At 66.6% G+C, this 57,671-nt stretch carries 44 protein-coding genes and 2 pseudogenes (2 of these 46 running past the window's edge); 19 read left to right on the top strand and 27 right to left on the bottom strand.

The genetic code is table 11. The features are described 5' to 3' along the window. From WKW80_RS23930 to WKW80_RS23880, 11 genes are all read left to right on the top strand, one after another. Positions 1-403 carry the end of an FAD-dependent oxidoreductase gene (locus tag WKW80_RS23930; RefSeq protein ID WP_340366065.1) on the top strand. 1,268 nt of this gene lie to the left of the window's left edge, so only the last 403 of its 1,671 coding nucleotides appear in the window; its start codon lies off the left edge, out of view; the stop codon is at positions 401-403. 10 nt (positions 404-413) lie between these two features. Continuing rightward, entirely contained in the window at positions 414-620 is a 207-nt protein-coding gene (locus WKW80_RS23925; protein ID WP_340366064.1) for a DUF2783 domain-containing protein, read from the top strand. A 22-nt stretch (positions 621-642) separates the two neighbouring features. Next, a complete protein-coding gene (hmgA, locus tag WKW80_RS23920) occupies positions 643-1,938 on the top strand; it encodes a homogentisate 1,2-dioxygenase (RefSeq protein ID WP_340366063.1) in 1,296 nt (431 codons plus the stop codon). Positions 1,939-2,055: 117 nt separating this feature from the next. Continuing rightward, positions 2,056-3,330, top strand: coding sequence for a fumarylacetoacetase (fahA, locus tag WKW80_RS23915; protein ID WP_340366062.1), 1,275 nt, complete (start codon positions 2,056-2,058; stop codon positions 3,328-3,330). Between the two features lie 2 nt (positions 3,331-3,332). Then, a complete protein-coding gene (locus tag WKW80_RS23910) occupies positions 3,333-4,715 on the top strand; it encodes an MFS transporter (RefSeq protein ID WP_340366061.1) in 1,383 nt (460 codons plus the stop codon). A 200-nt stretch (positions 4,716-4,915) separates the two neighbouring features. After that, positions 4,916-6,037, top strand: a complete 1,122-nt coding sequence (locus WKW80_RS23905; RefSeq protein ID WP_340366060.1) for a 3-deoxy-7-phosphoheptulonate synthase — start codon at positions 4,916-4,918, stop codon at positions 6,035-6,037. 23 nt (positions 6,038-6,060) lie between these two features. Continuing rightward, positions 6,061-7,653 (top strand): acyl-CoA synthetase, encoded by a 1,593-nt coding sequence (locus WKW80_RS23900; RefSeq protein ID WP_340366059.1) that lies wholly within the window; start codon positions 6,061-6,063, stop codon positions 7,651-7,653. 27 nt (positions 7,654-7,680) lie between these two features. Continuing rightward, on the top strand, positions 7,681-8,373 hold the full coding sequence (locus WKW80_RS23895) for a DUF3348 domain-containing protein (protein WP_340366058.1): 693 nt from the start codon (positions 7,681-7,683) through the stop codon (positions 8,371-8,373). Between the two features lie 10 nt (positions 8,374-8,383). Continuing rightward, on the top strand, positions 8,384-10,474 hold the full coding sequence (locus WKW80_RS23890) for a DUF802 domain-containing protein (RefSeq protein WP_340366057.1): 2,091 nt from the start codon (positions 8,384-8,386) through the stop codon (positions 10,472-10,474). Further along, entirely contained in the window at positions 10,474-11,127 is a 654-nt protein-coding gene (locus WKW80_RS23885; RefSeq protein ID WP_340366056.1) for an OmpA family protein, read from the top strand. Before WKW80_RS23890 ends, WKW80_RS23885 begins: the two co-directional genes overlap by 1 nt. Then, a complete protein-coding gene (locus WKW80_RS23880) occupies positions 11,099-11,908 on the top strand; it encodes a DUF2894 domain-containing protein (protein WP_340366055.1) in 810 nt (269 codons plus the stop codon). Before WKW80_RS23885 ends, WKW80_RS23880 begins: the two co-directional genes overlap by 29 nt. Positions 11,909-12,133: 225 nt before the next feature. Here WKW80_RS23880 and WKW80_RS23875 read toward each other — a convergent pair whose 3' ends face one another. The 9 genes from WKW80_RS23875 to WKW80_RS23835 all read right to left on the bottom strand — a co-directional run bounded on the left by WKW80_RS23875 (position 12,134) and on the right by WKW80_RS23835 (position 27,732). Further along, the gene (locus WKW80_RS23875; protein WP_340366054.1) at positions 12,134-12,922 is read right to left on the bottom strand and encodes an SDR family oxidoreductase; all 789 of its coding nucleotides are present in this window, start codon (positions 12,920-12,922) and stop codon (positions 12,134-12,136) included. 13 nt (positions 12,923-12,935) lie between these two features. Next, positions 12,936-13,700 carry an SDR family NAD(P)-dependent oxidoreductase gene (locus WKW80_RS23870; RefSeq protein ID WP_340366053.1) on the bottom strand — a complete coding sequence of 255 codons (765 nt, stop codon included), beginning with the start codon at positions 13,698-13,700 and terminating at the stop codon, positions 12,936-12,938. Positions 13,701-13,779: 79 nt separating this feature from the next. Continuing rightward, positions 13,780-14,307, bottom strand: coding sequence for a hypothetical protein (locus WKW80_RS23865; protein ID WP_340366052.1), 528 nt, complete (start codon positions 14,305-14,307; stop codon positions 13,780-13,782). 44 nt (positions 14,308-14,351) lie between these two features. Then, the gene (locus WKW80_RS23860; RefSeq protein ID WP_340366051.1) at positions 14,352-15,413 is read right to left on the bottom strand and encodes an adenylate/guanylate cyclase domain-containing protein; all 1,062 of its coding nucleotides are present in this window, start codon (positions 15,411-15,413) and stop codon (positions 14,352-14,354) included. Beyond that, complete coding sequence (locus WKW80_RS23855; protein WP_340366050.1) at positions 15,406-15,747, bottom strand: Hpt domain-containing protein; 342 nt, start codon at positions 15,745-15,747, stop codon at positions 15,406-15,408. Before WKW80_RS23855 ends, WKW80_RS23860 begins: the two co-directional genes overlap by 8 nt. A gap of 167 nt (positions 15,748-15,914) precedes the next feature. Then, on the bottom strand, positions 15,915-25,373 hold the full coding sequence (locus tag WKW80_RS23850; protein ID WP_340366049.1) for a GAF domain-containing protein: 9,459 nt from the start codon (positions 25,371-25,373) through the stop codon (positions 15,915-15,917). 33 nt (positions 25,374-25,406) lie between these two features. Continuing rightward, positions 25,407-26,447, bottom strand: a complete 1,041-nt coding sequence (locus WKW80_RS23845; RefSeq protein ID WP_340366048.1) for an MBL fold metallo-hydrolase — start codon at positions 26,445-26,447, stop codon at positions 25,407-25,409. A gap of 6 nt (positions 26,448-26,453) precedes the next feature. Next, positions 26,454-27,113 carry a peroxiredoxin gene (locus tag WKW80_RS23840; RefSeq protein WP_340366047.1) on the bottom strand — a complete coding sequence of 220 codons (660 nt, stop codon included), beginning with the start codon at positions 27,111-27,113 and terminating at the stop codon, positions 26,454-26,456. Positions 27,114-27,267: 154 nt separating this feature from the next. Further along, positions 27,268-27,732 (bottom strand): ferritin-like domain-containing protein, encoded by a 465-nt coding sequence (locus WKW80_RS23835; RefSeq protein ID WP_340366046.1) that lies wholly within the window; start codon positions 27,730-27,732, stop codon positions 27,268-27,270. Between the two features lie 132 nt (positions 27,733-27,864). Here WKW80_RS23835 and WKW80_RS23830 point away from each other — a divergent pair, with 132 nt between their 5' ends. Then, the gene (locus WKW80_RS23830) at positions 27,865-28,269 is read left to right on the top strand and encodes a phasin family protein (protein ID WP_340366045.1); all 405 of its coding nucleotides are present in this window, start codon (positions 27,865-27,867) and stop codon (positions 28,267-28,269) included. Here WKW80_RS23830 and WKW80_RS23825 read toward each other — a convergent pair. Further along, entirely contained in the window at positions 28,250-29,416 is a 1,167-nt protein-coding gene (locus WKW80_RS23825) for a serine hydrolase domain-containing protein (RefSeq protein ID WP_340366044.1), read from the bottom strand. The genes WKW80_RS23830 and WKW80_RS23825 overlap by 20 nt on opposite strands. Positions 29,417-29,571: 155 nt before the next feature. Between WKW80_RS23825 and WKW80_RS23820 the strand changes: the two genes are divergently transcribed. Continuing rightward, on the top strand, positions 29,572-31,809 hold the full coding sequence (locus WKW80_RS23820; RefSeq protein ID WP_340366043.1) for an NADP-dependent isocitrate dehydrogenase: 2,238 nt from the start codon (positions 29,572-29,574) through the stop codon (positions 31,807-31,809). Between the two features lie 212 nt (positions 31,810-32,021). Here WKW80_RS23820 and WKW80_RS37705 read toward each other — a convergent pair. Together WKW80_RS37705 and WKW80_RS23810 are read right to left on the bottom strand one after the other, a co-directional pair. Continuing rightward, positions 32,022-32,326 (bottom strand): annotated as a pseudogene (locus WKW80_RS37705) (SDR family NAD(P)-dependent oxidoreductase); the annotation flags it as partial. 290 nt (positions 32,327-32,616) lie between these two features. Continuing rightward, positions 32,617-34,005, bottom strand: coding sequence for an alpha/beta hydrolase (locus WKW80_RS23810; RefSeq protein ID WP_340366042.1), 1,389 nt, complete (start codon positions 34,003-34,005; stop codon positions 32,617-32,619). Here WKW80_RS23810 and WKW80_RS23805 point away from each other — a divergent pair. The 4 genes and pseudogenes from WKW80_RS23805 to WKW80_RS23790 form a co-directional block, all read left to right on the top strand. Beyond that, a pseudogene (locus WKW80_RS23805) lies at positions 33,950-34,504 on the top strand (hypothetical protein); the annotation flags it as partial. The gene WKW80_RS23810 and the pseudogene WKW80_RS23805 sit on opposite strands and share 56 nt — an antisense overlap. Positions 34,505-34,599: 95 nt before the next feature. Then, entirely contained in the window at positions 34,600-36,012 is a 1,413-nt protein-coding gene (locus tag WKW80_RS23800; RefSeq protein ID WP_340366041.1) for an aldehyde dehydrogenase family protein, read from the top strand. A 40-nt stretch (positions 36,013-36,052) separates the two neighbouring features. Beyond that, entirely contained in the window at positions 36,053-37,165 is a 1,113-nt protein-coding gene (locus tag WKW80_RS23795) for a Zn-dependent alcohol dehydrogenase (RefSeq protein WP_340366040.1), read from the top strand. A 218-nt stretch (positions 37,166-37,383) separates the two neighbouring features. Next, complete coding sequence (locus tag WKW80_RS23790; protein ID WP_422822951.1) at positions 37,384-38,487, top strand: CaiB/BaiF CoA transferase family protein; 1,104 nt, start codon at positions 37,384-37,386, stop codon at positions 38,485-38,487. Positions 38,488-38,736: 249 nt separating this feature from the next. Here WKW80_RS23790 and WKW80_RS23785 read toward each other — a convergent pair whose 3' ends face one another. The 9 genes from WKW80_RS23785 to metE form a co-directional block, all read right to left on the bottom strand. Then, positions 38,737-39,957 (bottom strand): PP2C family protein-serine/threonine phosphatase, encoded by a 1,221-nt coding sequence (locus WKW80_RS23785; protein WP_340366039.1) that lies wholly within the window; start codon positions 39,955-39,957, stop codon positions 38,737-38,739. 8 nt (positions 39,958-39,965) lie between these two features. Further along, on the bottom strand, positions 39,966-40,460 hold the full coding sequence (locus WKW80_RS23780; protein ID WP_340366038.1) for a Rab family GTPase: 495 nt from the start codon (positions 40,458-40,460) through the stop codon (positions 39,966-39,968). A gap of 11 nt (positions 40,461-40,471) precedes the next feature. Beyond that, a complete protein-coding gene (locus WKW80_RS23775) occupies positions 40,472-42,337 on the bottom strand; it encodes an OmpA family protein (RefSeq protein WP_340366037.1) in 1,866 nt (621 codons plus the stop codon). A gap of 58 nt (positions 42,338-42,395) precedes the next feature. Beyond that, on the bottom strand, positions 42,396-43,013 hold the full coding sequence (locus WKW80_RS23770) for a hypothetical protein (protein WP_340366036.1): 618 nt from the start codon (positions 43,011-43,013) through the stop codon (positions 42,396-42,398). A 170-nt stretch (positions 43,014-43,183) separates the two neighbouring features. Next, entirely contained in the window at positions 43,184-43,621 is a 438-nt protein-coding gene (locus tag WKW80_RS23765; RefSeq protein WP_340366035.1) for an ATP-binding protein, read from the bottom strand. Continuing rightward, a complete protein-coding gene (locus tag WKW80_RS23760) occupies positions 43,621-43,977 on the bottom strand; it encodes an STAS domain-containing protein (protein WP_340366034.1) in 357 nt (118 codons plus the stop codon). Before WKW80_RS23760 ends, WKW80_RS23765 begins: the two co-directional genes overlap by 1 nt. Positions 43,978-44,210: 233 nt before the next feature. Beyond that, complete coding sequence (locus WKW80_RS23755; RefSeq protein ID WP_340366033.1) at positions 44,211-44,618, bottom strand: DUF4345 domain-containing protein; 408 nt, start codon at positions 44,616-44,618, stop codon at positions 44,211-44,213. 77 nt (positions 44,619-44,695) lie between these two features. Further along, complete coding sequence (locus WKW80_RS23750) at positions 44,696-47,386, bottom strand: bifunctional acetate--CoA ligase family protein/GNAT family N-acetyltransferase (RefSeq protein WP_340366032.1); 2,691 nt, start codon at positions 47,384-47,386, stop codon at positions 44,696-44,698. A gap of 66 nt (positions 47,387-47,452) precedes the next feature. Next, a complete protein-coding gene (gene metE, locus WKW80_RS23745; RefSeq protein WP_340366031.1) occupies positions 47,453-49,786 on the bottom strand; it encodes a 5-methyltetrahydropteroyltriglutamate--homocysteine S-methyltransferase in 2,334 nt (777 codons plus the stop codon). A 70-nt stretch (positions 49,787-49,856) separates the two neighbouring features. Between metE and WKW80_RS23740 the strand changes: the two genes are divergently transcribed. After that, on the top strand, positions 49,857-50,783 hold the full coding sequence (locus tag WKW80_RS23740) for a LysR family transcriptional regulator (RefSeq protein WP_340366030.1): 927 nt from the start codon (positions 49,857-49,859) through the stop codon (positions 50,781-50,783). Positions 50,784-50,894: 111 nt separating this feature from the next. Beyond that, on the top strand, positions 50,895-52,514 hold the full coding sequence (locus WKW80_RS23735; RefSeq protein ID WP_340366029.1) for an acyl-CoA carboxylase subunit beta: 1,620 nt from the start codon (positions 50,895-50,897) through the stop codon (positions 52,512-52,514). 13 nt (positions 52,515-52,527) lie between these two features. On the opposite strand, the gene WKW80_RS23730 is transcribed toward WKW80_RS23735, so the two are convergent. The 6 genes from WKW80_RS23730 to WKW80_RS23705 form a co-directional block, all read right to left on the bottom strand. Beyond that, positions 52,528-54,255, bottom strand: a complete 1,728-nt coding sequence (locus WKW80_RS23730) for a lipase family protein (protein ID WP_340366028.1) — start codon at positions 54,253-54,255, stop codon at positions 52,528-52,530. Between the two features lie 215 nt (positions 54,256-54,470). Next, a complete protein-coding gene (locus WKW80_RS23725) occupies positions 54,471-54,830 on the bottom strand; it encodes a protocatechuate 3,4-dioxygenase (protein ID WP_340366027.1) in 360 nt (119 codons plus the stop codon). After that, complete coding sequence (locus WKW80_RS23720) at positions 54,827-55,708, bottom strand: gallate dioxygenase (protein ID WP_340366026.1); 882 nt, start codon at positions 55,706-55,708, stop codon at positions 54,827-54,829. The genes WKW80_RS23725 and WKW80_RS23720 overlap by 4 nt, the downstream gene beginning before the upstream one ends. Positions 55,709-55,720: 12 nt before the next feature. Beyond that, entirely contained in the window at positions 55,721-56,404 is a 684-nt protein-coding gene (ligK, locus tag WKW80_RS23715; protein ID WP_340366075.1) for a 4-carboxy-4-hydroxy-2-oxoadipate aldolase/oxaloacetate decarboxylase, read from the bottom strand. A gap of 2 nt (positions 56,405-56,406) precedes the next feature. Then, positions 56,407-57,456, bottom strand: a complete 1,050-nt coding sequence (locus WKW80_RS23710; RefSeq protein ID WP_340366025.1) for an amidohydrolase family protein — start codon at positions 57,454-57,456, stop codon at positions 56,407-56,409. Next, positions 57,453-57,671, bottom strand: the end of a protein-coding gene (locus WKW80_RS23705; RefSeq protein ID WP_340366024.1) for a 4-oxalomesaconate tautomerase. It continues 915 nt past the right edge of the window; only the last 219 of its 1,134 coding nucleotides appear in the window; the start codon falls outside the window, past its right edge — the gene reads right to left on this strand; its stop codon occupies positions 57,453-57,455. The genes WKW80_RS23710 and WKW80_RS23705 overlap by 4 nt, the downstream gene beginning before the upstream one ends.

Below are 57,671 nucleotides of genomic sequence, written 5' to 3'. Positions count from 1 at the left end.
GCGCACTTCGTCGTTGAACACGCCCGACGCCGAGGCATTCAACGGCCGCATGGTGCCGGGTGCCGTGGCTTCCGATGCGCCGCTGGTCCGGGCGGACGGCAGCGTGGGATGGTTGCTGGAACGTGCCGGTGGCGAGGACTTCACCGCGCTGGTGTTCGGCATGGACGTCAAGTCCGACCGGGCGGCGCGCGCCGTGGCCGAAGCGGCGGCGGCGGCGCACGTGCCGGTCAAGACCGTGGTCGTGCCGCTCGATGACGCCCATGCGCTGGCGGCCCAACGCTATGACGCAGAGGTCGGTACCGTCTACCTGCTGCGCCCCGACCAGCATGTTTGCGCGCGCTGGAGACAGCCCGATGCAGCGGGCATCCGTGCCGCGCTGGACCGTGCCCTCGCCTGGGCCTGAAGGAAATCACATGTTGCAAGTCACCCAACCCCGACTCGTCACCGCCTCGAATCTCGACGCGCCGGACGATTTCTACGAAGCGCTGATCGAAGCGCATCAAGGCCTCTCGACGGAAGAAAGCCACGCCTTCAATGCGCGTCTTGTCTTGCTGCTGGCCAACCACATCGGCTCGATGCCGGTGCTGCGCGAGGCCTTCGCAGCGGCCCGTCGCGCCTGAACATCACTCTCGAGAACAGTCCATGACCACACCACTCGCCTACCAGACGGGCTTTGGAAACGAATACGCCACCGAGGCCGTGCCCGGCGCGTTGCCGCAGGGGCGCAACAGCCCGCAGCGTGCACCGCTCGACCTGTATCCGGAGCTGATCTCAGGCACCGCCTTCACCGCGCCGCGCCACGAGAACCGGCGCACCTGGCTGTATCGCCGTCAGCCCTCCGTGGTGGCGGGCCGCTACCAGCCCTATTCGCAATCGAGCTGGCAAACCGGTGGCGACCGCAGCGTCGCACTGCCGCCCGAACCGCTGCGCTGGCATCCGATGCCGATGGATGCCGCGGAGCAGGTCGATTTCATCGACGGCATGCAGACGCTCGCGGCCAATGGCGATGCAGAGGCGCAGACCGGCATCGGCGCGCTGGTCTACATCGCGGGCCGTTCGATGGAACGGCGTGCCTTGGTCAATTCGGATGGCGAGATGCTGTTCGTGCCGCAGCAGGGCCGCATCGTGCTCACCACCGAAATGGGCGTGCTCGAGGTGAAGCCCGGCGAGATCGCGCTGGTGCCGCGGGGCGTCGTGTTCAAGGTCGGCCTGCCCGACGGCGTTTCGCGCGGTTATGCCTGCGAGAACTACGGCGCGCAATTCCGCCTGCCCGAACTGGGCCCGATCGGCTCCAACGGCCTGGCGAATGCACGCGACTTCCAGGCGCCCGTCGCGGCCTACGAGAAGGAAGAGGGTGGCTATGAACTCGTCAAGAAGGCCGGCGGCCGCTTCTGGCGCGCGCCGACAAGCCACTCGCCGTTCAACGTGGTCGCATGGCACGGCAACCTGGCGCCGGTGAAGTACGACACCGCGCACTTCATGACCATCGGCTCGATCAGCTTCGACCATCCGGACCCGTCGATCTTCACCGTGCTCACCTCGCCGAGCGACACACCCGGCACCGCCAACTGCGACTTCGTGATCTTTCCGCCGCGCTGGCTGGTGATGGAAGACACCTTCCGTCCGCCCTGGTACCACCGAAATCTGATGAGCGAATTCATGGGCCTGGTGTACGGCGAATACGACGCCAAGCCCGGCGGCTTCAAGCCGGGCGGCGCGAGCCTGCACAACTGCATGGTGCCGCACGGACCCGACGAAGAAGCCTTCGACAAGGCGAGCAACGCCGACCTGAAGCCGCAGAAGCTCGACAACACGCTGGCCTTCATGTTCGAGAGCCGCTACCGCTTCCTGCCGACCGCGTGGGCGCTGTCGAGCAACTCGCTCGACCAGGACTACGCCGACTGCTGGGCTGGCCTGAAAGACCAATTCAGGAAGTAGGTCCGCCCCCCAGGCGCCGCGCACGTCGTGCGCTCCTTCAGCCCCCTGCCGGGGGCAACACCAGCGGCGCGGCGTCGCCGGTTCCGCTGTTTCCCCAAAGAACTTGAAAGAATCCCCGTGAACCCATTGAACGCCACACATGACCCGAAGCTGCGCAGCTGGGTCGAATCCGCGAATGTGCCGGGCTGCGACTTCCCGATCCAGAACCTGCCTTTCGGCCGCTTCCGTCCGGCCGGCAGCCAGGAGGCGTTTCGCATCGGCGTGGCCATCGGCGACCGCGTGCTGGACCTGGCCGCGGCCCACGTGATCGACCATGCCGACATGAACCTGCTCATGGCGGCCACGCCTGCGGAGCGCGCCACGCTGCGCGCCGCGCTGTCCGAGGACCTGCGCGAAGGCAGCCCGCGGCAGAAGCATTGGCAGCTCGCGCTGTATGCCCAGGCCGATGTCGAGATGGGCGTGCCTTGCACCATCGGCGACTACACCGATTTCTACACCGGCATCCACCACGCGACCACGGTCGGCAAGCTGTTCCGGCCCGACCAGCCGCTGATGCCCAACTACAAGTGGGTGCCCATCGGGTATCACGGCCGGGCCTCGTCCATCGGCGTGAGCGGCCAGCGCTTCCCGCGGCCGAAAGGGCAGACCAAGGCGCCCGATGCCGATACGCCGGTCTTCGGCCCGTCCAAGCGGCTCGACTACGAGCTCGAGCTGGGCTTCTTCATCGGCCAGGGCAATGCGCTGGGCGAGCCGATCGGCATCGTAGAGGCCGAGCAGCACCTGTTTGGCGTGACCCTGCTCAACGACTGGTCGGCGCGCGACCTGCAGGCCTGGGAATACCAGCCGCTCGGACCCTTTCTCTCGAAGAACTTCGCCACCACGCTTTCACCCTGGCTCGTGACGATGGAAGCCCTCGCGCCGTTTCGCGCGAAGGCCTTCGAGCGCCCGGCCGGCGACCCGGCGCCGTTGCCCTACCTCGACAGCGACGTGAACCGGCACACCGGCGCCCTGGACATCACGCTGGAGGTCTGGCTGCAGACCGCGAAGATGCGCGCCGCCGGCGAGCCCGCCACGCGCCTCACGCGCGGCAACACCACGCAGGCGGCCTATTGGACGCCGGCGCAACTGGTCGCGCACCACACGGTCAACGGCTGCAACCTGCAGCCCGGCGACCTGCTGGGCTCGGGCACGCTGTCGGGCCCCGAGCCCGACCAGGCCGGCTCGCTGCTGGAACTCACGCTGGGCGGCAAGAACCCGATCACGCTTCCCAACGGCGAGCGCCGCACCTTCCTGGAGGACGGCGACACGCTCACGCTGCGCGGCTACTGCGAGCGCGACGGCGCGGTGCGCATAGGCCTCGGCGAAGTCAGTGGAACCATCACGGGAGCCTGAGCATGAGCGCAGCAATCCGGGCAACCGCGCCCACGATCGACATCGGCCGCGTGCTGGACGATGGCCCCTACACCGGCATGCAGAAGCTCGTCGTCTTCATGGCCGCGCTGGCCATCGTCATGGATGGATTCGACGGCCAGTTGATCGGCTTCGCGATCCCGTCGCTGATCAAGGAATGGGGCATCACGCGGGGCGCATTCGCACCCGCGGTGGCGGCGGGCCTGCTCGGCATGGCGATCGGCAGCGCCTGCGCCGGCCTGTTCGCGGATCGCTTCGGCCGGCGCATGGCGGTGATTGCCAGCGTCTTCATCTTCGGCGCCGCGACTTGTTGCATCGGCTTTGCGCCGGACGTGCTGGCCATCGCCGCACTGCGCTTCGTGGCCGGCCTGGGCATCGGCGGAGCGCTGCCGAGCTCGACCACCATGACGGCGGAGTTCACGCCCGCGCGGCGGCGAACGCTGGCGGTGACGGTGACCATCGTCTGCTATCCGCTCGGCGGCATGCTCGCGGGGCTGTTCGCCGCAGAGGTGTTGCCGGCGTATGGATGGCGGGGGCTGTTCTGGATCGGTGGCCTGTTCCCGATCGCACTGAGCATCGCGTTGTTCTTCCTGCTGCCGGAATCGCCGCGTTTTCTCGCCCGCCACAGCGACCGTTGGCCGGAGTTGGGCAAGCTCCTGCAGCGCATGTCCAGGCCCACCTCGGCAAACACCATGTACGTCGATGCGGCAGAGCAGGCCACGGAAAAACGCGCCGGATTCACGTCGCTGTTCGAGACCGGCCGCGCACGCGACACGCTGGCTATCTGGGCCGCCTTCTTCATGTGCCTGCTGGCGGTCTACAGCGCCTTCAGCTGGTTGCCGACGATGCTGGCCGCGGAAGGACTGCCGCCAGCGGTTGCGGGCTCGGGCTTGACGGCCTACAACCTGGGTGGCGTGTTCGGTCCCTTGCTGTGCGCGGTGGCCATCACCCGCTTCGGCTCGCGCTGGCCGCTGGCGTTGTGCGCGATGGGCGCGGCGATCAGCGCGTTTGTCCTGCAGGGTGTCGACGTGTCGCACAACACGCGCTGGCTGATCTTCGGCATCGGCGTGCACGGCCTGTTCGTCAACGCGGTGCAATCGACGATGTATGCGCTGTGCGCCTATGTGTATCCGACGGCCGTGCGGGCCACGGGCACGGCGTCGGGTCTGGCCTTCGGCCGCCTCGGTGCGATCTTGAGCGCCTTTGCCGGCGCGGCCGTGATCACGTTGGGCGGCGCTTCGGCCTACCTGGCCATGCTGGGGCTCGCAATGGTGTTCGTGGTCGTGGCATTGCTGATGGTCAAGCGCCACATTCCTGGCGTCGGGCGCGCCCACGGCGCAGGTGTCAAGCCGGCGGTTGCGCACTGAACAGCCGGACCCTGGGCGCGGGCAGGGGACTATCGGGGGCAGCACAACTGCCTTCACCCGATATTCCCCGCCATGATGAAACTGGACGATCCCCTGCACGAGGCGGGAGATGCGGCGCGGCAGGCCGTTGCGCATCGGGCCTCGACCGCGTCGAGGGACAATCGAGGGCTGCACACCTGCTCGGCCCACGAAATCCTTCCATGAACCAACTCGACGACCCCCTGCACGATGCCGAAGTCGGCTCGCGCGACAGCACCATCGACACCACCCGCATCGACGACGTGCGCATCGGCGCCGTTCGTCCCCTCATCACCCCCGCCTTGCTGCAGGAGCGCGTGCCGGTGCGCGACAACACGCTGGCCCTCGTCGAAAGCAGCCGCGCGAGGATTGCCGACGTGCTCCATGGCCGCGACGAGCGCCTCGTCGTGGTGGTCGGGCCGTGTTCCATCCACGACCATGACCAGGCGCTCGAATACGCGCACCGGCTGAAGGCCGTGGCCGACGAGCTTCAAGACGACCTGGTGATCGTGATGCGCGCCTACTTCGAAAAGCCGCGCACCACGGTCGGATGGAAGGGCTACATCAACGATCCGCACCTGGACGGCAGCTTTGCCATCAATGAAGGCCTCGAGCGCGCGCGCCGCCTGCTGCTGGAGTTGACGACGCTGGGGCTGCCGACCGGCACCGAGTTTCTCGACCTGCTGAGCCCGCAGTTCGTCGCCGACCTGATCGCCTGGGGCGCCATCGGCGCGCGCACCACGGAGAGCCAGAGCCATCGCCAGCTGGCGTCGGGGCTGAGCTGCCCGATCGGCTTCAAGAACGGCACCGACGGCAGCATCAAGGTGGCGGCCGACGCCATTCTTGCGGCACGTGCGCCGCATGCCTTCATGGGCATGACGAAGATGGGCATGGCGGCCATCTTCGAGACGCGTGGCAACGACGACTGCCATGTCATCCTGCGTGGCGGCAAGGCGCCCAACTATTCGGCGGCGGACGTTACGGCCAGTTGCGTGGCGCTGCGCGCCAACGGCCTGCGAGAGCAGGTCATGGTCGACTTGTCTCACGGCAACAGCAGCAAGCAGCACCAGCGCCAGATCGTCGTGGCGCACGACGTGGCCGGGCAGATTGCCTCGGGCGACCGCCGGATCACCGGCGTGATGATCGAAAGCCACCTGGAAGAAGGCCGGCAGGATCTCGTCGCCGGCACGCCGTTGAAGCATGGCGTGTCGATCACCGATGCGTGCATCAGCTTCGTGCAGACGGTGCCGGTGCTTCACGAGCTTGCATCCGCGGTGAAGGCGCGCCGCAAGATTCCTGGCTGAGCAGGCGCAACGAAGGAGAACCCATGACCGGAGACATTGCCCGACAAACCCTCGGCGACCTGCTGCGCCGTACGAGCCGTCGCTACCCCGACAAGCTGGCGATCCAGTGCGGATCGACTGCCTGGACCTACCGCGAGTTCGACTCGGTGTGCACGCGGCTGGCGAATGGCCTCGTGGCGCAGGGCGTGGAGGTTGGCGATCGCGTGGCCGTGCTGTCGCGCAACTCGCATGCCTTCGCGGCGCTGCGATTCGCGGTGGCGCGCGTGGGCGCGGTGCTGGTTCCGGTCAACTTCATGCTCAACGCCGACGATGCGCGCTACATCCTGCAGCATGCCGGTGCGCGCATGCTGTGCGTGGATTCGGAAGACGCCGCGCTTGCGCGTGCGGCGATAACCGGCACAGAGGTGCAAAAGCTGGTGTGGCTTCCGGCCGAACAAGCCTCTGCGCCGGAGCCGGGCATGCTGGCATTCGACGACCTGCTGCTCGACGGTCCCGCACCCGAGCGCGCATTGAATGGTTCGATGCTGGCGCAGATCGTCTACACCAGCGGCACCGAGTCGCGGCCCAAGGGCGCGATGCTGACGCATGACGCCATCATCTCGGAATACGTGACCTGCCTGGTCGACATCGAGCTCACTGCCTCCGACCGGCTGCTGCATGCGCTGCCGCTCTATCACTGCGCCCAGCTCGATGTGTTCCTCGGCCCATCCGTCTATGTGGGCGCGACCAACATCATCACGAGCAAGCCGACCGCGCCCAACCTGCTGGCCATGATGGTCGCGCACGGCATCAATTCGTTCTTCGCGCCGCCCACCGTCTGGATCTCGTTGCTGCGTGCGCCGGAATTCGGGCAGACCGACTTGTCGCTGCTCAAGAAGGGCTACTACGGCGCGTCGATCATGCCGGTCGAGGTGTTGAAGGAGATGCAGCAGCGCATGCCGCACCTGCGGCTCTGGAACCTCTACGGCCAGACCGAGATCGCCCCCGTCGCAACCGTGCTGAAGCCGGAGGACCAGCTCCGCAAAGCGGGCTCGGCCGGCAAGGCGGCGCTCAACGTCGAGACGCGCCTGGTCGACGACGACATGCTCGACGTGAAGCCGGGCGAGGTCGGCGAGATCGTGCACCGCTCGCCGCAGTTGCTCTCCGGCTACTTCAACGATGAGCCGCGCACGGCCGCCGCATTCCATGGCGGCTGGTTCCACAGCGGCGACCTCGGCACGATGGACGACGAGGGCTACATTACCGTCGTCGACCGCAAGAAGGACATGATCAAGACCGGTGGCGAGAACGTCTCCAGCCGCGAGGTGGAAGAGGCGATCTACCGGGTGGAGGGCGTCTCCGAGGTCGCGGTGATCGGCGTGCCCGACCCGAAGTGGATCGAGGCGGTGACGGCCGTGGTGGTGCTCAAGCGGGGCGTGGACATGACCGAGGAACAGGTGCTGGCGGCCTGCGCCGGGCGTCTTGCCGGCTTCAAGCTGCCCAAGCGCGTGATCCTGACGGACGCACTGCCGAAGAATCCGACTGGAAAGTTGCTCAAGCGCGAGCTGCGCCTGATGTACGCGGGCGAAACGGGCGTGGCCCAGGCGCCCGGTCGGGCGGGCGGTCGACCGGTGTAGACTGCCCGGTTTTTCTCCTCTGGCGATATGGTGCAAGTGTCACGGCGCACAGGTTTCACCGGATCGGCGCTCATTCGCTTGCTGGCTCGACTGACCGACAACGGCGTCCCCGAATCGAAACAGGCCTTTGCGGAGCGATTGAGCCATTGGCTCGGTTGGACCGACGCCATCTCCCTGTCATCGGCGTTGAATGGCCCCCCGGCGAGTGCAAATTCTGGCGCGCGTTCCTCCGCAAGCGCCGAGGAACGCGAATGCACGCGGGTGCGAACCGCGCTGGTCAAGGCCATCACCGAAGGCACTGCTTTCACGGCCGATGACTTCGCCCCGTACCGTCAGCGCTACCTCGCCCGGCAACAGGCGATGGAGGCGGGCATCGGCCCCTTGCGCGGTCGCCTGCGGGCCGTGCTGGCGGCCAGGTCGCCTGCCATGGCGCGGCTGGCGTCGGTGGATGCGGTCATGGAGCAGGCGCTGGAAGCGCACGAGCACCGGCTGCTGGCGACCGTGCCCGCGTTGCTCGAAAAGCATTTCAAGCGCTTGCGCCAGGCCCACCAGGCGGCGCTGGACGATGCGCAGGTGCCGGTCGGTTCGGAAGAAAGTGGAGGCCCGCCCGCAGCGTGGCTGGAGGCGTTCGGCAAGGCCATGCAAGGCGTGTTGCTTGCCGAACTGGATATTCGATTGCAACCGGTCGAAGGGCTGCTCGAAGCCCTTCGCGTGAAGTAACTATTTCGACATGAACAGATTTCTTCATTACGCCGCCTTCTTCGTGGGCCTGGCCGCCGTGTGCTGGGTCGGCGCGGGGTACGTCGGCACCAACCCGTTGGCGCTGGCGATCACGCTGCTGGTCGGCGCGTTCTACCTGATGGGTGCGCTGGAACTCCTTCACTTCCATCAGGCGACGGCCACGCTGGCACGCGCCGTTGCGGACAAGGCCGAGCCCCCGGCCGGCCTGGGCCAATGGCTCGAACAACTCCATCCCTCGCTGCAGAACCCCGTGCGGCTGCGCGTCGAGGGCGTGCGCGTCGGATTGCCCGGCCCGGCCATGACGCCGTACCTGGCAGGGCTGCTGGTGCTGCTGGGGATGCTGGGCACCTTCCTCGGCATGGTGGTCACGCTGAACGGCACCGGCGTGGCGCTTGAAAGCGCGTCGGACGTGCAGGCCATCCGCTCGTCGCTGGCGGCACCGGTCAGGGGCTTGGGACTGGCCTTCGGCACGTCGGTCGCGGGCGTGGCCGCATCAGCGATGCTGGGCCTGGTGTCGGCCCTGTGCCGGCGCGACCGGCTTCAGGCTGCGCAACTGCTCGATACACGCATCGCGACCAGCTTGCGCGTCTTCTCGCTAGCCCACCAGCGCGAGGAGTCCTTCAAGCTGCTGCAGCGGCAGGGCCAGGCGATGCCGGAACTGGTGGGTCGGCTGCAGGACATGCTGGCGGCGATGGACCGTCAAAGCCAGGCGTTGAACGAGCGCATCGTCTCCAGCCAGGACCGCTTTCATGAGAAGGCCGAGGCTGTGTATGCGGGTCTTGCGACCTCCGTCGGCCAGTCCCTGAAGGAAAGCCTGACCGAAAGCGCCCGCGTTGCCGGTGCGACGATCCAGCCGGTCGTCGAGGCCGCGATGGCCGGAATCGCGCGCGAAGCAGCGACGTTGCACGACACCGTCGAGCACAGCGTGCAGCAGCAGCTCGACGGCTTGTCGACCCGGCTCGAGGCCACCACCGGCGCCGTTACGGACATCTGGAAGACCGCACTCGCCGAGCACCAGCGCGCGACCGAAGTCCAGTCCGGCGACTTGCGCACGTCGCTCGATCGCTTCGCCGAGACCTTCGAGCAACGTTCGGCATCGCTTGTGGAAGGCGTCTCCGACCGGCTGGAAAAAACTGCGAGCAGCGTCTCGGACACCTGGGGCAGTGCGCTCGCACAGCACCAGCGCGTCAGCGAGAAGCTGTCAGGCGATGCTCACCAGGCCCTGGCGTCGGCCGCGGCAAGCTTCGGGCAGCACACCGCCTCGCTGCTGCAAACAGTGGACCAGGCGCATGCCAGCCTGCAGATGGAGATGGCCTCGCGCGACGAACAGCGGCTCGCGGCCTGGACCCAGGCGCTCGAAGCAATGGCCGCGACGCTGCAGCAGGAATGGCAGCAAGCGGGCGCGCGAGCCGAGCACCGGCAGCAGCAAATCTGCGAGACGCTGGCGCAGACCGGGCGCGACATCTCGGCCCAGTCGGAAGCGCACGCAAGCAACACGATCGCCGAGATCGCACAGCTCATGCAGGCGGCTTCGGAAGCACCTCGGGCCGCTGCCGAAGTGATCGGCGAACTGCGCCAGAAGCTGTCCGACAGCATGGCGCGCGACAACGCGATGCTGGAGGAGCGCAGCCGGATCCTCGAAACGCTGGAAACCCTGCTCGGTGCGGTGAACCATGCCTCCACCGAACAGCGCGCGGCCATCGACGCGCTGGTCGCTGCGTCGGCGGATGTGCTGGAGCGCGTCGGCACACGCTTCACGGACAAGGTCGAGGCGGAAACCGTGAAGCTGGCCGACGTTGCCGCGCAGGTCACCGGCAGCGCCGTCGAGGTGGCGAGCCTGGGCGAAGCGTTCGGACTCGCCGTGCAACTGTTCAGCCAATCGAACGACAAGCTGGTGGCGCACCTGCAGCGCATCGAAGGCGCGCTTGGCAAGTCCATCGCGCGAAGCGACGAGCAACTCGACTACTACGTGGCGCAGGCGCGCGAAGTCATCGACCTGAGCATCATGTCTCAGAAGCAGATCGTCGAGGACCTGCAGCAGCTTGCCAGCCAGAGGGCCCTCGCGGGCAGCGAAGCGTGATGACCGAGGACCTTGTCGACGCCGGCATGGAGCCGACGGTGCCGGTATGGGCCGTCTTCGGCGATCTGATGTCGGGACTGCTGGGCGCCTTCGTGCTGATCCTGGTGTGCGTGCTCGGCATGCAACTGGACCTCGCGACGAAGCTGGAGGCCGAGGTCAAGCAGCGGCAGGCGGAGTCGCAGCGCCGCGAAGCACTCGAGAAGGCGCTGGAAGGGCCGCTGGCCGCCGGCCGGGTGACGTTGAACAACGGCCGCATCGGCATCAGCGGCAGCGTGCTGTTTGCCTTCAACTCCGCCGAGTTGCAGCCCGAAGGCCGGCAGTTGCTGAAGAGCCTGGCCGCGCCGCTCGCCAAGTACCTGCACTCGCGCGACGAGATCCTGATGGTGAGCGGCTTCACCGACGACCGGCAGGTGCGCGGCGGCAACCGCCAGTTCGCGGACAACTGGGAACTGTCGGCCCAGCGGGCCTTGACGGTGACGCGGGCGTTGATCGAGGACGGCCTGCCGTCGGGCTCGATATTTGCCGCGGCGTTCGGGTCCGGGCAGGCGGTGGCGTCGAATGCCGATGCCGACGGGCGATCGAAGAACCGACGCGTGGAAATGGCGCCGACGCCGCGGCCGTCCAATGCCATCATCGCCAAGCCCGGTGCGTAGCGACGAGTCGCCTGCAGGTGGCGCGGCGTCCGTGGTCGGCGACATGGGCTTCGCTGCGACCACGACCAGGACCACGACCACGACCACGACCACGAGCACGAGCACGAGCACGACCACGAGCACGACCACGAGCACGACCGCGACCACGACGACGATCGAGGCGTGGCGCAAGCAGGGCGCTCATCGCCTGGATCCTGTCCGCTTTCGTTTCATCGAGGCAATGGCCAGAAGGGCGGCCGCGCACAGCGGCAACGCGCGGCGCATCCTGGACGACAAGCTCGCCAGGCTGCTGGAGGCGTATGGCGACGATCTGGAGAAGGCTGGCCCGACGGCACCGCGTTCTGCTTCCCTGAGCGCGAGCCAGCCGGCCCCAGGCCTTCGCGGGCCGCTTGCCGAACTCGTCGACCACATCGGGCGGGTTGCGCCGTCCCACGCGAGCGGCCCGGCCGCCGACGGCACGGCGCCCCCACCCGCCGGCACTCACGAATTGAAGACGCTCAGCCACTTCAGGAGCACATGGTCCAAGCTCAGCGCCGATCGGCGGCTGACGCAGTCGCTGGCGAAGGTGCCGGAAAACGCCGGCCCGCTCAACTCGCAACACCTCGTGCATCAGGCGCTGACGCTGATGCGCGACCTGTCGCCGGAATACCTCAACAGGTTCATGGCGCATGTCGACACGTTGTTGTGGCTCGAGCAGGCGAATGGGGGGAATGCTGCAGCGGGTAGCGACAGCCCGCGCGCCGAGGGTCAGAGGAAGGCTGGTCGCGGCAAGTCCGGTTGAAACGCGGCCGGCATGAACTTTCAGGAGGTGGTGATTCTTACCGAATACTCGTCGATTTACGCGAGGTACGACATTGGCTGCCACGGCGACGCTTTCGAGCAACCAGCCTGCTGACCTGCGACCCGCATCTTGAAGGGCTTCCCGGCGTGAAACTGCACTCGAAATCCGTTGGGCATCAGAGTACGTAGCCGACCTGAAGAGCACGTTTGCGGCGCGTTCACCGGCTCACCGCCCGACCATCCCCACCACCTTCTCCCGCAGCCGCCGCATCCCGCGAATCCAGCGGTCGTAGTCGGCAGTCTTGCGTTGCAGGAAGGTCAGCACTTCAGGATGCGGCAGTACCAGGAAGCGTTCTTCGCGCATCGCGTTGATCACTTCGCCGGCCACGGTCTCCGGCGACACCGCGCCTTCGCCGAGAAAGCTCTTGCTGCGTTGCTCTCCATCCGCGCCCACCAGCATCGGCGTGAGCACGCCTTGCGGGCACAGGCAACTCACGCGGATGCCGCGGTCGCCGTGCGCGATCGAGAGCCATTCCGCAAAACCGACGGCTGCATGCTTGGTGACGGAATAGGGCGCGGCATTCACCTGGCTCAGCAGGCCGGCGGCGGAGGCCGTCTGCACCAGGTAGCCTTCGCCACGCGCGAGCATCTGGGGCAGCACCGCGCGCGCCGCGTAGACATGCGCCATCAGGTTCACGTCCCAGTGGCGCTGCCAGTCGGCATTGGCCGCGTCTTCATCGGCCCGCACGATGATGCCGGCGTTCGAGCAGAACACGTCGACCTGCCCGAAGCGCTCGGTCGCCGCCCGTACGAGCGCCTGCATTTCCGATTCGATGGCGACGTTCACGCCAACGCCCATGCCGCCAATCGATTCGGCGACGCGCCGGGCTCCATCCGCATCGAGGTCCGCCACCACCACGCCGCGCGCACCTTCCTGCGCAAAGCGCTCGCACAGCGCCTTGCCGATGCCGGATGCACCACCGGTGACCACGACGACCTTGCCCTTGATGTCCATCTCGAACGCTCCTTCAGCAGGTCACGCCGCCGTCGATCACGAGGCTTTGGCCGGTCATGAAAGAACCAGCCTGCGATGCGAGGAAGACTGCAGCGCCGGCGATTTCGTCGGGCTCCCCGATGCGGCGCAGCGGCGTCATGGCGGTGCGTTGCTTCAGTCCCTCGGGGTCCTCCCACAAGGCCCGCGCGAAGTCGGTCTTGATGAGGCCGGGCGCAATGCAGTTGACCCGCACGTTGTGCGGCCCGTATTCGACGGCGAGGTTGCGCGCAAGCTGCATGTCGGCCGCCTTCGACACGCAGTAGGCGCCGATGATCGGCGAGCCGCGCAGGCCACCGATCGACGACACGATGATGACCGCGCCGTCCCTGCGCTCGATCATCTGCGGCACCGCGAAGCTGATCAGCCAATGGTTGGCGATCACGTTGTTCTCGAGGATCTTGCGGAACTGGTCGTCCTCGATGCCTGCGAACGGGCCGTAGTACGGGTTCGACGCCGCGTTACACACCACGATGTCGATCTTGCCAAGCTGGCGATTCGTTTCATCGACCAGATGCTTCAGTTCCTGCTTCGACGAAATGTTGGCCGGCACCGAGATGGCCGAGCCTTCGCCATGCCTGCGGTTGATGGCGTCGCGCACTTCCTCGCAGGACCCGGCCTTGCGCGACGAGATCACGACCTTCGCGCCGTGCTCCGCCAGCCGCTCGGCAATGGCGCGGCCGATGCCACGGGATGAGCCGGTGACGACGGCCACCTTGCCCGTCAGGGAAAACAGGGACATCAGGAACTCCTTGAAGAAATCCGGGCGCCAAGGTCAGGCGTGGAGGACGATGGCGGAGGCATTCGACGCGGCGCCTGCCTCAAACGAAGTGCTTTCTCAACGTGTGCAGCTTCCCGGTCGTCGCGGTGCCGGGCGCTCCCTTGTGCAGGTCGGCCATGGTCCAGTTCGGGTTGGGATTCGCAGCAGCCGTGACCTTGGTCTGGCGCTTGAAGTCGACCTTCGGCCGCACACCCGCGCCCTGATGGGTGAATATCAAGGTCATGTCGGCGACACTCTTGCGCGAGACGTCGTACGTATCGCACTGGCCGGCCGGCACGTTCAGGTCTGCGGCGATCTTCGGCGGGTTGTGGCCCTGGTTGAATCCCACGATCAGCAGGCGATCGATCTGGCGCCCGGCGATCTTGGCGGTGAGCCTGTCCAGAAGCTTCCTTGTGAACGCCTGCGGATTCACGCCAGCCCAGACATCCTGGGTGAAATGAGCGCCGACCAGCGTGTTCGCGAGACAAGCCACGACAGCCGAGCACGACGACACGCTCGGAAAGAGCAGCGGAGAACCCTCGCCGACCTGGTCCTCCGTGATGATCATGACGTTGTTGAACTGGGGCAATCGAATCTCCTGTTGGCCTTGGCAGCCGGGTCACGAGCGGTGACTCAATGCGCCCCAGCCAGATCGGCTTCCTTCACGGCATACACATCCACAGGCGCCGACTTGCCATGGAACAACGCCGGCCCCAGCGCCTCGACCGGAATGCGCCCGTCGAGTGCACCGTAGGTGGCGGGGTCGATGAGGATCGAGCGTTGGGCCAGCTTGGTGTGGGCCTCCAGCCGGGCAGCGAGGTTCACGGTGTCGCCGATGCAGGTGTAGGTCGCGCGTTGCTGCGTGCCGGTGTAGCCGGCCACCATCTCGCCGGTGGCGATGCCCACGCCGATGCGGATCTCCGACTTGTGGGTCGCGGTGCGCTCCAGGTTCAACAGGCCGACCATCTCGACCATGTCGAGCGCCGCGCGCACTGCGCACCCGCCGTGGTCGTCGAGCGGCAGCGGTGCGCCGAAGATCGCCATGAGCCCGTCGCCGATCATCTGGTTGACTACGCCGCCGTGGCTGGTGATCGCCTCGAACATCAGCGTGTAGTAGGTGTTCAGCAGTTCGATCGTTTCTTCGGGCGATTGCGACTCGACGATGGCGGTGAAGCCGCGGATGTCGGAGAACATCACCGTGGCCTGCACGCGGCGGCCGCCGAGCGCAAAGCCGGATTGCTGCAGGTCTTGCGCAACCTCGGATGTGGCAAAGCGGCGCACCATTTCCTTGAGCTGGTCGCGCAGGCGCTTCTTCTCCAGGCTGGCGCCGATGCGTGCCTTCAGCAGCACCGCGTTGACCGGCTTGTGCAGATAGTCCTCGGCGCCCAGCTCGATGCAGCGCACGATGTCGGCTACGCCCTCCAGCGAGGAGGTCACGATCACCGGCAGGTCGCGCAGCCGGGTGTCCGCGCTCAGGTGCTCCAGCACCTCGAAGCCGGTCATCTCGGGCATTTCCATGTCGAGCAGCATCAGGTCGAAGGGGCCGCTGCGCAGCATCTCCAGCGCGATGCGGCCGTTCTCGGCGGTCTTGACGTTGTGGCCCTGCAATTCGAGGCTGCGGGTCAGCAGCAGGCGGTTGACCTTGTTGTCGTCAGCCACCAGCAGGCGAGCCGCTGTCTGGTGCGAGTCAGACATGGCACAGCGCCTTCAGCGACGCGTCGACGCGCAGGTATTCCTGTGTGAGCGCATCGAGTGCGTCCGACTGCCGTACGGCCGCGAAGCCGCCAAGTTCCAGGTCGCGCGCCATCGCGCCCAGCGTGAGCGCGCCGAAGGTGAGGCTGTTCGACTTGAGCGAATGCGCGGCACGCCGGAAGCTGTCGGCGTCGCCCGCGGCCAGCGAATCGCGAAGCTCCTTCAGCATTTCGGGCGCCTCCTCCAGGAAGGTCTGGACCAGCTCCGTCACGAACTCGGCGCCTGCGGCGTCCTGCAGTTCCGCAAAGGTGGCCTGGTCGATGGTCTCGTTGGTCATGTAGCCCCCACGCTTGTCACTTCGTGTACTGCGCTGCCCCCCAGGGGGGCCTTCGCAACTTGGAGCGGTCCGGCGTTGGTCATGTAGCCCCCACGCTTGTCACTTCGTGTACTGCGCTGCCCCCCGAGGGGGCCGTCGCAACTTGGAGCGGTCCGGCGTTGGTCATCCTATCGATCCTTGCGTGCGGGAACATTGTTCAAGGCCTCGACCAGCCGATCGACGCGGATCGGCTTGGTCAGGTAGTCGTCCATGCCGGCGGCGATGCACATTTCCTGGTCGCCCTGCATGGCGTTGGCGGTCATGGCCACGATGCGCGGACGCTCGCCGGGCGGCATCAGCGTGCAGATCTGGCGCGTGGCGTCGAGGCCGTCGAGTTCGGGCATCTGGACATCCATCAGCACCACATCGTAGGCCTGCCGCTGCACCGATTCCACCGCCTCGATGCCGTTGGAGGCGAGGTCGGCGCGGTAGCCCATCTGCTGCAGCAGTCGCATCGCGAGCTTCTGGTTGACCGCGTTGTCTTCGGCCAGCAGGATGCGCAGCGGATGCCGTGCCGCCATCGTCGGGTCCATTTGCGGCTTGGCCGCGACGGCCGGCGCGGGCTTTGCGACTGGTTCGTGAGCGACCAGGCCCACCAGCGTGTCGAACAGTTGCGACTGGTGGATCGGCTTCGCCAGGTAAGCGTTGAACAGCGATTCGGCATCTGCGCCGACCTCGCGCCTGCCCAGCGAACTGAACAGCACCAGCGGCAGCGTGGCGTGGCTCGCGCGAATGCGACGGGCCAACTCGGCGCCGTCAATTTCGGGCATGTGCATGTCGAGGATGGCGAGGTCGAAGTGTTCGCCTTGCGCCAGCCAGCGCAGCGCCTCCAGCGGCGATTCGGTGTCGCGCGATTCCATGCCCCACTTGCCGGACTGCAGCGAGAGCACGCGGCGATTGGTGGCGTTGTCGTCGACGACGAGCACGCGCTTGCCCTGGAGCTCGGCCTGCACGCCGGTGAAGATGCGCCGCTTGCTCGGCGGCATCTCCGCCACCGGCACCTCGATGGTGACGAAGAAGGTCGATCCGGTGCCGGGACCGTCGCTCTCGACCCACATGGTGCCGCCCATCAACTCGGCCAGCCGCTTGCTGATGGCGAGGCCAAGGCCGGTGCCGCCGTATTTGCGCGTGGTGCTCGAATCGGCTTGCGAGAAAGACTGGAACAGCCGGCCCATGCCCTGCGGCGTCAAGCCGATACCGGTGTCGCGCACGGCAAAGGTAAGGACGGCCTTGCCGCCGGGCAGGGCGTTCGACGTGACGGTCAGCACCACCTCGCCGGTCTCGGTGAATTTCACCGCGTTGCTCAGCAGGTTCAGCAGGATCTGCCGCAGCCGCGTGAGGTCGCCGCTTATACCCACCGGCACCTCGCCCTCGAACACATAGGCAATGTCGAGGTGTTTCTCGGTCGCGCGCGTGCTGACCAGATCGAGCGCCGACTCCACGCAATCGCGCAGGTCGAACGGATGCGCCTCGATGTCCATGCGCCCCGCCTCGATCTTCGAGTAGTCGAGGATGTCGTTGATGATGGTCAGCAGCGCGTCGCCCGAGTCGCGAATGGTCGAGACGTAGTCCTGCTGCTCGACGTTGAGCGGCGTGTCGAGCAGCAGCCCGCTCATGCCGATCACCGCATTCATCGGCGTGCGGATCTCGTGGCTCATGGTGGCCAGGAAGGCGCTCTTGGCTTCGTTGGCGGCCTCGGCGGCGGCGCGCGCTTCCTTGGTCTCGTCGAACAGGCGCGCGTTCTGGATGGCGATCACGGCCTGGTCGGCAAAAGTCTTCAGCAGCTTGATTTCCTTGTCGTCGAACGGCGCGGGAGGATCGCGCGTGACGTGGATGGAGCCGATGTTGCGCCCCTCCCACATCAACGGCGCGATCATGATCGCGTAGTTGCCGATCTGCTCTGCCACCTCGCGCATGAAGGGGAGCAGGCGCGGGTCGGCGAGCGCATCCGGGATGTGGAGCACGTCGGGGCCTCCCATGGCCAGGCCGAGCGGCGAATGGTCGATGGGGCGCGGATAGTAGCGCTCCAGGGTTTCGCGGGCCTCGCCGCGGTGCGCGCCCAGGTGCACCAGTCCGTCTTCGCCGATCAGCGAGACCCCCATCTGCGAGCCGGAGAACAGGTGCTGGCAGCTTTCCAGGATCTTGTCGAACACCGGCTGCGCGTTCTCCATCGATTCGCTGATGACCTGGAGCACGTCGGCGGTGGCGGTCTGCTGCTCCAGCGCCTCCTGCGTCTCGTTGAACAGCCGCGCGTTCTGGATCGCGATCACGGCCTGGTCGGCGAAGGAACTCAGCAAGCCGAGTTCCTTGTCGGAGAAGGCGCGGGGCGGCACGCGGACCACCGACAAGGTGCCGATGCCGCGGTTGTTCCAGATCATCGGCGCGAATGCGATCGAGCCGTCGCCGACCGAGCGCGTCGCGTCCTTCATGGGCTGCGGCACTTCCTCCGAGGCCATCAAGTCGGGGAAGTGAAGGATGCGGCGCTCCTGCATGGCCCGGCCGCTCAAGGTGTTGGCCAGCGGCAGAGGCAACGCGCGGAACGCGCGTTCGTAGAGCGCGCCCAGGCGCGCGCCAGGCAACAGCATGCCGTCGTCGCTCACAAGGTAGATGGCGGCGTCTTCGATGGACAACAGGCGGCTGCAACTCTCGAGGATGCGCTCGAATACCGGCGCGGTGTTGTTCACCGACCGGCTGATGACCTGCAGCACTTCCGACGTGGCGGTCTGCCGCTCGAGCGCCTCGCGCGTCTCGTTGAACAGCCGCGTGTTCTCGATGGCAATCACGGCCTGGTCGGCGAAGGTGCCTGCGAGCTTCGTCTCCTGCTCGGTGAAGGCGCCGGTGTAGGCACGCAGGATGGCAATCGACCCGATCGCACGCTGCTCTTTCATCAGCGGGACCACAAGCGCCGACTTGTAGCCCAGCGCCAGCGCCAGGTCCTTCATGCGGGGAAATTCGGCGACGCCGGCTTGCGTGTCGCTCACGTTGATGATGCGCGCGTCGAGCATGCAGGCGCCGGATGCACTGTCGCGGTCCAGCGGCCAGGGTTCCATGAAGCCGCTTTCCTGTTTGCCGCGCGTACCGTCATCGGCGAAGGCCACCGTCTCCACCATCCCGTCGCGCGGAAGGCAGAACGCCACCGCGCGGCCGTCGAACAGTTGCTGGCAGGCTTTCACGATGGCATCGAACACCGGCTGCGTCTCGGTCGGCGAACTGCTGATGACGCGCAGGATCTCGGAGATGGCGGTCTGTTGCTCCAGCGCTTCGTTGGTCTCGCGGAACAGGCGTGCGTTCTGGATCGCGATCACGGCCTGGTCGGCGAAGGTTTCGAGCAGAGAGATTTCCTTGTCGGTGAAGCCGGTGGCCGGCGCCCGGATCACGTTGAGAAAGCCGATCGGCTGGTTCTTCCAGCGCATCGGCGCGACCAGTTGCGAGTAGGGGCCGATGTTCAGTGCCTCCGCGACTCGGCGCACGGCCGGGTGCGCGTCCGGGGCCAGCGTGTTCACGAAGTGGATCGGCTTGCCGCTGCGCATGCCTGCCTCGTAGGCGCTCGACGGAATGTTCTCCGCGTAGATCTTCTGCAGCACAGGCAAGGCCTGCCCGTGGTGGGCGGCCAGTTCGACAAAGCCATCGGCTCCGAACAGCAGGATGCCTTGCTCCGAACTGCTGAACAGCTTCTCGCAACTGCTCAGGATCTTGTCGAACACCGGCACCGTGTCGGCCACCGAGCTGTTGAGGACTTCCAGCACCTCGGATGTGGCCGTCTGTTGCTCGAGCGCCTCCTGCGTTTCGCGGAACAGGCGCACGTTCTCGATGGCGATCACCGCCTGGTCGCGGAACGATTCCGCCAGCGCGATCTGCTTGGGGTCGAAGGCGCCTGCCTGCTTGCGTGCGAAGGTCAGCACGCCGATGGCTTCGCCTTCACGCATCATCGGCAGCATCAGCGATGCATTCACGCCGAACAGCGCCCGTATCTGCTGCTCCTGCTGCGGCAGTTCGATGGCCGACCAATCGGGAACGTGGTAGTTCTGCCCGTAGACAGCCGCGCGCGACGGGAAGTTGATGGCTGCGTCGAGCGGCAGGACGGGCGGCCCCATATCGAGCCGCGGGCCGTCGGGCGCGAACGATGCGACCGGCCTCATGGTCTGGCCCTCGCAGCGCAGTATCAGCGCGAGGTCGCACGCGAGGAGCCTGACGCCTGTCTCCACGATGGCCTCGAACACGGGCTGGACGTCGGTCGGCGAGCCGCTGATCACGCGCAGGATATCCGCGGTCGCGGTCTGGCGGTTCAACGCCTCCTGCGTCTCGCGGAACAGCCGCACGTTCTCGATGGCAATCACCGCCGGGCCGACGAAGGACTCCAGCAGCGAGATGTCCTTGTCGTCGAAGGCGTCCTGTTCCTTCTGCAGCACGGCCAGTCCGCCGATAGCGCGGCCCTCGCGCAGCAGCGGCGCATAGATGCCCGAGCGGAAGCCGCTGCCCACGCCGAGTTGTTGCAGCCGCGGATGCTGCGCGACCGCCGCCCGCAGGTCGGGCAGGTGGATCACGCGCCTGTCCGCCACGCAGGCGCCGATCGGGCTGGAGTGGTCCACCGGCACAAGCATGTCGGGCAAGCCGCCGTTGCTGGCCCTCGCGCGCAAGCCGTCCGCCTCCGCCAGCCACAGCACGACGCGGCTGTCGTGCAGCAGCTTGCCGCAGTTCTTGACGATGGCATCGAACACTGGTTGCGTGTCGGTCATCGAGCCGCCCAGCACGCGCAGCACTTTCGCGGTGGCAGTCTGCCGCTCCAGCGCCTCCTGCGTTTCGTTGAACATCTGCACGTTCTGGATGGCGATCACGGCCTGGTCGGCAAAGGTCTTCAGAAGATCGACCTGGTGCTGGGTGAACGGCCCCGGCGCGACGCGGGTCACGCTGATCATGCCGACCGGCACGCCCTCGTGCACCAGCGGCACGTTGGCATGGCCGCGCCATCCCCTGAGCTGCGCCAGTTCGCGCAAGGCAACGGAGACTTCGGTGTGCGTCTCGATGTCCTGCATGAGCAACGGCTGGCCGGTGAGCAGCGGCTGGTAGATGTAGTCCGACTGCACCGGGACGGGGAAGAACTTCTTCAGCGCCTGATCGCCTTCCTCCGTGGTCTCGGTGAACGCCGCCAGGTGAATCGAGTCGCCGATACGCCGCAACAGGGTCGCGGACAGGCCGCCGACGAGCCGCCGCGCGCTGTGCACGATGGCGTCGAAGACCGGACGCACGTCGGCCGGCGAACTGGCGATGACCTTGAGGATTTCAGCGGTGGCCGTCTGCCGCTCCAGCGCCTCGCGGGTCTCGTTGAACAGCCGCACATTCTCGATCGCGATCACAGCCTGGTCGGCGAAGGTCTGCACCAGCGCGATCTCCGGCTGCGAGAAAGGCCGCACCTGGTTGCGCAACAAGGAGATCACGCCGACGGCCACGCCTTCGCGCAGCATCGGCACGGCCAGCACGGTGCGGAAGCCATTGCGGGCCTGGAGTTCGCGCACGTCCGGGTATTCGGTGTCGATCAGCGGAAGAATGTCCTCGACGTGCACGCAACGCTGTTCCAGGAAGCAACGGCCCGCGATCGAGGTGGTCCGCAGCGGCAATTCCGTGCCCAGCATGTCGCTGTAGAGCGGTCCGTAGCTCGTCATCGCGCGGAGTTTTCCATCGGCGACCAGCCATACGCGACTGCCTTCGGCACGGCACAGCAGGCCGGCGCGCTCGGCCACCGTGTCGAACACCGGCTGCACGTCGGTCGGCGAGGCGCTGATGACTTTCAGCACCTCGGACGTGGCGGTCTGCCGTTCCAGCGCCTCGCGGGTTTCGTTGATCAGCCGCACGTTCTCGATGGCGATCACGGCCTGGTCGGCAAACAACTGGAGCAGTTCGATCTGCCGTCGCGGCGTCTTGCCGGGTTCCGGCCAGGCGGTCACGATCACGCCGACAGGCTCGCCGTTCTTGAGCATCGGCGCCGCGATCATTCGGCGCCGGTTGCCGGTGTTCGCCAGCGTGCGGTCGTAGTCCGGGTCCGCCCACGCATCGTCGTTGCTCAGGGCCTTTCGCTCCAGGATGACACGGCCGTTCATCTGGTGCGGGTCGGGAGGGGCGGGCCACATCGTGCGCGCAGCCTCCAATGCATCCGGCGTCCAGTTGCGGGTCGCGGCCAGGCGGACCAAGCGGCCATCGAAGGTGAAGATCGAGGAAGAGGGGCCTTCGAACAGCCACATCGTGCAGTCCAGGATGGCCTCGAACACCGGCATCACATCGGTCCGCGATTCGCTGATGACGCGCAGCACGTCGCTGACGGCGGTCTGCGATTCGAGCGACTCGGTCAGCTCGGCGGTGCGCTCCTCGACCTTGTGCAGCGCCTCCTGCGTCTCGTTGAACATGCGCGCGTTCTGGATCGCGATGACGGCCTGGTCGGCGAATGTCTTGAGCAATGAGCGTTCACTGGGCTTGAACGGTCCGACCGGGCGAGCCATGCTCAGTATGCCGATGCCGCGACCCTCCCACATCAACGGGGCGGCGAGGTTGGAAAAACTCGATCCCAGGAGCTTGGCATTGCGCAGCAGGACGGCTGGCACGCCGGAGTCGTTCAGCACATCGCGGACTTCCACCAGGTCGCCGGTACGAAACGCCAGTTCCGCCGAGGTCCCGGCGAGCGGCATCGGGTAGTTCGACGGAACTGATGCTTCGAACCGGGCTGCTACTTCCTCGCCGCGTGCGGCGCGGCCCGCGGGCGTGAACCCGAAGCGCGTCAGCGCGAGCTCGCCGTGGTTGTCGACCATCAGCAAGGAATACGCGTTGGCGTCGAACAGGCGTTCGCAGCACTCGATGATCTTGTCGAACACCGGCCCGGTATCGGCCACCGACTTGCCGATGACCTGCAGCACCTCCGCAGCCGCGGTCTGGTGCGCCAGCGCCTCCTGCGTCTCGTTGAACAGCCGCGCGTTCTGGATCGCGATGACGGCCTGGTCGGCAAAGGTCCTGAGCAGCGCTCGCTCGCTGGGCTTGAACGGCCCGACCTGGCCACGCTGCATGCTGAGCAGGCCGATGCCCTTGCCCTCCCACATCAGCGGCGCGGCCATGTTGGCGAAGCTCATGCCCAGGAATTCGGCATAACGGCGCAATATCAACGGCGCGCCGGGGTCGCTCAGCACGTCGGCGAACTCCACCAACTGGCCGGTGCGAAACGAGAGTTCGGCGGCCGTGCCGGCCAGCGGCATCGGGTAGTTCACCTTCATCGCCGGCCCGATCGCGGCTGCGCGGTCCGGGCCGATCTCGGCATTGCCGCTGGCCGTGATCCGCCAGCGCGCCAGGTCGAGCTGGCCCTGCGCGTCGACCATCATCAAGCCGAACCCGCTGGCGTCGAACAGGCGTTCGCAGCACTCGATGATCTTGTCGAACACCGGCCCCGGGTCGGCCACCGACTTGCCGATGACCTGCAGCACCTCGGCTGCAGCCGTCTGGTGCGCCAGGGACTCCTGCGTCTCGTTGAACAGGTGCGCGTTGTGGATCGCGATCACCGCCTGTTCGGCGAAGGTCTTGAGCAGCACGCGATCGCTGGGCAGAAACGGGCCGACCTGGGTGCGCTGCATGCTGAGAATGCCGATGCCGCGGCCTTCCCACATCATCGGTGCGACCAGATTGGCAAAGCTGGTTTGCATGCGCTCGGCATTGCGGCGCAACACCAGCGGTGCGCGCGGGTCGCCCAGCACGTCGGCAAATTCCACCAGGTCCGCGGTGCGGAAGGCGAGTTCGGCGGAGGTATCGGCCAGCGGCATCGGAAAGCTCGACCTCATCAGCTGGCCGACCAATTCGACCGTGGCATCGCCCCAGGCGGCGCGGCCCGCTTCGGTCACATGCCAGCGCGTCAATGCCAGCTGACCCTGGGCGTCGACCATCTGCAAGGCGAATGAGCTGGCCTGGAACAGGCGCTCGCAGCATTCGATGATCTTGTCGAACACCGGCCCGGTGTCGGCGACGGAGCTGCCGATGACCTGCAGCACTTCGGCGGTCGCGGTCTGGTGCGCCAACGCCTTCTGCGTCTCGGCGAAAAGGCGGGCGTTGTCGAGCGCCGCGCTCATGCTGCCGGCCAGGGTTTCGAGCAGCCGCACATCTGAAGGGAGGAATGCGTGCTCGCGCCGCATGTCGGCCAGCGAGATCATGCCGACAGCCTTGTCGGCCACCACCAACGGCACCAGCACCTGCGACTTGGGGAAGCTCGGGTGATACGACAGCACGACCGAGCCGACCTCCCGGGCCCGGGCCTCCAGGTTCTCGTCGACGAGCAGCGTTTGCCTCGTGCGCAGCACTTGCGCACCGAAGCCGACCGGCTCGGTGGAGGCCATCCGGAATCGCTCGCCCTTGCGCCCGATGAACGGGTAGTGCATCAGGTTGGCAGCGGCGTCGTAGATGCGGATGCCCACGTCGGCCTGCGGAAACACCAGGCTCAGCTTGTCGCCGACCGCGTCATAGACGCCCTGCAGGTTCAGCTCGCCGGCCAGTGCGTCCTGCACCGCGGCGATGATGGCCAGTTCGGCATTGCGCGCCTCTGTCTCCTTGAGCAAATGCTGGGTTTCGTCGAACAGGCGTGCGTTCTCCAGCGCGCCGGCCATGCTCGCCGCCACGGTCTGCAGCAGCCGGACTTCGTGGGGTCCGAAGGCGTACTCGCGCTCATGGTTCTGCATGCCGATGGCGCCGATCACGCGGTCGGTCCCGATGATGGGCACGCCGACGATCGAGTGCGCCCAGTCGGTGCCCGGCGATGGGCCCATGCCGACCCGGGTCTGGTCTTCGCGCGTGTTCGCCACGCCGACCTCCCGCGCGAGGAAGATGCGCTCCAGTGGTTCGCCCGGTTTCAACGGCCGCGCCGGCGGCAATGGCAGCGGCTGGTTGTGTTCGTAGCGGTACAGCGCCTGGACCAGTCCGGTCGCGGCGTCCCGCCACATGACGGTGATGTCGCCGGTCTGCAGCAACTCGCGCAGCTTGTCGCCCGTGAGGTTGATGATGTCCTGGAACGCCATCCCCGCGGTCACGCCTTGCTGGATGCTGTTGATGAGCGCGATCTCGCCGGCGCGCTGGGCGAGTTGGTCCGCGCTTTCAGCCAGCTTGCGCGCCTGCTGCTCTTGCCGGCGGATGTGGGCGAGGGCGGTTGCGGCCTGGCGTGCAAGCAAGGCCAGCGCGTCGCGGTGCGTGTTGTCGAAGCGGCCGTGCCCGCCTTCGACGTCGGCGTAGAGGTAGCCGGCGAGTTCGTCCTCGTGGACCAGCGGCGCGACCAGGCAGGAGCGCTGGTCGACCGGGTCCGCGCCATCGGGCCCGTGCCGCAGGCTGGGCTTGCGCGAGCGGCGTGCCTTCGCAAGCCAGGGTTCGATGGCCTCCCTCAGCGCAGCGGCGTCTTCACCCGCCGGCAGCTTCGCGCCCGCGATGTGCAGGCCGTCCTTCTTGCAGTCGAGCACCAGCAACACGCGCTGTGCGTCGATGAGCGCGGCCGCCTCGGCCAGCAGCACCTCGCGCAATTCGCTTTCGCTGCACAGCCCGCACAGGCGCAGCCCGGTCTCGACCAGGCGCGCATCCATGGATGGTGGTCGCGACCGGGTCTTCGGCATATTTCAGGGATCGCGCCCGGTGGTCAGCGGGTAGCCGCTTTCTCGCCAGGCTTTCATGCCGCCGTCGAGCGCGACCGCATGCAGGAAGCCCATCTCGCGCAAGGTCGCCGCGGCCAGCGTGGAGATGTAGCCCAGCTCGCAGCAGGTGAGGATGCGCCGCGTCGGGTCCGGCAACTCGGTGTTGACGCGCAGCTCCAGCTGGCCACGTGGCAGCAGGCGTGCGCCGGGCACATGGCCGCCTTCGTAGGCATCGCGCTCGCGCACGTCGAGCACGATGAGGTCGTCTTCCTTCGCCTCGACGCGGGACTTGAGTTCGCCCAGCGACATGAAGGGCACCTTCGCCGTGGCCGCGGCCAGCAGGTGCGCCACGGTCTTGCCGCCGCTCATGTTGGTTCGCAGTGCCTCGGTGATGTGCGTGGGCATCGTGAGGTTGAGCGTGCGCATCATCTCGACGAAATCGGCGCGCTCGCGCTTCTGCAGGCGCGGGTTCGAGGCCAGCTCATCGCCGAGGGTCGAATGGCTGCGGCCCTTGTAGTCGTGTGCCGGGTAGACCTTCAGAGCCGGATCGAGCTTCAGCAGCTTGTTGAACAGGCTGTCGTGCAGCGACTCGGGGTTGCCGCTGGGCAGGTCGGTGCGGCCGGTGCCGCCGATGAGCAGCGTGTCGCCGGTGAACACGCGGTCGCCGACCTGCAGGCACATCGAGTCGGCCGTGTGGCCGGGGGTGTGCAGCACCTGCAGCCGCAGTTTGCCCAGCACGACCATCTCGCCGTCGGCCAGCCGCATGTCGACGAAGGGCGCCGGGCTGGCGCGGTGCATGATCACCGGCACGTTGAGCTGGCGCGCCAGTTCCTTCGTGGCCGAGAAGTGGTCGGCGTGCGTGTGGGTGTCGATCAGGTAGCGGATGCGCACGCCGTCGCGCGAAGCGAGGGCGATGTAGTGGTCGATCTGGCTCAGCTCCGGATCGATCAGCGCGGCGGCGCAGGTGTCGTCGCAGCCGATGAGGTACGACTGGCAGCCGCCGGTCGCAATCTGCTCGAAGACCACCCCGGCTCAGCCCGGCTGTTTCACCACGCGCAGGTACGGCTTGGGCGCCTTCCAGCCGTCGGGGAAGAGCTTCTTCGCGTCGTCGTCCGACACGGAGCCGGCAATGATCACGTCCTCGCCGTTCTTCCAGTTGACCGGGGTCGCGACCTTGTGCGCGGCGGTGAGCTGCATCGAGTCGAGCACCCGCAGGATCTCGTCGAAGTTGCGGCCCGTGGTCATCGGGTAGGTCAGCATCAGCTTGATCTTCTTGTCCGGGCCGATGATGAAGACCGAGCGCACCGTGGCATTGGTGGCGGCCGTGCGGCCTTCGGAGGTGCCGGGCTCTTCGGCCGGCAGCATGTTGTAGAGCTTGGCCACGGCCAGGTCGGTGTCGCCGATCATCGGGTACTTGGGCAGGTGGCCCTGGGTTTCCTCGATGTCCTTGGCCCAGCGGTCATGGGCGTCGACCGGGTCGATGCTCAGGCCGATCAGCCTGGTGTTGCGCTTGCTGAACTCGGGCTCGATCTTGGCCATGTAGCCCAGCTCGGTGGTGCAGACGGGGGTGAAGTCCTTGGGATGCGAGAACAGGACGGCCCACTTGTCGCCGATCCAGTCATGGAACTTGATCGGTCCCTGGGTGGTGTTGGCTGTGAAGTCGGGAGCGAGGTCGTTGATGCGCAATGACATTCCAGTTCCTTGGCAGATGGTCGGGAAAGCACGGTCCGCGGACCGTGCGGAATCATGCGTCCCGCGGCGCGTTGCCGCAGGATCGGCAGGAAGTACACCACTTTCCCGAAACGGAAACAAGCGGGTACATCCGCCCTGCGGGCGCTTTCCAGGCTCAGCGGGCGCCCGACGAAAAAGTCGCCAGTTCGCCGGGCTTGCGCAGCATCTTGTCGACGTCGGCCGCATGCAGTTCCTCGACTTGCACCATCTGCCGCGCGAACTCCTCCAGCGCGACGGAGCGGCCTTCCACCGCGGCCAGCAGGTCGCGGTACAACTGCAGCGTGCGGCCCTCGGTCTCCAGCGACTCGCGCAGCATGGCGCCGATGTCGGTCTGGTGGGAGTCGAGCAGGGAGCCGATCGCCAGCGACGGGTAGGCGCCGAGCGTTGTGATCCATTCGCCGACTTGCTGGGCATGGAGCAGCGATTCGTCGGCCTGGCTCCTGAGCCACGAGACGATGGGGATCCGGCCGAAGCCGAACACCAGGAAGGAGTAGTGCGTGTAGCGCACCACGCCGGCCAGTTCGTCTTCCAGGATGCGGTTGAGAACCGCGACAACCTTCGCCTGATCGAGTTGTTCCATGTCATCACCCGTGCGTCGCATGTGAGGCCCGAGATTATGCGCGGGAGCCCGCCGCAACGGCCGCGCGATGTGCAATGATCCGCCGCGCTGGCGCGATTTCCGGGCCGCACCCCCTTACAAGGAGAGACAGCTATGGCAGACCCGACGAACCCGTTAGGTGAACTAACCAAGATGTTCGAGCAGTTCAAGCTTCCGGGCGTGGACATGTCGACCCTCGTCGAGGGCCGGCGCAAGGATGTCGAGGCGTTGGTCGCGGCCAACAAGTCGGCTTTCGAATCCATCCAGGCGATGGTGCAGAAGCAGACCGAGATGCTGCAGCAGGCCGTTCAAGGCGTCCAGGAACATGCCAAGGGCGCCGTGGCAGCCGGCATGGACCCCACCAAGCAGGGCGAACTGGTGCGCAAGGCGTTCGAGAAGACGCTGGCCGACATGAAGGAACTCGCCGAGATGGCGCGCGACTCCCAGGCGGCCGCGATGACCCACATCACGCAGCGGGCCAACGAGCACATGGCGGAGATCAAGAAGCTGATCGGCTGAGCTCCTTTTCGTACGCGGCCTGCTCGAAGGCCGCGTAAGTCTGCATGAAGCGCGGGTCTGCGAACGGCAGCGCCTGCGTCATGATCAGGCCCGCGATGTTGGCGGTGCGGTCGAACCAGAAATGCGTGTTCAGCACGCCGGCCCAGGTCTGCGAGCCGGCGCAGCGGCCGCCCGGCACATCCTCGTCGACACGCATGAATGCCATGCTGTGAGACTTCTTCAGGCCGGGAAACAGCTCGACATCCGCCGTGACCGCGGGGTTCGCCGTCTTCAGGACCGGAATCTGCACCGAGCCGATCTGGTTCTCGAGCAGCGCGTCGATGGTTTCGGAGCGCAGGATGCGCTTGCCGTCCAGTTCGCCGCCATTGAGGTACATGCGCAGGAAACGCATGTAGTCCGGCGCCGTCGAGTACAGCGCATGGCCCATGCCGTAGAACTCGGGCTTCGGCGGCGGCGCGATGTCGAAGTCGGCAAACTCGCCGTCGGCGCCCCGGATCTTCACGCCAGCCAGCCGGCTGCCCCAGGCCGGGTCGGGCTCGAAGCGCGTGTCGCGCATGCCCAGCGGCTCCAGGATCTCTTCTCGAACGAACCTGTCGACTGGCCTGCCGTCGACTTTCTCGACCACCTGGCCCAGCCAGTCGATGCCGATGCCGTAGTCCCACGCCGTGCCAGGGTCGAACTGCAGCGGGTATTTCAGCGACTGCCTGAGGCCGGAAAGGATCGACGGAAACTGCGTCACCTCCATGTACTTCGCGACTTGGGCGTTCCAGAACTCATACGCCAGGCCCGAGGTGTGCGTGGCCAGGTGGCGCACCGTGGCCTTGGTCCTGGGCGCACGCAATACCGGGCCGTCCGGGCCCATCGATTCCAGCACCTTCAACTCGGCGAACTCGGGCAGGATGCTCTCGACCGTGGCGTCCGGGCTCAGCTTGCCGCGGTCCATGAGGATCATGGCGGCGGTGCTGCCTACAGCCTTGGTCATGGAAAAGATCCGGAATACCGTGTCCATGGTCGCCGGACGCCCGGGGCTCGTCTCGCCGGCGACGCCGCTCCACAACACGCCATCGCGGTTGCCGATGGTCGCGACCACGAAGGGCACATCCTTGCGTGACACGGCATCACGGATGACGCGGTCAAACTCATTCATGCTTTGTCTCCTGTTGGTTGGGATGCGAACTTTGCACTTCTTTTTCCGGTTTTGACAGGGCTTGCCGAAGGCGCCACGCGGTTGGCGCCGCGCGTGGACAATAGCGCTCCGAATTCCTGATCCACGCCTGTTCAACCGTACACAGAGGCCAACAAATGACCGCCGGAAACCCCCGAATCATCTACACGCTCACCGACGAGGCGCCGCTGCTGGCGACCGCCTCCCTGCTGCCCGTCATCAGGGCCTTCGCCGCGCCTGCGGGCATCGACGTCGTCACCAGCGATGTCTCGGTTGCTGCCCGCGTGCTTGCCGAGTTTCCGGAGCGCCTGACCGAGGCGCAGCGCGTGCCCGACAACCTCGGCGAACTCGGGCGCCTGACCCAGTTTCCCGACACCAACATCATCAAGCTGCCCAACATCAGCGCCTCGGTGCCGCAACTGCAGGCGACGATCCGCGAGTTGCAGGCCAAGGGGTACGACATTCCCGACTATCCGGAAGACCCGAAGACCGACGAAGAGAAGGCCATCCAGGGCAAGTATTCGAAAGCGCTCGGAAGCGCCGTGAACCCGGTGCTGCGCGAAGGCAACTCCGACCGCCGGGCGCCGGCCGCGGTGAAGAACAACGTTCGCAAGAAGCCGCATTCGATGAGCAAGTGGAGCCCGGCGTCGCGCACGCACGTCTCGCACATGCACGAAGGCGACTTCTACCATGGCGAAAAGTCGATGACGCTCGACAAGGCGCGCGACGTCAAGATGGATCTGGTGACCAAGGGCGGCAAGACCATCCTGCTGAAGAAGAAGGTGTCGCTGCTCGACGCCGAGGTCATCGACAGCATGTTCATGAGCAAGAAGGCGCTCGTGAAGTTCTACGAGGAGCAAATGGAAGATGCGCGCGAGACCGGCGTCATGTTCTCGCTGCACGTGAAGGCGACCATGATGAAGGTCTCGCACCCGATCGTGTTCGGCCATGCGGTCAAGGTGTTCTACAAGGACGCATTCGCCAAGCACGGCAAGCTGTTCGAGGAACTCGGCGTCAACGTCAACAACGGCGTCAGCAGCGTCTACGAGAAGATCGAATCGCTGCCCTCGTCGCAGCGCGACGAAATCATCAAGGACATGCATGCCTGTCATGAGCACCGGCCCGAGCTGGCGATGGTCGACTCGGCCAAGGGCATCACCAACCTGCATGCACCCAACGACGTGATCGTCGATGCGTCGATGCCCGCGATGATCCGCCAGGGCGGCAAGATGTGGGGCCCGGACGGCCGTCCGAAGGACACCAAGGCCGTGATGCCCGAGAGCACCTTCGCCCGCATCTACCAGGAGATGATCAACTTCTGCAAGACCAACGGCGCCTTCAATCCGGCGACCATGGGCACGGTGCCCAACGTCGGCCTGATGGCGCAGAAGGCCGAGGAATACGGCTCGCACGACAAGACCTTCGAGATTCCCGAGGACGGCGTGGCCCGCATCGTCGACATCGCGACCGGCGAGGTGCTGCTCGAGCAGAACGTGGAGGAGGGCGACATCTGGCGCATGTGCCAGACCAAGGACGCGCCGATCCGCGACTGGGTCAAGCTGGCCGTGACGCGCTCGCGCCTGTCGGGCATGCCGGCCGTGTTCTGGCTCGACGAATACCGCCCGCACGAGATGGAACTCATCAAGAAGGTCAAGGCCTACCTGAAGGACCACGACACCCAGGGCCTGGACATCCAGATCATGTCGCAGGTGCGCGCCATGCGCTACACGCTGGAGCGCGTGATACGCGGCAAGGACACCATCTCCGTCACCGGCAACATCCTGCGCGACTACCTGACCGACCTCTTCCCGATCATGGAACTCGGCACCAGCGCCAAGATGCTGTCGATCGTCCCGCTGATGGCTGGCGGCGCGATGTTCGAGACCGGCGCGGGCGGCTCCGCGCCCAAGCACGTCAAGCAACTGGTCGAGGAAAACCACCTGCGCTGGGATTCGCTGGGCGAATTCCTCGCGCTGGCCGTGTCGCTGGAAGACCTTGGCCAGAAGACCGGCAACAAGAAGGCGAAGATCCTGGCCCAGACGCTGGATGCAGCCACCGGCATGCTGCTGGACAACGGCAAGGGTCCATCGACGCGCGTCGGCGAACTCGACAACCGCGGCAGCCATTTCTACCTGGCGCTGTACTGGGCACAGGCATTGGCGGCGCAGACGGAGGACAAGGAACTGCAGGCCCATTTCGCGCCGCTGGCCAAGTCGCTGGCGGCCGGCGAACAGACGATCGTGGGCGAACTCAAGGCTGCGCAAGGGAAGCCTGCCGACATCGGTGGCTACTTCAAGCCGGACATGGACAAGCTGGCCAGCGTGATGCGGCCAAGCGCGACGTTCAATGCGGCGCTGGAGGCGGTGGGGGCGTAACGAGCCCCGCAGCTCAGAAGCCGCCGCGCCCGCCGCCGCAGATCAGCGTCTGGCCGGTGACGTAGTTCGACTCGGGGATGCCGAACATGAAGATCGGAACCGGCGGCCTCTTCGGCGGTGCCAGGGCGGCCCAGCGGGATGGCGCGCCTGGCCTGCTCGATGCGGTCGGGGGCACGCCCACCTTGACCTCCCCGGCCTTCCACGTTGACGGTCTTCTCGTCGGTGGCGTCCCAGGTGTAGCCGGCGTTGTTGACGATGATGTCCGGCGCGCCGAACTTGTCGATCGCGGTCTTCACGGAACCTTCGGCAAAGCCGGCGCCGTGATACTCATCGCAAAGGGAACGGCCGAGCCGCCCGCTTCGCGGATCTCTTCCACCACGTGCTGCGCCGGTTCCGCGCCGAGGTCGTTGACGACCACGCGTGCGCCTTCGCTGGCGAGCTTGAGTGCGACGGCGCGGCCGATGCCGCGGCCCGCGCCAGTGACGATGGCAACCTTGCCTTCGAGTTTTCCGATCATGTGCATCTCCTGTGTTCTTGAGGAACTCATGATCGCGTCGGGGTGATGTGAATTCACCAAACGCCGCGCCTCGACCAGGCGCGCCACCAGGGCCTCGCGCCCGACGATGCCCACGCCCGAACGCTGCGCCGCCGGCGTCTTGCCGGGGCGCTTGGCCGCCGGTCCGGGCAAGGCCGGCGGCGTGTTGGGCGGGATGGGTCGGGTGGGGCGCGCTGCGGATGTGCAAGCGCGACTGCACCTCGGCGACCCGGTGGCTGGGCACGGCCAGGTCACAGGTCGTTTCTTCGGAGTCATTTGAGCTTTTGCTTGGATGACCGCGACGTTGCGCCTTGGCGTCTTGCGGGGGGTGTCGCGGCGCGCTTGCCGGCACTCTTGCCGGCGCGCCGCGGCGAGGAAGCGGAGGTTGGGCCCGGGCGCGCCGCCTTCTGCCAGGTCTGGCGCGCTTCGATCCGGTCGGCATGCGCCAATGCGCCCTGGCGCAGGCAGGCACCGGGCACGAAGCGCGATTCGAGCAATGTGCGGGCGGTGTCGTCGGTGACGGCGGACAGCCGGCCGATCAGCATGAACCAGATGCGCTCGGCCGTCGCCCAGCCCGTGAGCGAGGTCATCATCAGTTCCGCCATCGGCCTGAAGGGCAGTGCGAATGCGCTCGGGGCAGGGTCGGCCAGTTCGATCGTGCGGTCTTCGGGCAGGTCGCCGTGGAAGGCACGGCCCAGGGCGCCCGCGATGCGGTGCAGCGCATCGCGTCCCGCCTCGATCACCGAATCGAAATTGAGAAAGCCGTGGATCTGGCCGGCGTAGTGCAGCAACTCCACCGGCACCTTGGCGACACGCAGCCGGGCGGTGTAGTCCAGTCCATCGTCACGGATCGGATCGAAGCCGGCGCTGACGACCAGGGCCGGCGGCAGGCCCTTCAGGTCGGGCTCGCGGCGCGGCGAAAGCCAGGGGTCGTGCGCATCGGGCACTTCGCCGATGCGCTTCATGATGCCGCGCAGCATGTGCTCGTTGATGAGGTAGCCGTTCGCGTTCTCTTCCAGCGAAGGGAATTCCTCGACCAGGTCGGTCGCGGGATAGGCGAGCACCTGGAGGCACAGCCTCGGCCCGTTGTCGCGCGCGATGCGCTGCGCCACCGCGGCGCAGATGTTGCCGCCGGCGGAATCGCCGCCGATTGCCAGGCGGCTGGTGTCGATGCCCAACTTGGCACCGTGCGCGGCAACCCATTCGAGCGCCGCCAGGAAGTCCTCCCGGCTGGCCGTGAGCGAATGCTCGGGCGCGAGCCGGTAGCGCACCGCGATGGCCACGCAGTCCGCGCGGAGCGCGATGGTGCGGCAGATCGAGTCGGCGGAGTCCAGGCCACCGACGATGAAGCCGCCGCCGTGGCACCACAGGAAAGCCGGGCGCGCGCGGGTGGCGCCCCCCGGGGCGAAGACGCGCAATTCGATCGCGCCGCCCGGTCCGTCGATGGTCACGGTGCGCACCGATTCCACTTCGGGCCGGCGGCCCATGGCCAGGGCCATCAGGCGCCACATCTGCCGCTGCATCTCGACCGAACGGTTCTCGAAGCGGGCCGGCACCAGGTTGAACCAGCGCAGGAAGGACCGGGCGTCGCGGTCGGGGCGCCGCATGCGCAAGGTCTGCGGCATGCCTTGGCTGGCAGGGGATGTCGAGGGCGTGTCCATGGACGGCGATGCTTTTTGTGCGGAAGAGGTAGTCATCGCGGCAGGTTGCGCGGCCGCGCGCCTCCGGGCACCACCCGTGGCGGGTAGAGGGCAATCCCGGAAGGGCAAATCCGGAAGGGCAATCCCCGATGCGCGGGCTTCAGGCCGCGCTCCTCGCTCGACCCGCCACATGCGCGAGTGCTCCGGTTGCGTCCTGCCGGCAAATAGGGGTTTGCCCTTTCACCCACATCGGGTGGTGGGTGCGGCGGGCGCGCCTGTTTCACTTGGGCTCTGCAGCGCATCGAGTGCGTGCTCGCCGACTTCATCCAACGACCCCCATGAACATCACCGACCAGCCAACGCCGCTCGCAGGCGCCGGCCAGAACCGCGAGAACGCGCACCGTTGCTTCATTGCGACCATTCCCGACGCGCACATCGTGGACTGCAAGGGCCGTGTGGCCTGGAGCCTGCGCGATCGCACCGCGGCGACCGCCCGGTCACGGGGCTGATCTACACGCACAGCCATGCCGACCACTTCCGCGGTGCGCGCGGCGTGCTGGACGAGCGCGATCAAGCCCCGAGCCACCCGTTCACCGTTTTGCAATCAGTAGAGAAATGGAAACCATGTCCGCCACCTTCAGGCCGCTATCCGACGGCCAGCTCCTCGATCTGCCCGGCACGCTGCCGGTGCTCGACCCGGCGACGGAAGAAGTCATTGCCCACGTGCCCGACTGCACGTCCGAATTGCTCGATGCCACCGTGCAAGCCGCCCAGGCCGCTTTCAGTGGCTGGAGTCGCACCACGCAAGCCCATCGACGCGAGCGCCTCGAGACACTGGCAGCCCGCGTCCTCGAACATGCCGATGAACTCGCGCTGTTGCTGACGCGCGAGCAGGGCCGGCCGCTTGCCATGGCCAAGTCCGAAGTACTCGGCTGCGTGCACTGGTGCCGCAGCTTCGCGCAGATGGCGTTGCCTGTGGCCGAGCGCACCGACAAGTCCGGCATGGCCTGGACCACCCGCCGCGTGCCGCTCGGCGTGGTGGCGGCCATCGCCGCCTGGAACTTCCCGCTCATGCTCGCGTTCTGGAAGCTGGCGCCGGCGCTGATGGCCGGCAACACGGTGATCCTGAAGCCGTCTCCCTTCACGCCGCTGGCGACGCTGCGCATGGGCGAACTCGCGGCCAACCTGTTCCCGCCCGGCGTGTTCAACGTGCTCTGCGGCGGCGACGCACTCGGCCCGTGGCTCACGGCACACCCCGGCATTGCCAAAGTTGCCTTCACCGGCTCGACCGCCACCGGCCGGCGCGTCATGGCGTCGGCGGCGCCCACGCTCAAGCACGTGACGCTCGAGCTTGGCGGCAACGACGCAGCCATCGTGATGCCCGACGTCGATCCGGCAAAGGTCGCACGGAAGCTCTTCATGGGTGCCTTCCTCAATTCCGGCCAGGTTTGCATCGCCGCCAAGCGCATTTACGTGCACGACGCCATCTACGACGCCTTCGCGCAGGCCTTCGCGGCCGCGGCCCATGCGGTGCTGATGGGTCCGGGCACGCGCGAAGGCGTGATGCTCGGTCCGGTGCAGAACCGCCCGCAGTACGAGCGGGTGAAGGAACTCATCGCCGCCACGAAGACGGCCGGCCACCGCTTCCTGGCCGGCGGCGAGGTGCCTGAAGGCCCGGGCTATTTCATTCCGCCGGCGGTGGTGGACAACCCGCCCGACGACGCGCGCGTGGTGGTCGAGGAACCTTTCGGTCCGATCGTGCCGCTGCTGCGCTTCTCCGACGTCGACGAGGTCGTGCGCCGCGCCAACGACAGCGAGTTCGGCCTGGGCGGCTCGGTCTGGTCCGGCGACGTCGAGCAGGCCCGCGCGATCGGCGCCCGCCTGGAGACGGGCACCGTGTGGATCAACAGCCTGCATCTTCTCGATCCGCAGTCCCCCTTTGCCGGCCGCAAGCAGTCGGGCATCGGCGCCGAGAACGGCGTCGAGGGCCTGCTGGAGTACACCGCCATCCAAACCATGGTCGGCTGAGGCCGGCCCGAATTCACTTCCATCGAGAGAGCTTCCAGAAATGCAGATGAAATCCAAGGCCGTCGTCTATCGCGGCGACGGCAAGACAGTCCAGGTCGAAGACATCCTGGTCGATTCGCCCGGCCCCGGCGAGGTCATGATCAGGATGGCGGCCTGCGGCGTGTGCCACAGCGACCTGTCGGTGACCAACGGCACGCTGCCCCTGCCGGCACCCGTCATCCTCGGCCACGAAGGCGCGGGCGTGGTGCACCAGGTGGGCGAGGGCGTCACCGGCCTCAGGGTGGGTGACCACGTCATCAGCAGCTTCGTCAACACCTGCGGCCAGTGCCGCTATTGCGTCACCGGCCGCGCCAACCTGTGCGAAACCAGCAAGACCACCCCGCCTGGCAAGCTGCTGGGCGGCCACCAGCGCACCAGTGACGCCCAGGGCCAGCCGCTCGGCGTGATGGCGGGCTGCGGCGTGATGTCCGAATACGCCACCTTGCACGAGAACAGCGTGGTGAAGATCACCCCCGGCGTGCCGCTGGACCGCTGCGCCCTGATCGGCTGCGGCGTCATGACCGGCTGGGGCGCAGCCTGCAACACCGCCAAGGTCGAGGCGGGATCCATCTGCGTGGTATTCGGCGCAGGCGGCGTGGGCCTGTCGACCATCCAGGGCTGCCAGAGCGCAGGCGCCAACATGATCGTGGCGGTCGACATGCTGGCCAGCAAGCTGGAGATGGCCAAGGTGTTCGGCGCCACCCATGTGATCGATTCGTCGAAGACCGAGAACCTGGTGAAGGACTTGTGCAAGCTCACCGGCGGCGGCGCCGACTACGCCTTCGAATGCGTGGGCCATGGCGAGATCGTGGCGCAGGCCTATGCGTGCTTGCGCAACGGCGGCACCGCCGTGGTCGTCGGCGTGGCCCGGCCCGACAACACCACCACCTTGCGCACTGCCAGCTTCGCGTTCGAGGAAAAGACCTTGAAAGGCAGCTTCTACGGCTCGACCCGTCCGCGCTACGACTTCCCGCGTCTGGTGTCGCTCTACCAGGCCGGCAAGCTGAAGCTGGACGAACTCATCACCAAGCGCTATCGCATCGAGGATGCGCCCCAGGCCTTCGACGACCTGGTGCACGGCCGCAATGCCCGCGGCGTGATCGTGTTCGACTGATTAATCACCCCCGAAGCGCCTGCGGCGCCTCCCCCTCCAGGGGGCGCACCCGGCGGCCCGGCAAAGCCGGTTCCGCGGGTGCCCACGAACAGACTTCGCCGTGCTCGTCCTGGGTTTTTCGTGCGTCGCGAGAGAGCGGGGCTAGCCATCAGGGCGGGTGACGAGAATGCGATGCGCCGCCATCCTTGGCGGCGAACTCAAACCACGAGACCCTGCCCATGCTTTCTGGAATCAAGATCGTCGAAATCGCCGGTATCGGCCCCGGCCCCTTTTGCGCCATGCACCTGGCCGACCTGGGTGCCGATGTCATCGCGGTGGAACGCGAGGCCGCGCCCGACGCCCAGTCCACCATGCTCAACCGCGGCAAGCGCTCGGTGGTAGCGGACCTGAAGACCCCGGAGGGCCGCGAACTGGTGCTCAAGCTCATCGAGGACGCCGACGCCCTGATCGAAGGCATGCGTCCCGGCGTGATGGAACGCCTGGGCCTGGGCCCCGAGGAGTGCGCCGCTCGCAACCCGCGCCTGGTCTATGGCCGCATGACCGGCTGGGGCCAGACCGGTCCCCTCGCGCAAGCCGCGGGCCATGACAACAACTACATCTCGCTGTCGGGCGCGCTCTACTACAACGGCACGCCGGCCGAGCCGCCGCAGTCGGCCATCACCCTGATCGGCGACGTCGGCGGCGGCGCGCTGTACCTGGCGGTCGGCATCCTCTCGGGCATCCTGAAGGCGCGCGCCACAGGCCAGGGCACGGTTGTCGACGCCTCGATCGTGGACGGCTCGGCGCACATGATGCAACTCATCCTGGCGTCGCGCCAAAAGGGCCTGGTCACCGGCGCGCGCGGCGAGAACATGCACGACAGCGCGCACTTCTTCGCCACCTACCGATGCGCCGACGGTCACTTCGTCACGCTGGGCTCGCTGGAGCCGCAGTTCTATGCGCTGCTGATGGAAAAGCTCGGTCTGCGCGACGATGCGCGCTTCTCCGGCAAGCAGTGGGACCGCGCGCGCTGGGGCGAGATGCACGCGCATTTCACCGAGCTCTTTGCCAGCCGCACGCGCGATGAATGGCGCGCCCTGCTGGAAGGCACCGACGTGTGCTTCGGCCCGGTGCTGAGCCCCGTCGAGGCGGCTCAGCATCCGCACAACGTTGCGCGCGACATCTATTTCGAGCGCGATGGCCTGCTGCAGACCAGGCCTGCGCCGCGCTTCGATGGCCAGGCGGTGATGCCGCGGCCGCTGCCCGGGCGCGGCGAGCACACGGAGGCGGTCAAGGCGGCGCTGGAGGGCGCCGCCGGGTCCGCGGGCGTCTGGCGCGCGTGATCGCTACCAGGCGCATTCAGGGCCGGTCCGCGCGAGGACCGAACCCGAATCGCAGCCCTGGCTGCGCCGACATCCGGACGCGTGCCGGATCCCGAAGTCATACCCGTATCCGCGGTCCGCGCGGTAGCCCGGGGCGCTTCGACAGGTCGTGCACATAGCCGAAGGCGAGCTTGTCGGCCTTCGGCTCGGGCGTGTCGAGCCCCGCAGTCGCGATCCTTCAGCCGCCCGGTCATCCTCCCCGGCTTCAGATCACAGCGCCATCTTGATGATCGTGAAGTCATCCTCGAGCGCGCCGGGGCCATGCGCGTCCCGGGCAAACTCGAGCAGGCTATCCAACTCGGACTTTCCGTTGCGGACCGGACGGGTGAGCATCTCCGTGAAGGCGGAGAACTCCAGCATCGAGCCGTCCGGCCGCGTGATCTCGTAGGCGCCGTCGCTGAACACGAACAGCCGGGCAGGGGACTGCAGCATCGACTGGTGTTCCTGGTAGCGGGCAGCGGGCGAGAGCCCGATGCAGGCGCCCGATGCCTGCAGGGGCCGGCCCTCGCAAACGGCGTCGCAAGGCCCGCTCACCAGGATCGCCGGCGGATGGCCGGCGGACGCGTAGCGCAGGGTGCTGGTGGCACGGTGGTACACGCCGTACCAGACCGTGCTGAACAGCTCGCCGTGACGCTCCATCTGATAGGCCTGGTTCAGCGCGGTGAGCACTTCCGCGGGGCTTCGAAAATTGGTCTTCTGCAATGCCTCCGAGCGCAGCGTGTCAGCGACCGCCACAGACAGCAGGGCCGAACCCACGCCGTGGCCGCAGACGTCGATCAGGTAGATCGCCAGGTGCTCGGAGTCGACCCAGTGGTAGCCGAACGAATCGCCGCCCAGTTCGGTCGAGGGGACGAAGCGCCAATCCACCGTGAAGGGTTCCGAGAGCGGGTTCGGCAGGACGGCGCGAACGTAGCGCTCGGCGTCGCGCAGTTCCAGTTGCAGCCGGTCGTGCGTGAGTTGCAGGGCTTCGCGGGACGCGGCGAGGTCGCTGTGGGCACGTGTCAGCTCCTGGTTGGCGGCTTCGAGTTGCGCGATCAGCCTGGCTTCGCGCTGGCTCAGCAAGGTCATGTCGTAGGCCTTCTGCTGCACCAGCCGGGTTTCTTCCCATTCGGCCGTCACGTCGAGCAGAAGCACCCAGACGGTGCCGTCCCCGTCGTCCGCGAAGAAGTGGATGTCCGCGACGCGCCCGCTGGGCATGGCCATGGAACGTATGAGGAAGGGCGTCTCGACCAATGGCAGCATGCCTTCCAGCAAGGGGATCTGTTCGCCAGCGGGGACGCCGAATTCGAGGTTGTCCAGCCCGTAGTGCGCCAGGTGGCCGCCGGCCTGCACCAGGTTCTGCGAGTCGTCCACGACCAGGTGCGCGAGCACGCGCTGCGCATCGATCAGGAGCAGGAGCGAGTCGGAGATCCGCGCGGGCAGGTCCAGCATGTTGACTGCTACTTCGCCAGGCGCGTCGCCAGTGCCTCGAAGGCGGCCTCGACGCTGTCGCCCGTCTTGGCGCTGGTGCGCTTGAAGGTCCAGCCAGCCGCTTCCAGTTCCTGGACGCGCTCCGGCGCGATGGCCCAGTCCTCCACGAGGTCCGCCTTGTTGAGCAGGGCGATGAAGGGCACGGATCCGATCTCGGCGGTGATGCGCGACTGGATCGACGCCGCGGTGTCCAGGGTTTCCGGCCGCGTGCCATCGATCACCAGCAGATAGCCGGCAGCGCCACGCAGGTAGCTCACCCGCACGGCCGCGACCGCGTCCTCGCCGGCGATGTCCCACAGGATCAACGCCATTTCCTCGGTGCCGACCGTCATGACCTTCTTGTCGATCTTCACGCCGACGGTGGTGAGGTAGGCATCCGAGAAGATGGTGTCGACGTAGCGGCGGACCAGGCTGGTTTTTCCCACGCCGAACGCGCCGAGGAGGCAGATTTTTTTCTGGAGCATTTGTACTCGTTCTATTCGCCAGTGCTGACGACGAAGGACACACGCCGGTTCATCGACAGTTCGTCCACGCTGGCGCCGGGTCGCAATGGCTCCAGCGGACCGGCACCACGAACGGCGAGCATAAGCGGATCGACGCCGCGCGCCCGCAGCATGGAGCGCACGACTTCGGCACGGCCCAAGCTGAGGGCCAGATTGGAGTTTTCCTTGCCGGTGGCGTCGGCGTGGCCGACGATCGTTACCTTCACCGGGAAGCCGAGGTTGCGCGACACCTGGATCAGCTCGCGCATTTCCGCAGCGGCGCCGTCGAGTGCGGGTTCCTGGCTGGCGCTGGGTCGCGCGACGTTGTTCTCGAAGTGAATCAGGCGGGCCTCGATGGCGTCGTGCAGGCGCAGGTAGTCCGGGTCCTGCACGTCCTGCAGGGCGCTGAGATCGATCTTCGGCGCACCGGCAGGCAGGGTGAGCAGGAAGGCGCGCGCCTTCTCCATCCAGTATTGGGGTGCGGTGCCGGTGGCGCGAACGCCGCTCGGGTCCTGGGTCAGGATGACAGTCGGCGGCGGATTCAGCGTCGCTTGCATGCGCTTCAGGATGATGGCCGGATGCAGCGCCTGGTAGGGCTCCCACCGGCCGACGATGCGGGTCGGGTCGAGCTTGGTTTTCGCGAGCAATTCTTCCGGCTGGGCGGCCAGCGGGTCGCGCAGGCCGGACACCAGCCACTTGCCGCTGCGGCGGTCGGCATTCGTCACGACGATGCCCGGTTGTGCCTGCAGCGCCTCGACGTAGCTGTCGACGCGCCGGCTTTCGATGACGCGCTGCGTGAGCCAGTAGCCCAGCGCGATCAGCAGCGCCAGCGGGATGATCCACAGCAGCGGCGAGAACTTCCTGTGATGCTCGGCTTCCTGGGAGATGAGGCAAGGCCGCAGCCGCTGCCCGGCCTCGTCGAAGGTCTCGGTATCGCCTTCGAATTCCTCGAGCGGCGTGCGCCATTCCTCGTGGATCGCGGCCAGCGCTTCCCGCAGGCGAATGCGCAGCGACGGCGGCGGATTGCCGTGCACCACCGCGGCCAGGAAGGCCGACGGACCTTCCTCGATCCACAGCAACATGTCGCCCAGGCGCAGGGTGTCGATGCCGCCGCTGTTCGTGCCGCCACTGGCGGATTCGTCGAACGAATCGCGCACGAAATCCTGGATGGCGGACAGCATGGCCGACACGAGCTGCGGGTCTTGCGTCGTCGCATCGTCCCGGGCCACGTGCGAGATCAGCAGGCCCGTCTTGCGGTGGATCATGAAGATGTGGTCGACCCGGTACACGGCCGTGTGCTTGAGCACCACGTCGCCGAAGGTCGTGCCGCTGCGCCATGCCTCGATGCGCCACTTGAGCCCGCGCCACGACAGGCTGTACTTGAGCGCCTGGTTGAGCGATTGGAGCGAGCCGTCGAGGGTCTCGGCGATGGCCTTGCGAATCGCCGGCCCCATGACGGGGTACAGGATGTCGACCATGGTGCGCGGATTCTTGCGGATCGACGCCTGGGTCGCGCGCTCGACGGTGGGCGCGATCACCTGTCCGAGGTGGTCGCTGCGCGCAGCCGCCAACGTGAAGGCGGCTGGCAGCACCGACCCCACCGCATCGGCGAACTCGCGCGGGTCGTCGAACTTCTGCTGCAGCCGCGCCAGCGCTGCCTTCTCGCGCTCCATCAGCACGTCGCGCAGCGCGTCCATGCGCGGGTCTTCCTCCAGGCGGACTGGAGGAAGCTCGACAGCGATGTCCGGGTTGACGCAGCGCGCCAACTCCAGCAGAAGGCCGGCCAACCGCCGGCTCTGGTCCTGTTCGGCCGCGCTGCGGGTCGCGCTCGTCGCGGCAAGCGACAGGCGCGCGTTCACGGCGCCGCAGCTCCAGCGTCCTGCCGCATGGGTTGACCTCGGGCGGTCGCCGCGGGGTTCAACCGCCGCCGTTGCCGCTCTTCGGCGACACGTCCTGGTTCAGGCACTTGGCAATTTCGACGAACAGCCCGGCGAGCAGGTTGCGGTCGGTCTTGACGTTGCTGAGTTCGGAGAACATGCGCTCCATGGTGGCCCGCGAGTCGTCCTGGCGCTTGCGCATCTCGTCGCGCAGGCCCTGCACCTCATGGCCCAGGCGGTCCGTGAAATCGCGCTCGTGGCGCGCGAGTTGGTCGGACAACTGGGCGAGGCGCTTTTCAAGTGCCTGTGTGTGGTCGCGCAGGCTGCGCTCCAGTTCCTTGTCGGCATCCGCACGCAGGTCCTTTTCCTCGCGGAACTGGCCGGCGACCGATTCGAGCTGCTTCTTGATCGTGGATTCAAGACTGCTCAGGCTGCGGGACGACTCCGCCTCCATGTCGCGCATCCTGAGCTGGAAGCGCTCCTCGAGGATGGAAAAGCGCTTGTCGTAATCCTGCATCTGGTTGCCGAACAGCAACTCGCGCATCTTGTCGACACCGGACGCTTCGCCGCCGCTGCCGTTGGTCTGGCCGCCCATCGCGGCCTGCGCCGCCATGGCGGTCTGCACGTCGATTGTTGGTGATTTGGCTGCTTGTGCCATTGGGAAACTCCTCGGTTGGTTGAGTGGGAGAACGGTGGGTCGAAGGTGACCCGCGACGACTGAAACCGGCACCATCGGATGCCAGGGATACCGCGGAACCGGCTTCGCCGGGCCGTCGGTATCGCCCCCTCGAGGGGGAGGCGCCGCAGGCGCTTCGGGGGTGATTCATGCTAGGGCGGCGCCGTCGGCCGGAACAGGAGCGTCAGGCAATTGCGGCCGTCTTCGTAGCGGTACTGCACGCCGTCGGAGAAGCGGCGAACGATGGGGATGCCCCAGCCGCCGATGCGCGCGTCCTGCAGGCTGGTGGCATGCGGGGGCGTGGCGACTTGCCGCGGATCGAACTTGAGGCCCTCGTCCTCGACCTCCAGGGCGATGTCGTCGCCTTGCCAGCCCAGCCGCAGCAGGATGCGCTGCGCGCCGTCGCTGCAGGCATGGGTCATGATGTTCGTGACAACCTCGGTCGAGCACAGGTCGAGGTTGTGCGCGACCTTTTCCGGAAGGTGCTGGCGCTCGGCCCAGTCTTGCACCCAGGCGTTCACGCGCGGGAGTTCGCGCAGTTCGCTGCCGACGATCAGGGAAGCCTCGGGCTCCCCTCCGTTGGAGGACATCAGCGGCTTTCGGAGGATGCCATCAGCGCGCTGAAGGCGGAGTCGACGTCGGGGTACACGGGGATGATCGTGTCGATGCCTGCCATCTTGAGCACCTCCGCCACAAGGGGTTGCGGGCTTGCCAGGACCATTCCGCCACCGTGCGACGACTGGGCCCTGGCATTGACGACCAGCGTGCGAATGCCGATGGACGCCAGGAACGACACCTCGGACATGTCGACCACGGCGAGAAGCTTTCGGGATGCCACGACCGCTGCAAAGCGGTTGTCGATGTCATGCCCGCCGATGCTGTCCATTCGTCCAACCAGGCTGATCTTCTCGACGCCGTCAGCCAGTTGTTCCCGTCTCAGGTCCATACGATCTCCGCGGTGGATGTCGATGTCGAAGGGTTGAACCACCAGTCGCCCTCCGCCGCAAGATCGCCTGGTCCTTCGGTCTTCTTGTATAGAAAAAAAACCGGGATTTCAGCGTCTTGCGATCAACAAGCAGGATCGTCGTCAAGCATACGCGCAAAGTATTACTACGTCGATAACGTGGCGTCCACAAATTGGACGAGAAGGCCGTCCGGGCGCGGCGCGTGGCCGGCGCTTCAGGGTGCCGCTCGAGGCTGCGCGGCGAGTTCAGCCTGCCGCGCAAGCCTGGCTTGCCACGGAATGAGCGCGGGCACCAGCAACTCGATGACCGCGACCAGCACCACGGCGGTCGCGGGTCTCCCGGTGAAGTGCCACGCAGCCAGCCGGCCGAGGCCGCCGAGGAAGACGGCCAGGCTCACGATCCTGAACAAGGCGGTTTGCCGCTCGATCTGCGGCACGATCCACCAGATGATGAAGGCCAGGCCGACGTCCCAGCCGGACGCAAACCGGAACTGGCTGTCGAGGTTCGGATTCGCTGCCTCGACGGGAATGTAGAACTCGACCCCGAAGAGCAAGCCCAGCGTGCCCACCGAAAGAGGCAACAGGCTCAGCACCAGGACGATCGACTGAAGGGCTCGCTTCATCGGACACCTCCACGGACAGGGCGGGCGGTAGAAAGAGCACGGAGAAGAGCACCGAGCGGGGAAGGCCCGGCGCGCCCCTACAGGCTGTACGTCACCAGCCTGAACTCCGGATCCTCGGGGAATTGCTTCACTGTAAAGCCGATGTGCCGCATGAGCTTGAGCATGTCGTGGTTGCTGGACAGGACGAGCCCGTCCATTTCGGACAAGCCCTTGTCCCGGGCCACGTCCATGATGCCCTCCATCAGCCGCGAGCCCAGGCCCTTGCGCTTGTGCGTGTCGGCCACCACCAGCGAGAACTCGCAGCTCGCCTTGTCCGGATTGGTGGCGTAGCGCGACACGCCGACGATCGATTCGGTTTCCTTGACGGTGCCGTCGTCCGCCACGCTGCGCTCCTGGACGACCGCCACCAGCGCCATGTCGCGGTCATAGTCGATCAGGGTGAAGCGCGACAGCATCGACGGCGGCAACTCGTGGAACTGCGAAACGAAGCGGAACCACCGGCTCTCGGGCGACAGTTCCCGCACGAAGTTCTGAAGCATGTCCGCGTCGTCGGGGTGAACCGGGCGAATGGTGCAGGTGCCGCCGCCGCGCATCACGCATTCGCGCTGATAGCGTGCAGGGTAGGGGAGGATCGCCAGATGCTGGTATCCGCGGGCGTATCCGCTGACCGCCTGCGGCGAGCTGCCTACGACGATGCGGGCATCGACCGCCACGGCACCGGATTCGTCCACGATGATGGGGTTGATGTCCATCTCCCGCAGCTCGGGCAGTTCGCAAACCATTTCCGACACACGCAGCAGCACGTGTTCCAGCGCTTCCATGTCGACCGGACTGGCGCCTCGCCATTCGCGCAGCGTGTGCGCGACGCGGGAACGTTCGATCAGCCGGCGCGCAAGGAATTGATTGAGCGGCGGCAACTCCATGGCACGGTCGTTGAGGAGTTCGATCATGGTGCCGCCGGCGCCGAACACGATCACCGGGCCGAACGGGTCGTCGGTGACGAGCCCGACATAGATCTCCCGGCCGCGCCGCGCGCCCGCCATCTTCTGGACGGTCACGCCATGAATGTGCGCCGTGGGCGCCAGCCGCGCCACGCGCTCCATCAATTCGTTGAACATGTCGCGTGCGCCGGCGCCGTTCATGATGTTCAGCGCGACGCCCTCGACATCGGACTTGTGGCTGATGTCGGGCGAGTCGATCTTGAGCGCCACCGGAAAACCCACTTGCGTGGCGATCATCATCGCCTCGTTGGCGCTGCGCGCCAGCATCGTCCGCGTGATCGGGATGTGGAACGACGAGAGCAGCGTCTTCGATTCCATCTCGGTCAGCACCGTGCGGCGTTCGGCCAGCACGCTGTCGATCAGCAGCCGCGCGCCTTCGATGTCGGGCTTTGCAAGCGCAGACAACGGCGGCGGCGTCTGCTGCAAGAGCATCTGGTTCTGATAGAACGAAGCGATGTTGCCGAAGGCGCCGACCGCAGCCTCCGGCGCCCGGAAGGTCGGGATCGACGATTCGATCAGCACGCTGCGGCCGGCGCCCACCGTGGCATCGCCCATCCAGCACGCCAGCAGCGGCTTGTTCATCGGCCGCGGAACCTCGGCCAGGGTTTGCGCTACGGCGGCGGCGTCTGCGCCGGCCTTGGGCGAATAGATCGCCAGCACGCCGTCGACCTGCTTGTCGGCCGCGGCGACGTCAATGGCGCTCCGATAGTGCGCCGCCCCGGCCTCCTCGGAGAGATCGACCAGATCCGTCAGCGTTGCATGCGTGGGAAGCAGGGGCTTCAGTTTCTCGACCGACTCGGCCGAGAGCTTGCCGAGATGCAGGCCGATCTCGTTGACCCAGTCCGCCGCGAGCACGCCCGGACCGCCGCCGTTGGTGACGATGGCAAGCCGCGGACCCACCGGCCGATAGCGCGAGGCCAGGCACATGGCTGCGGAAAACAATTCGACGAACGACCGCACCCGTACCGCGCCTGCGCGTCGCAGCGCTGCCTCGAACACGTCGTCGCTGCCCACGGTCGCCGCGCTGTGGGTATGCGCGGCCTCGTTGCCGGCCGGTTTTCGGCCCGCCTTGAGCACCACGACCGGCTTGGCATGGGCGGCCGAGCGAAGCGCACTGATGAAGGGCCGGGCCTCGGAAATGCCTTCGAGGTACACGACGATGCTGTGGGTTTCGCTGTCGTCGGCCAGGAAGTCCAGCACGTCCGCGATGTTCAGCGCCGTATGCGGCCCTAGCGAGACCACGCTGGAGAAACCCACCGCGTTATGGCGCGCCCAATCGAGCATCGCTGCCGTCAACGCGCCGGACTGCGATACCAGCGCCAGCGGGCCTGCGGCGGCGAGCGCGCCGACCGTGCTCGCGTTGAGTCGAAGCGCGGGCCGCTGGTGCCCGAGCGAGTTCGGTCCCAGCAGATGAATGCCTTCGCGGCTGGCCACTCTTCGCAACTCGGCGGCTTCCTCCGCACCGATGCCGGACGAGACGACCAATGCAGATCGGCAACTCAGCCGGGCCGCGATGCCCAGGGCGGCCGGAATGTCCCGCGACGGCAGCGCGATGATCGCCAGGTCGGCACGCGCCTGCGCCAGGTCCCCCAGCGTTCCGCTGGTATGCACGTCCAGGTATTCCAGAGTGCCTTCGAAGCCACCGGCCTCCAGCGCGTGCCGGATGGCGGTCGAATGCCAGTTGTCGTCTTCGGCTTGCCGGATCGCCCCGGCGAACACGGCGATCGAAGTGGGTACGAACAGTGGAGTGAGGTAGTGCTTTTGCATTGGAGGTGCGCTGCGGCACTTCGTCGGCCGGGAAAACGGAGCATATACCGACCTTTACCGACGGCGCTATGGCGCGGCAACCCTTGCAAGCTCGCCGCGCAACACCCTGGCCGCCTCCACCATATTGGCCAGCGCGGCTTCGGTCTCGGGCCAGCCACGGGTCTTGAGCCCGCAGTCGGGATTGACCCACAGGTTGACAGGCGGCACCACCGCCGCGGCCTTGCGCATCAGCCGGACCATCTCCTCGGTCGTCGGCACGCGCGGCGAGTGGATGTCGTAGACGCCGGGGCCGATCTCGTTCGGGTACTTGAAGTCACCGAAACCGCGTAGCAGTTCCATGTCCGAGCGGCTGGTCTCGATCGTGATCACGTCGGCATCCATCGCCGCGATCTCGGGCAGGATGTCGTTGAACTCCGAATAGCACATGTGGGTGTGGATCTGGGTTCGATCGGCCACACCCGATGCGCTGATGCGGAACGATCGCGTCGCGCCTTCGAGGTAGTTCTTCCAGCCCGCGCGCCGCAGCGGCAAGCCTTCGCGGATGGCCGGCTCGTCGATCTGGATGATGCCGATGCCTGCCTTTTCCAGGTCGACCACTTCGTCGCGGATGGCCCAGGCGATCTGCTCGGTCGTGACGCTGCGCGGCTGGTCGTCGCGCACGAAGGACCATTGGAGGATGGTGATGGGGCCGGTCAGCATGCCCTTCATCGGCAGCCTGGTGAGGCTTTGCGCGTAGGCCGTCCACTCGACCGTCATCGGCTTCGGACGCGCCACGTCGCCGAAGATCACCGGCGGCTTCACGCAACGCGATCCGTACGACTGCACCCATCCGTTGGCGGTGAAGACGAATCCGTCGAGTTGCTCGCCGAAGTACTCGACCATGTCGTTGCGTTCGGCCTCGCCGTGCACCAGGACGTCGATGCCGAGTTCTTCCTGCTTGCGCACGGCCAGCGCGATCTCGGCCTGCATCTTTTCGCGGTAGCCGCCGGCATCGAGCTCGCCGCGCCTGAAGGCGGCGCGGGCGGCGCGGATCGCGGCGGTTTGGGGGAACGAGCCGATGGTCGTGGTCGGCAATGGCGGCAGGGCGAAGCGCGCGCGTTGTTCGACCTGGCGTTGCGCAAAGCCCGAGACGCGCCTGTCGTCGCTCGCCAAGGTCCTGGCCAGGCGCAGCGCGACATCGGCACGGTGCACGCGCGGGCTGCCGCGGCGTGCCGCCGCAGCCTTGCGCGCCGCGGCCAATTCGGTTTCGACCGATGCGCCATCGCCGTCCAGCGCCGCACGCAGTACGCGCAGTTCGTCCAGCTTCTCGACGGCGAAGGCGAGCCAGGACTTGATCTCCGTGTCGAGCTTCGTTTCCGCCCCCAGGCTGAAGGGGACGTGCAGCAGCGAACACGATGGTGCGATCCATAGCTCGCCCTTGTGCTTGTCGGCGACGGGCTGCAGGCGCTGGAGCGCCGCATCCGGGTCGGCGCGCCAGATGTTGCGCCCATCCACGATGCCGACCGAAAGCACCTTGTGCGCCGGCAACCAGTCCGCCACGCCGGTGAGTTCATCGGGCGCGCGCACCGCGTCGACATGCAGGCCTGCCACGGGCAACTGGCACGCGAGGCGAAGGTTGTCCGCGAGCGGAGAGAAGTAGGTGGCGAGCAGCAGCTTCGGCGCGCTGCGCGCGAGCTGCCAATAACTGCGCTCGAAAGCATTGCGCCAGGCGTCGGGCAAGTCCAGGCCCAGGATCGGCTCGTCAACCTGAACCCATTCGACGCCGAGCGCCTTCAGCCGCGCGAGTACCTGCTCATAGACCGGCAACAGTGCATCCAGCAGCGAGAACCTGTCGAACCCGGCCTGCTTTTCCTTGCCGAGCCAGAGAAAGCTCAACGGACCCAGCAGGACGGCCTTGACCTTGTGGCCGAGCTTCTGGGCTTGGGCGACCTCGTTGAAGAGGCGCACCGAATTCAATCCGAAGCGCGTGCTTGCGGTGAACTCGGGCACGAGATAGTGGTAGTTGGTGTCGAACCACTTCGTCATCTCGAGCGCATAGGTTCCATGGCTGTGGCCATGGTCACCGTGCGCGCAGCCTTCCTGGCCGGCCTCGTCGGCCACGCCGCGCGCCATCGTGAAGTAGCGCGCCAGTTCCGGCTCGGCGGCAAAGTCGAAGCGTGCCGGCTCGCAGCCGAGCAACTGGATGTGATTGGCGACGTGGTCGTAGAACGCGAAGTCGCCGACGGTGACGAAGTCGAGTCCGGCATCGCGTTGTGCCTGCCAGTGGCGGGCGCGCAAGTCGGCGCCAACGGCTTCGAGCGAAGCAGCGTCGATCTCGCCGCGCCAGTGTTTTTCGAGAGCGAATTTCAGTTCGCGATGGGCGCCGATGCGCGGAAAGCCGAGGGTGTGAGTACGTGTCATGCCCCGATGTTCCCAAGGATGGCGATATGATTCAAACGAAACATTTTGCGCATCAACGTGAAAATCATTCATGACCGTCTCTCTTCTCGAGATCCGCCACTTCCGCACGCTGGCGGCCTTGCGCGATACCGGCAGCCTGGTTCGCGCCGCCCAACTGCTCAATCTGACGCAGTCGGCGCTGTCGCACCAGATCAAGTTGCTGGAAGATCATTTCGGACTTGCGCTGTTCGAACGCAAGTCCGTGCCGCCGCGGTTCAGCGCGGCCGGCTTGCGGCTGCTCGAACTCGCGGATCGCACCTTGCCGCTGATCGGCGAGGCCGAGCGCGACCTTGCGCGCCTGTCGTCAGGCCGGGCAGGGCAGCTTCGCATCGTGGTGGAGTGCCACACCTGCTTCGATTGGCTGATGCCGGCCATGGACGCGTTTCGCCTGCGCTGGCCCGAGATCGAACTCGACATCGTCTCGGGCTTTCATCCGGACCCCATCGCGCTGGTGATGCAGGACCGCGCCGAAGTCGCCATCGTTTCCGAACAGGATGCGGACGAGACGGTCGACTACCACCCGCTGTTTCGCTTCGAGATCATGGCGTTGCTGGCGAACGACCACCCGCTCGCCGCCAAGCCGTTCCTGACGGCGCGCCACTTCGCAGACCAGACGCTCATCACCTACCCGGTGCCCGACGACATGCTCGACATCGTGCGCCAGGTGTTGGAGCCGGCAGGCGTCGCACCCGCACACCGCCGGACAACCGAACTGACCGTCGCCATGCTGCAACTGGTGGCCAGCGGACGCGGCGTCGCGGCGCTGCCGCTGTGGGCCGTGCAGGGCTATCTCGATCGCGGCTACGTCACGGCGCGACCCGTTGGCAAGAAAGGGCTCACCGGCGAATTGCACATGGCGTGTACCGCCGCGACGTCGCATCACGCCTGGCTGGGCGACTTTGTACAGATCACGCGCGAGACCTGCTTCAAGAGCCTGCCGGGTATCGAGTTGCTTTAGCCTGGAGGCCGCGCCGGGGCCGGCCACAGCCACTACGCACAAGCCATCAGGCGCTTGCTTGCCTAAGCTGCGCCATCCGCATCGCGCCCCATCCCGGCAAGGCATCACCCCATGTCAACCATCGAGTCGACCATTTCCCCCGGCAGCGAGGCCTTCGAGGCCAACCGCGCCGGCATGCTGGCGCTGATCGAGCGCGTGCGCATGTACGAGCGGCGCAGCATCGCCACCTCGGCCAAGTCGCGCGAACGCTTCGAGAAGCGGGGACAACTCCTGCCGCGCGAGCGCCTGTCGCTGTTGCTCGATCCGGGCACGCCGTTCCTTGAAATCAGTTCGCTCGCTGGCCTCGGCCTCGACGACGCCGACCTTGAAAAGAGCGTGCCGGGCGGAGGCGTCATCTCCGGCATCGGCTGGGTCTCGGGCGTGCGTGTGATGGTCAGCGCTTCCGATTCCGGCATCGACGCCGGTGCGCTGCAGCCCATGGGCATTCCCAAGCAATTGCGCGTGCAGGAACTTGCGCTCGAAAACAAGCTGCCGTTCGTGCAACTCGTCGAAAGCGCCGGTGCGAACCTCATGACCTACAAGGTCGAGGAGTTCATCACCGGCGGCAGCCTGTTTCGCAACCTCGCGCGCATCTCGGCCGCAGGCTTGCCGGTGATCACCGTCACGCACGGGTCGTCGACGGCAGGCGGTGCGTACCAGACGGGCCTGTCCGACTACATCGTGATGGTGCGCGGGCGCTCGCGGGCCTTTCTGGCAGGGCCACCCTTGCTCAAGGCGGCCACCGGCGAAGTCGCGACCGAGGAAGAACTGGGTGGCGCGGTGATGCACACATCGATCTCCGGCCTCGGCGACTACCTGGCCGAGGACGATCGCGACGCCATCCGCATCGCACGGGAGATCCTCGCCACCATCGACTGGAACCGCGACGTGCCGGCGCCGCCCTCGCGCCAGTTCAAGCCGCCGCGCTACGACGCCGAGGAACTGCTCGGCATCATGCCGATGGACCACAAGCGCCCGGTCGACATGAAGCAGGTCATCGCGCGCATCGCCGACGACTCCGAGTTCCTCGAGTTCGGTGAGAACTACGGCAGCGCCACGGTCGTCGGCCACGTCAGGATCGAAGGCCTGCCGCTCGGCGTGGTGACGAACAACGGGCCCATCGACGTTCCCGGCGCGACCAAGGCCACGCATTTCATCCAGGCCTGCTGCCAGGCGAAGACGCCGATCCTCTATCTCAACAACACGACCGGCTTCATGGTCGGCAGGGACTTCGAGGAGGCCGGCATGATCAAGCACGGCTCCAAGATGATCCAGGCCGTGACCAACGCCACGGTGCCGCAGATCACCATCTATTGCGGCGCGTCATTCGGCGCAGGCAACTACGGCATGTGCGGGCGGGGCTTTCACCCACGCTTCTGCTTCTCGTGGCCCAACGCGAAGACCGCGGTGATGGGCGGCGAGCAGGCCGCGAAGACCATGGTGATCGTCACCGAGGCTGCGATGAAGCGCAAAGGGGAGGTCGACCAGGCCAGGCTCGATGCGATGGAGAAACGCATCGTCGACCACTTCGACAGCCAGATGAGCGTGTTCACCACCAGCGCGCGCATGCTGGACGACGGCGTGATCGACCCGCGCGACACGCGCGAGGTGCTGAGCAAGGTGCTGTCGATCTGCCGCGACGCGGAACTGCGCGAGCCGCAGAAGATGCAGTTCTCGGTGGCGCGGCCGTGAGCACGATCCAAGCCTATTGCCAGATGCGCGCTTCCATCCTCAGCGTGGCCGCAACTGCGCCATTGCGTGCGGTCATGTCAGGGGAAGCCGCTGCAAGGGGCACCTTCACGACGATGGGTTTCGTGATGTCGTCGGGCTTGAATCTCACCGGTGCGAGGTCGCCGCGCTCTGCCCAACTCATCCGGACCATCCAGTCCTCGGTCGGGGCATGGTTGGTGTCCAGGTCCTGCAGGTCCTGCGGATCGAACAGCGTCACGATGAGCGAATCCCGGAACAGCGAGACGCCCTCGAAGTGCCCGTCGGGCCAGAACGCCTTGGCCACCTCGTAGTCCGGCGCGCGGATTCCCAGTGTCACGCTGTACGAGATGCCCGGCTGGTCTGCCTTGACCCGCGCCCGCTTGGTCAGGAACACCGTGGACAGGTGAACGCATTCCACCGCGGCAGTCTTGTTCTTGAGGTCCTGGTAGGTCCTGCAGGCGGGCGAGTCTTCCTCGGCCTTGCGCCGGCTCAATGACCAGGTCTTGCCGTGTGTGGAAACGACCATTTCCATCTGGTACACCGCGTCGACCCTGCGGTTTTTCGCCTCTTCGGCCTGCAGGGCCACGGGCAGCGTGACGCCGGAAATGTCGAGCCACAGGTCGATCCGGAAGTTGCCGAACAGGAAACGCACGAGGTTCTGGAATCCTTCCTCGCTGTTGACGATGCCGAAGTAGCCTGAGTGCGACCGGTACGCATAGGCGCAGGCCACCGGCATGTCGGCCGGCTTGCCGTCGACTTCGACCTGGGTCCAGAGCGTCGCGTTGTCGATGCGCACCAGCCCGTCGCTGCCGCGTCCGACGAAGGTACGCGACAAGCCCTTGGCCACCTCGTAGTCCATGCGGTTGGTGCCGATCATCGAGAACCATTGCGAAGCTGGCGGCATCACGTGCGCGGGCAGGTAGTTCACGTTGCGGCCGATGCCTACCTGGTCGAGATAGGTCCGCATCGTGTCGCGATTGAAGGTGCCGACGTCCTTCAGGAAGCCGGGCATGTTCGGCACGTTGAAGCCGGCCAGGTCGATGCCGTTGTGCGGCGTGCCGTAGGTGAAGACCTTGGCGACGCACTGCCGTACTTTCGGCACACGCCGCTTGACGTCGTCGATCTCGATTTCCGGCACGTCGTTGGCATCGTTCTGCAGCAAGGTGCGCACCACCAGTCCGCCCATCGAATGGGCGACGAGATAGCAGCGGAAGTCCGCGTCGAGTTGCTCGTCGGTCGGGTGCCTGCCATCGGCCTCGGCGGCCGCGCGCGCCGTCGGACGCACCAGTTCGCGCACCATGGCGATGAGGTTGGCGAGTTCCTTCGCATAGTCCACGATCGAGGAAGTCTCGCCCGTGCCGCGCAGCTTCGATCCCGCGTCATAGAAGCGATGGATGACGATGGAGGCCATCGGAATGCCCTCGAGCAGTCGCTTCCTGCCCGCATCGCCGCTCGCGTAGGCGGGATCGAGAATCTCGATGCCGTCCTTGTAGAGCACGTGGTAGCCGTACTCGGAAGAAAGGCGCACGAGCGGCGATTCGAAGAAGTACGACTTCGGCCGCTCCTTGTCCGCAGTGGCCCGGTAGACCGTCGAGCCGACGTTGAATCCGCAGTACGGGTCGGCGGCCGTGTCGTCGCGCTCGTCGACACCGAACGCAAAACCACGCACGTAGATGATGGGGTAGCGGTTCGGCTCGGGGATGTGCAACTGCGCATCAGGCATGTTGGTCTCCTTCACGGAAGCGCGATTATCGGCAGCGGCCTGCGCATCGGCCAACCACAAAGCGAGGTAGGCCGAAGGGATGGCTGCGACGGCTCATGGCAGTTGCTCCACCGCGTTATCGCGTGACCACCGACCGCAGAGCCGAAGAGGCTGCCGAAACGGCCCATGCCGAGCATCCAGCTGACACCCGTTGCGCGGGCCAAGGGGCCGGCCCGCTATCGCGCGTCGGGCACGCGCCGGGTCTTCAGGAAATCCTCGAAGCTTTCGCCGCGCATCTCGGCGTAGACGTGCAGGTTGGTCGTCTTCGACACGCGCGCGAACTTCTCGAGCACGAAGAAGTTGGCGCCATGCTGGATCAGGCCGAGCCAGTCCTTTGCGCGCACGAGTTCCTTCTCGCGCTCGCTCAGGCCGGCCTCGGTCATGAGTTGCTCGGGATCGGCCTCGAATCGATCGCGCCAGGGCTTGCCGATCATTTGCCAGAAGAAGCGGTTGAGCTTCAGCGTGCGGTTGCTGGTGCGCAGGTCGAAGATGTAGGTGCCGGCAATGTCCTCGATGCCCTGGAGTTGCGGGTTCATGCGGCCACCTCCGAATCGGCGTGGGGGCTCGGCGCGGTCGCTGCGCCATCCTCGAACAGCACGACCGTCATCGCGGTGGTAGTGGCGAGGTAGTAGTTCTGGTGGAGCTTGCGCACGCTCGGCCCCATGGCGCCCCGCATCGCCAGCCACATGATCTGCTCGACGCTCTCCGCGCCGCCGAGCCGCACGAAGTCCGCGTGCCGCATGCGCGTGAGCTGCTCCGGGTCATGCTCCAGCAGTTCGAGGAAACGCATGTCCCATTCCTCGTTGTTGAAGCCGGTGCGCTCGCCATGGACCTGGTGCGACAGGCCGCCGGTCCCCACGACGACCACGCGCAGATCTTCGGGATAGGACTCGATCGCGCGGCGCACGGCCTGGCCCAACCGCCAGCAACGCTGCGGCGTGGGCAGCGGAAACTGCAGCACGTTGATGGCGATCGGAACCACCGTGCCGGGCCAATCCGGCTTGTGCGGCCACAGCAGGGGCAGGGGCGAGGCACAGCCGTGGTCGATCGGCTTGTCCTGGAAGATGGTCATGTCGAATTCGTCGTTGACCAGCGACTCGGCGATGTGCGCCTGCAGGTCGACGTTGCCCTTGATCGACGGCAGGTCACGCAGGCCGGCGCCTTCGTCGGCCACCTGGAATTCCTTGCCGACGCCGATGGCGAAGGTGGGATAGAGGTCGAAGAAGAGGCTTGTGCAGTGGTCGTTGTAGAACATGACGAGCACGTCGGCCTTCTGTTCCTCCAGCCATCTGGCGACGGGCAGGTAGCCGTCGAAGAGCGGCTTCCACGCCGGGTCTTGCTGCTTGCCCTTGTCGTACGCCACGCCGATGGTGGGAACGTGCGAGGTGCCGATGCATCCGATGATCCTGGCCATGTTGGTATTCCTTCAGTCGATGTAGCGCAGGCCGGCTTTTTCCAGCGGACCGCGCATGTCATACATGTCCAGCCCGAGCACGCCGGAGGCGAGCCTGGCGCGCTTGGCCGTCTCGTTGTCTTCGCGTGCCTGCGCGGCATCGGCCACCTGGCGGGCCAGCGCAGCGGGCACCACGACCACGCCGTCGTCGTCGGCCAGGACGACGTCGCCGGGGTTGACCAACGCGCCGGCGCAAACCACCGGGATGTTGACGGAACCCAGCGTGGCCTTGATCGTGCCCTTGGCGCTGATGGCGCGGCTCCAGACCGGGAAGGGCATGGCCGTCAACTCCTTGACGTCGCGGCAGCCGCCGTCGATGACCAGGCCGCGTGCGCCGCGGGCGGCAAACGACGTGGCCAGCAGGTCGCCGAAGAAGCCGTCGGTGCTGTCGGTGGTGCAACCAGCGACCACCATGTCGCCGGGCTTCAGCTGCTCGGCCGCCACATGCATCATCCAGTTGTCGCCGGGCTGCAGCAAGACCGTGACGGCGGTGCCACAGGCATGCGCACCGACGAAGATCGGCCGCATGTAGGGCTTCATGAGGCCGACGCGGCCCAGGGCTTCATGCACCGTCGCCGAGCCGAAGCGGCCCAGGTGTTCGACGGCCTCCGCATCGGCGCGCACGATGTTGCGCTTGACGATGCCCAGGTTGTTCATGCTCATGACGGCTCCGTGATGGGGGCGGCGGCGCGTGCCTTCAGCAAGGCATCCAGGCGCGGGAACACGCGGCGCGCGTTGCCTTCGAAGATCTTGGACCGGGCGGTTTCGTTCAGCATCGCGGCGGCTTCGATGTAGCGCCTGGTGTCGTCGAAGTAGTGGCCGGTCTCGGGGTCGATGCCGCGTACGGCGCCGATCATTTCGCTGGCGAAAAGGATGTTGTCGACCGGGATCACCGTGGCCAGCAGGTCGATGCCCGGCTGGTGGTACACGCAGGTGTCGAAGAAGATGTTGTTCAGCAGATGGTCCTGCAGTAGCGGCTTCTTCAACTCCTGCGCCAGCCCGCGAAAGCGCCCCCAGTGATAGGGCACCGCGCCGCCGCCGTGCGGGATCAGGAAGCGCAGGGTCGGGAAGTCCTCGAACAGGTCGGACGTGAGGCACTGCATGAAGGCAGTCGTGTCGGCATTCAGGTAGTGCGCGCCCGTGGTGTGGAAGCAGGCATTGCAGCTCGTCGACACATGGATCATGGCGGGGATGTCATGCTCGACCATCTTTTCGTAGACCGGGTACCAGTGCCTGTCCGACAGCGGCGGCGAGGTCCAGTGCCCGCCCGAGGGATCGGGGTTGAGATTGATACCCACGTTGCCGTATTCACGAACGCATCTCTCCAGCTCGGGGATGCAGGTGGCCGGGTCGACGCCCGGCGACTGCGGCAGCATCGCGACCGGCACGAAGTGGTCCGGAAAGAGCTGCGACACGCGATAGCACAGCTCATTGCAGATCGCCGCCCAGGTCGACGACACGTTGAAATCGCCGAGGTGATGCGCCATGAAACTGGCGCGCGGCGAGAACAACGTGAGATCGAGGCCGCGATCCTTCATCAGCCGCAGTTGGTTGGATTCGATCGATTCGCGCAACTCGTCGTCGCTGATGCGCAGGTCCGAGGCATTCGGCATGGCGGCCGGATCGGCGATGCCCTTGATCTGGCGATTGCGCCAGTCCTCCAGCGCCTTGGGGGCCGTGGTGTAGTGGCCGTGGCAGTCGATGATCATGCGGGGACTCCGGTCGCTTCTGTCTTGTCGTGGGTTGGGGAAAGGTCGACGTTCACGAGCACTTCGCCCCGGAACAGGGCGCGCGCAGTTCGCAACAGCGCAGCGCCGGTGATGACGCCTGTGGCTTGCTCGGTCGTGAGCCGCACCGTGAATTCGCCGGTCGGGTGTTCCACCGCGATGTCGTGCAACGGCGCATGCGGCCTCAAGGCGAAACC

The sequence above is a fragment of the Variovorax humicola genome (genome assembly GCF_037889915.1).
Taxonomy (GTDB): Bacteria; Pseudomonadota; Gammaproteobacteria; order Burkholderiales; family Burkholderiaceae_C; genus Variovorax; species Variovorax humicola.
The sequence above is the reverse complement of the archived record's forward strand: the minus strand, read 5'-3'. Positions and strand labels throughout refer to the sequence as shown.

Coding starts and splice junctions, on each gene's coding strand:
- WKW80_RS23785 (WP_340366039.1), bottom strand. CDS start 39,957: ATGCTGGACCTGCCCGCGCGGATCTCCGACTCGCTCCTGCTCCTGATC.
- WKW80_RS23860 (WP_340366051.1), bottom strand. CDS start 15,413: ATGTCTGACTCGCACCAGACAGCGGCTCGCCTGCTGGTGGCTGACGAC.
- WKW80_RS23925 (WP_340366064.1), top strand. CDS start 414: ATGTTGCAAGTCACCCAACCCCGACTCGTCACCGCCTCGAATCTCGAC.
- WKW80_RS23875 (WP_340366054.1), bottom strand. CDS start 12,922: ATGGACATCAAGGGCAAGGTCGTCGTGGTCACCGGTGGTGCATCCGGC.
- WKW80_RS23850 (WP_340366049.1), bottom strand. CDS start 25,373: ATGGATGCGCGCCTGGTCGAGACCGGGCTGCGCCTGTGCGGGCTGTGC.
- WKW80_RS23770 (WP_340366036.1), bottom strand. CDS start 43,013: ATGGCACAAGCAGCCAAATCACCAACAATCGACGTGCAGACCGCCATG.
- WKW80_RS23895 (WP_340366058.1), top strand. CDS start 7,681: ATGGTGCAAGTGTCACGGCGCACAGGTTTCACCGGATCGGCGCTCATT.
- WKW80_RS23900 (WP_340366059.1), top strand. CDS start 6,061: ATGACCGGAGACATTGCCCGACAAACCCTCGGCGACCTGCTGCGCCGT.
- WKW80_RS23765 (WP_340366035.1), bottom strand. CDS start 43,621: ATGTCCTCCAACGGAGGGGAGCCCGAGGCTTCCCTGATCGTCGGCAGC.
- WKW80_RS23710 (WP_340366025.1), bottom strand. CDS start 57,456: ATGATCATCGACTGCCACGGCCACTACACCACGGCCCCCAAGGCGCTG.
- WKW80_RS23910 (WP_340366061.1), top strand. CDS start 3,333: ATGAGCGCAGCAATCCGGGCAACCGCGCCCACGATCGACATCGGCCGC.
- WKW80_RS23835 (WP_340366046.1), bottom strand. CDS start 27,732: ATGGAACAACTCGATCAGGCGAAGGTTGTCGCGGTTCTCAACCGCATC.
- metE (WP_340366031.1), bottom strand. CDS start 49,786: ATGACACGTACTCACACCCTCGGCTTTCCGCGCATCGGCGCCCATCGC.
- WKW80_RS23830 (WP_340366045.1), top strand. CDS start 27,865: ATGGCAGACCCGACGAACCCGTTAGGTGAACTAACCAAGATGTTCGAG.
- WKW80_RS23780 (WP_340366038.1), bottom strand. CDS start 40,460: ATGCTCCAGAAAAAAATCTGCCTCCTCGGCGCGTTCGGCGTGGGAAAA.
- WKW80_RS23880 (WP_340366055.1), top strand. CDS start 11,099: ATGCCATCATCGCCAAGCCCGGTGCGTAGCGACGAGTCGCCTGCAGGT.
- WKW80_RS23740 (WP_340366030.1), top strand. CDS start 49,857: ATGACCGTCTCTCTTCTCGAGATCCGCCACTTCCGCACGCTGGCGGCC.
- ligK (WP_340366075.1), bottom strand. CDS start 56,404: ATGAACAACCTGGGCATCGTCAAGCGCAACATCGTGCGCGCCGATGCG.
- WKW80_RS23725 (WP_340366027.1), bottom strand. CDS start 54,830: ATGAACCCGCAACTCCAGGGCATCGAGGACATTGCCGGCACCTACATC.
- hmgA (WP_340366063.1), top strand. CDS start 643: ATGACCACACCACTCGCCTACCAGACGGGCTTTGGAAACGAATACGCC.
- WKW80_RS23855 (WP_340366050.1), bottom strand. CDS start 15,747: ATGACCAACGAGACCATCGACCAGGCCACCTTTGCGGAACTGCAGGAC.
- WKW80_RS23750 (WP_340366032.1), bottom strand. CDS start 47,386: ATGCAAAAGCACTACCTCACTCCACTGTTCGTACCCACTTCGATCGCC.
- WKW80_RS23720 (WP_340366026.1), bottom strand. CDS start 55,708: ATGGCCAGGATCATCGGATGCATCGGCACCTCGCACGTTCCCACCATC.
- WKW80_RS23730 (WP_340366028.1), bottom strand. CDS start 54,255: ATGCCTGATGCGCAGTTGCACATCCCCGAGCCGAACCGCTACCCCATC.
- WKW80_RS23890 (WP_340366057.1), top strand. CDS start 8,384: ATGAACAGATTTCTTCATTACGCCGCCTTCTTCGTGGGCCTGGCCGCC.
- WKW80_RS23820 (WP_340366043.1), top strand. CDS start 29,572: ATGACCGCCGGAAACCCCCGAATCATCTACACGCTCACCGACGAGGCG.
- WKW80_RS23885 (WP_340366056.1), top strand. CDS start 10,474: ATGACCGAGGACCTTGTCGACGCCGGCATGGAGCCGACGGTGCCGGTA.
- WKW80_RS23905 (WP_340366060.1), top strand. CDS start 4,916: ATGAACCAACTCGACGACCCCCTGCACGATGCCGAAGTCGGCTCGCGC.
- WKW80_RS23800 (WP_340366041.1), top strand. CDS start 34,600: ATGGAAACCATGTCCGCCACCTTCAGGCCGCTATCCGACGGCCAGCTC.
- WKW80_RS23755 (WP_340366033.1), bottom strand. CDS start 44,618: ATGAAGCGAGCCCTTCAGTCGATCGTCCTGGTGCTGAGCCTGTTGCCT.
- WKW80_RS23760 (WP_340366034.1), bottom strand. CDS start 43,977: ATGGACCTGAGACGGGAACAACTGGCTGACGGCGTCGAGAAGATCAGC.
- WKW80_RS23795 (WP_340366040.1), top strand. CDS start 36,053: ATGCAGATGAAATCCAAGGCCGTCGTCTATCGCGGCGACGGCAAGACA.
- WKW80_RS23735 (WP_340366029.1), top strand. CDS start 50,895: ATGTCAACCATCGAGTCGACCATTTCCCCCGGCAGCGAGGCCTTCGAG.
- WKW80_RS23870 (WP_340366053.1), bottom strand. CDS start 13,700: ATGTCCCTGTTTTCCCTGACGGGCAAGGTGGCCGTCGTCACCGGCTCA.
- WKW80_RS23790 (WP_422822951.1), top strand. CDS start 37,384: ATGCTTTCTGGAATCAAGATCGTCGAAATCGCCGGTATCGGCCCCGGC.
- WKW80_RS23825 (WP_340366044.1), bottom strand. CDS start 29,416: ATGAATGAGTTTGACCGCGTCATCCGTGATGCCGTGTCACGCAAGGAT.
- WKW80_RS23810 (WP_340366042.1), bottom strand. CDS start 34,005: ATGGACACGCCCTCGACATCCCCTGCCAGCCAAGGCATGCCGCAGACC.
- WKW80_RS23840 (WP_340366047.1), bottom strand. CDS start 27,113: ATGTCATTGCGCATCAACGACCTCGCTCCCGACTTCACAGCCAACACC.